Consider the following 57671-nt stretch of genomic DNA (forward strand, 5'->3'; position numbering starts at 1 on the left):
CTCGCCGTCGGGGTCCGAGCCGGCTCCGGTGCCGCTCGAGCAGCCGGCCAGCAGCGCGGTGGCGGCGAGCAGTCCGAGCCCGGCGACAGCCGGTGTGCGCAGGTTCCTCATGGTGTGCAACTCCTTCGTATGCAAACGGTGCGACGGGGTATAGCCTGAGCAACTAAACCGAGTAAGTCAAGGATGGACTTATCCGGTTCAGTTCTCGAGGAGGAGCGGATGACGACACCGCGGAAACGGGCCACCATCGCCGACATCGCCCGACGGGTCGGCGTGTCGAAGGCGGCTGTGTCGTTCGCGCTCAACGACCGGCCGGGGGTCAGTACCGAGCTGCGCGACCGCGTGCTCGCCGTCGCCGCGGAGCTGCGCTACCGCCCGAACTCCGCCGCCCTGGCGCTGGGACGCTCGCGCGTCGACGTCATCGGTCTCGTGATCAACCGCCCCGCCCGCACCCTCGGCACCGAGGCGTTCTTCCCCGAGCTGATGGCCGGCATCCAGGCGGGGCTCTCCGAGACCCACACCGGCCTGCAGACCCTCGTCGTCTCCTCGCTCGAGGAGGAGCTCGCGGCCTACAGCACCTGGCAGGCGACGCAACGGGTCGACGGCGTGATCGTCGTCGACCCGCGCCGCGATGACGCCCGTATCGCGCTCCTGGCCGAGCTCGACCTGCCGGCGGTGCAGATCGGCAGCCATCCGAGCACGGACGCCGCGATCCCGAGTGTGTGGATCGACGACCACGCCGTGGCGACGGCGCTGTTCGAGACCCTCTTCGACCTCGGGCACCGTCGCCTCGCGCACGTGACGGGCCCGCTCGACTTCGAGCACACCGAGCTGCGCGGGTCCGCCCTGAGCGAGTGCGCCCGGCGCTACGACGCCCCGCCGCCGATGTCGATCGAGACGGACTACTCCGCGGAGCAGTCCGCCGAGGCCACGCGGGCGCTCCTGGGCCGCGACGAGCGTCCGACCGCGCTGGTCTACGACAACGACGTCATGGCCCTCGCGGGCCTGCGCGTCGCGCAGGAGCTCGGCGTCCCGGTCCCCGCCGCCGTGTCGGTCGCGAGCTTCGACGACTCGATCGCGATGCGACTCGTGCGCCCCTCCATCACCGCGCTCACGCGCGACACCTACGCCCTCGGCGAGCTCGCGGCTCGGACGCTGATGGAGGTCATCGGGTCGGACGCCCCGGTGGCATCCGTGGCGGCGGCCCCGCCGGCGCTGTCGGCCCGCGAGAGCACGGCGCCCGCGAACGCCTCCACCTGAGCGAGGTCGATCCGGGATGTCGCCTCGAAGCGCACAGCCGTGAGGGGCGCCGCGAGGGGCGTCCGGGAGTCGCCCCGCGCGGCGAAGGGGCGTGTCTGCGATGCGATCTCGAAGGCTTCGTCGACACGCTCGTCGAGCTCGCGCCACTCCCCCGAGACCGTGCGCCCGCGCAGCCGCCAGGATGCCGTCGCCGGTGGGCCCGCGGGTGTCACGGTGTAGAGGCCGACGCCCGCGGGCGTGCGCAGGGGAAGCTCGACGGCATCGCCCGGCTCGAGGCGCAGGATGGTGTCGCCGGTGTCATCGGTGATCGAGCGCGGCGCGACCTCGAGCAGATCGTCGAGCGGCTCGGTCGCGAACTCGGTGCTGAACGATGTGGGACGCGTGTGCCGCGCCCACCCCGTCGGCTCGTCGGAGAGCACCACCTCGATGCGCTCCGCGGTGCGGATGACCGCCGCGGGCACCGCGACGCTCTCCCATGCCCGCCCGTCGATGCGCACCTCGCGGATGTAGGGCAGCCCAGCACCGGTCGTGACGATCTCCAGCGGACGCCCGCGCCCCTCGGGATGCAGCACGACGCGGGGCAGCAGCGGCGGTGTGAGCACGAACTCGCCCGAGCCCGGCACGAGCGGGTAGAGGCCGAGGACCGCGAAGAGGTACCACGCCGACATCTCGCCGTTGTCCTCGTCGCCCGGGTAGCCCTGGCCGATGTCCGATCCGGCGAACAGCCGGTCGCGGGCCTCGACGACGATCCGGTGGGCGTCGTCGTGCCGTCCGGCGAAGCAGTACATGAACGGGATGTGGTGCGCGGGCTGGTTGGACAGCCCGAGCATGCCCATGCGGACATCGCGCGCCTCGCTCATCTCGTGGATGACGAAGCCGTACGACCCGACGAGGCCCGGGTCCGCCGTCTCGGGCGTCGCGAAGAAGACGTCGAGCGCGGCGCCGAGCGCGGCCTCGCCACCGTGCAGCGCGGCGAGGCCGGCACCGTCGTGCGGCGCCGTGAACATCGTGCCCCACGCGTTGGTCTCGGTGTAGTCGTGCCCCCACTCGGCGGGATCGAAGTCCTCGGCGCGCACCCGCCAGTCCCCGTCGGGGCGACGCCCGAGGAAGAAGCCGAGGTCGGTGTCGCCGTGCCGGCGGAGGCCGGGGCGGAACACCGAACGGTAGGCCAGCGCCCGGCGCCCGAGGTACTCGGCTTCGGCCGCGAGGCGATCGCGCTCGGCGGCATCCGCCGCCTGCCGCAGCAGCGCGTGGGCGAGCCGCGCGGCCGCGGCGTCGTTGATCGCGTTGTCGAGCGTCCACGACATGCCCTCGTGCGTGGCAGTGTCGGTGAAGCCGCGGAAGATCGCGGGACGCAGCCCTTTGCGTCCGACGCGCGGGTCGGGCGAGGGCACGGTCGCGTGGCGCAGCGCCGAGCGGTAGGCCTCACGCGTGTCGATCGCGACGCCCAGGGCTTCGAGGCCCGCGAAGACCGTGTCGCTGGTCGTGCCCGTCATCGAGTCGACCGGCCCCGGCGCGCTCCACCGGGCGACCCACCCGGCATCTCGGAAGTGCTGCACGAACCCGTCGGCGAGGGCTGCGGCGGTGCGCGGAACGAGCAGGCCGAGGAGCGGCCAGGCTGTGCGGTAGGTGTCCCAGAATCCGTTGTTCGACGAGTACACGCCTGGCCGCACGACGCCATCGACCGGGCTGCGGTAGCGGGGGCCCTCGGGCGACGGCTCGTCGTGAGCGTTCGGATAGCTGAAGACGCGGGCGAGCGAGCCCGCGATGGAGCGCAGGGTGTCGTCCGGGATGCCGTCGAGCCCGTCGATCTCGACCCGATCGAGCACTCCGCGCCAGGCGGCCTCCGCTGCCGCGCGCATGTCGTCGATACTGCCCGCGGCTCGGGCGTTCTCGACCGCCTGCGCAGCATCGATGGTCGACATCCCGATGACGATGTCGGCGCCGGGCCGGTCGAAGACGATCGCGCCGCGGAGGGCCCCGCGCGAGAGTGCGAGGTCGTGGCGGCGAACGCCCGGCAGCACGGCGTGCACGTGATGGTCGGGGCGGTCGCCGCCGTCGCGGAGGTGCACGTCGAGGTGCAGCGCCCCGTCGCGCTCCGCCCACGCGGCCGAGACGGCCTCGCCGAGGTGGTCGACGACGACCGACAGCTCGTCCGTGTGCGAGCGGAACCGCATCCCCACCGCGTGGCGGGCCGCGGTCAGCAGCGCCGAGACGCCGTCGAGCTCGACCCGGTACTCGTGCGGCGCGGCGTGCTCGTCGGCACGGTCGAATCGTCGCGCCCGCTTCCGACGGTCGCGGTGGGGTCGCGCGCTCGGGCTCGGCATGAGCTCGAACACCCCGCGGTCGCCGATCCAGGGGCTCGGGATGTGGCTCGTCGCGAAGGCCTCGATCGCCGGGCGGTCTACCTGGTACCGGTAGGGCCAGTTCCCCACCGCGGCGTCGGTCATCGGCAGGGCGAACACCCCGCCGTGGGGCAGGGTCACGATGGGGGCGGTGTTCCCTCGCGAGAAGCGATCCGACCCCCGCGTGCCGCGGCGTGTGTCGGCCCATCCCAGCAGGTGGTCCGGACGGGACGGCGCGGGCTCGACGGTGGGCGGCGCGACGAAGACCGTGCGCCGATGCACGCTCGGGCCGAACGCGACGCGGACGGCCGCGATCCGGCGCCCGACGACGGGTGCGAGGTCGACCGTGCGACGGTTCCACTGATCGACCCACATCCGCTTCGCGCGCGCCTGGGCCCGGGGGTCGAGCGCATCACCGTACTGGTCCCGCGCGCCGGCATCCGAGAGCGTGCCGCCGTCGTCGAACACGAGGTCCACGGCCACGGCGGTCGCCGCGTAGCGGTCGTCCGCCGCCCCGCCACGGACCTCCACCGCGATCGGGAACAGCTCCACGACGAGCTGCTCCCCCGCCGTGACGCGGCGCCCGCGCAGCTCGGGCAGGTCGTGCACGTCCGGCAGGTCGATCTCGGACGGCCCGGCCCCGACGTCGATGCGGAAGCAGCGACGCGAGTCGGTCTCGGCGGTGTCGGCAGGCGTGGAATCGGGGACGGCGCGGCGGACCCGGGGAGTCTTCGGCGAAACGGGAACCATCAGCCGACGTAGACCGCTTCCTGACCCGAGAGCTCGCGTGTGAACGATGAGATGTAGGCGCTGCGGTCGCCCGCGGTCAGGTTGTAGGTCACGTAGACGCCGTAGCCCTCCTGCACGGTGCGACGGGCGAGGTTCGCCGCGGTGGCAGCCGACGTCTGCGTCAGATCGATCGCGGCGGGGCCCAGCCGGTCCTTGCCGACGCCGGGGTACGCGGGAACGTTGTACTGCCCGTAGTAGGGGTTCCAGATGTAGTCGAGCTTGTCGAGCACGGATGCCGGAGCCGACTTCAGGCTCGCGGCCGCCTCCCCGATGTCGTAGAGCGAGATGATGCTGCCGGCGGGGAGCTTCGCGTCGAGCGCCTCGACGAGCCAGCGCGCGGAGTCGGCGTTCGCCGCCGGCACGCCGTTCGAGCCGTACGACACCCACTCGTCGTCGATGTCGACGCCGTCGAGGCCGTACTGCGCGACGACGGCGGCCACCTGGTCGGCGAAGGCGGCGGCCGCAGCCGGTGACGGGAAGTTGGCGAAGCCGGCGGCCTGGTGGTTGCCGAGCAGCGACAGCGTCACCTTGATGCCCTTGTCCTGGAGGGGCCGGATCTGCGTGTCGGCGTTCTCGAGGGTCGCGGTCACCTGATCGTTCAGGTGCAGTGCGGCCGCGTCGCCGTCGGAGTTGATGTTGGCCGCGAAGATGATCGCGACATCGAACGCGTTCGACCCGTCGGCGAGCTCGTAGTCACCGACCGTGCGGAGCTCGTTGCTGTTGACCTCGACGTACGCCACCGTCAGCGGGTCGGTCGATGCCGCCGTGGCCGCGGTCGCGGGCGCGAGCCCGGCTGCGGCCAGGGCGGTTGCTGCCAGGGCGGCGAGCGCGGCGGAACGGCGGGCGGGACGGGGGATCCTCGACATGATGCTCCTCATTGAGTTCGCTGTCGCCGGCGAGGTGCCGACGCGTGCCAGCGAACCGGACTTAACCGGATTAGTCAACGGTCGAGCCCGCGCGCTCGTCACCGCTGCCGCAACACGGCCTTCGCTCCGGCGATCACGCCCACGACCGCCGCGGATGCTGCGGCGGATGCCGCCGCGTACAGCGGGGCGCGGTGGCGGATGGCCCAGGTCTGCACGCTTCCGCTCCGCGCACGGTCGTCGAACGCACCATGGGCGCCGTGGTCGCCCGGCACCGGCTCGTACAGGTTCGGAGCCGTCCCGGACGCAGCCGAGCCCGGCGCGAACTGGCCCTCCCATGCGTTCTTCGCCAGATACCAGTCGAGGAAGCGGCCCGCGACGCGGGTGCCGAGGATGAGCCCGACCGTCGACTCCCCCACCCACGTGCGCCGGCGGGGCCGATCGGCGACGTCGGCGACGGCTCGCGCGCCGACCTCGGGCTGGAAGATGGGCGGCACGGGCTGCGGATGCTGCGAGAAGTTCGACTTCACCCAGCCGAACTGGGTCGTGTTGAGGGCGGGCATGTCGACGATCGAGACGGCGACGCGGCTCTTCTCGTGGGTGAGCTCGGAGACGACGGAATCCGTGAACCCGTGGATCGCGTGCTTCGCCCCGCAGTAGGCGGCCTGCAGCGGGATGCCGCGGTGGGCGAGCGCCGATCCGATCTGGATGATGTGACCGCGGTCGCGGTCGCGCATCCGCCGGAGCGCCGCGCGCGTGCCGTTGACGGTGCCGAGGTAGGTCACGGCCGTCGCACGGTCGAAGTCGTCGGCCGACGTGTCGAGGAACGTGGCGATCGCGCCCGACATGACGTTGTTGACCCACAGGTCGATCGGACCGAGGACGTTCTCGACGTCGGCGGCCGCCCGCTCGACGGCATCCGCGTCGGCGACGTCCACGGACACCGCGTGCGCGCGCCGGCCCGCCGCCTCGATGTCGGCGACAGCGCCATCGAGGCCGTCGCGCCCCCGGGCGAGGACCGCGACGTCCCAGCCGCGGTGGGCGAGCTCGCGGACGATGGCTCGGCCGAGGCCCGCGCTTCCTCCGGTGACGACGGCGACTCCGCGCCCGCTCGCTGCAGCCATGACGATCTCCTTCCACCGAGGCATCCACGGTGGAAGCTCGCGATCGCGACCATTGTCGGCATGCGAGCGCGCGGGGAGGCAGCTGTTGCCAGGCAGCGTGCGATGGTCTAGGGAATGATCTGGGCGTGCGCGCTCAGCGCATGCCCGTCATGCGGTCCCACTCGATCGACTTGAACTGCAGGAAGGTGCAGAGGTTGCCCGCGAAGGCGACCTCGGCGGCGAGCCCCGCCATCTGGTACGGCGTGAGGGTGAGGTCCTCTGAGCGCGCCGTGAGCGTCGCTTCCCACTCGGGATCGTCGATGGCTCGCGGCTGCATGTAGATGTCGGCGGGCGCGTTCGTGAGGTGGACGATGACGAGTCCGGTGTCGAGACCGTCCGAGCCGTCCTGGATGGCTACCTTGACCGTGACGCCGGGCGTCTTCCCCTGTTCGAGGAACTCGGCGACCCACTCTTCCAGGAGGGTCTTGGTCCGCACGGGGACCCGAGGGATGTCATCGCTCATCAGGAGGAATCTTGTCATATCCCGAATGAAAAAACCCGCCGTTCCCGGCTGGATACGGTGATGAATCGAACTATCGCCCGTCGGGAAGCAGCGCGTGGATCTCGCGCCACTGCCGGAGGGCGCCCGCGGCGATCGAGACGTCGTCGGAGGCGACGGCGTCGTCCCCGACGATCTGCACCGACTCATGGCCTTTGCCGGCGATGAGGACCGTGTCGCGGGGCCCGGCCTCGGCGACGGTCGCGGCGATGGCCGAGGCCCGGTCGCGGATGACGCGGACGTTCTCGACCGAGCGGAACCCGGCGAGGATGTCGGCGACGATGGCGTCACCGTCCTCGTGATGGACATCGTCGTCGGTCACCACGATGGTCTGCGCGAGCTCCTCGGCGATGCCGGCCATCTCGGGCCGCTTGCCGCGGTCGCGGTCGCCGGTGCAGCCGAACACCACGGTGAGCCGGCCGGCACCGCCCGAGAGGGCGATGAGCGCCTGCCGCAGGGCGTCGGGCGTGTGGGCGTAGTCGACGATGACCTGCGGCCCGGCGCCGGGTGACACGACCTGCATGCGTCCGGGAACCCGGCCGATCGCGCCCACCGCCCCCGCGATCGCGTCGGGCGTGACGCCCTGAGCACGGAGGATGCCCGCGGTCATCGCGAGGTTGTCGACGTTGAAGCGGCCGATGAGCGGGGAGGCGACGTCGAAGCGCGCACCGTCGATCGTGAGGGTGAAGTCGGCGCCGTCGGGGCGCACCCGGATGTCGTCGGCACGGACCGCCGCCGTGGGCGCGCCGCCCGTCGACACGCCGACGTCCTCGAGCCCGGTCGGCAGCGCGACGCCCGCGACGTAGGGATCGTCGAGGTTGCGGACCGCCGCGCGGACCCCGGGCAGGCGGAAGATGCGCTGCTTGGCCTGACCGTAGGCCTCCATCGACTCGTGGTAGTCGAGATGGTCGCGGGTGAGGTTCGTGAACGCGGCGATGTCGAAGTGGCAGCCGTCCACTCGCCCCTGGGTGAGGGCGTGCGAGCTCAGCTCGATCGCGACCGCGTCGGCACCCGCGTGACGGATGTCGGCGAGGAGCTCGTGCATGTCGACCACCGAGGGCGTCGTGAGCGAGGTCTTGGCGAGGGCGCCGAACAGGCCGGCGCCGAGCGTGCCGATGGTCGCGGCGCGATGTCCGAGGAGCTCCCAGCTCTGGGCGAGGAGCTGCACCGTGGAGGTCTTGCCGTTCGTGCCGGTGACGCCGACGAGGGTCATGCTCGCCGACGGGTGCCCGGTGTACTGGTCGGCCAGCCGCCCGATGACCGTCGCCAGGCGCGGGATGCCGCGCACGCGGGCATCCACGTGCGTGACGCTCGCATCGGTCAGGACCAGAGCCGCGCCGCGCTCGAGCGCCTGCGTGATGTGATCGCGGACCCGTTCGTCGCGGCCCAGCGCGACGAAGACGTCGCCCGCTCGGACGGTACGGCTGTCGCCGCGCAGGCGCCCGCCGGGGACGTTCCCCCCGGCGACCCCCGTCGCCCACCAATCGGGGTCGAGGTTCCGACCCTCCCCAGCGTCTTGCATGTACCGCCCCACTGCTCTCTGACCCGACGCTCCCATGAACGGGTGGTCACCCGCAGGAAGGACACGTCGGAGCCTGAGATTGGCACTGTAACGTAAGCGCCGCATAAGCCTGCGGTCATCAAGCCTGGGGCTCGGGCACCATCCGCAGGCCGTCGGCGCTGTTGGCCGATTCCATGAGCGCGTCGATCCACTTCGGGTTGATCTGCGGCTGGCGGCTGCCTGCGAACTGGAACTGGACCGAGATCGTGGGGTGCAGCCAGAAATCACGGCGGCTCGTGCCGTGCGGCGACGTCGTCTCGAACATCAGCGGTTCGCCGCGCCGCAGCTTGGTCATCAGGACCAGCCGGAGGTGTGCGAGCGCACGATCGTCGATCTCGACGAAGTTGGCCGCGTTGTCGTAGAAGAATCTGCCCACTGCATGAGCTTAAGCGCGCACGGGCGGGGGGCGGGCCGACGTGGGTCGGACCCGCCCCCGCCCGGAGATCACGCCCGCGTCATCCGGCGCCGGCGTGCCATCAACGCGCCTCCCGCGGCGAGCAGTCCCGCTGCCAGGAGGGCGGCCACGACGGGCACCGCTCCCCCCGTCGTCGCGATCGTGCCCGCGGGACGCGGGGCCGCGATGACCACGTCGAGGAGCGCCTCGGCCGCCGCATCACCCACGCGTACGACGACCCGGTGCGAACCGGCGGCCGTGCCCGAGGGCACGGTCACCGACAGCGTCAGCGCGCCGTCCGCATCGGTCGTCGAACGCTCCAGCAGCACGGGGTCGGAGTTCAGCCAGATCTCCGCCCCCGACTCGGGCGCGAATCCGCCCGCTGTCACCGTGACCGACTCCCCCGGGGCGACCGAACGGGTTGAGAGCGAGACCGTCGGCGTCGCGCCCGGCTGCGGGGCGGAGCCCCCGGCGACGATCGTGACGGAGAACGTGGCCGTCAGCCGGCGGCCATCGACCTCGGCCGACACCGTCACCGTCACCTCGCCGGGCGCACTCGAGTCGAACCCGCTCAGGGAGTACGCGTCCGGAGCGAGCGGAACCGTCGCGTCGCCGGTCCGCCGCGAGATCACCAGCCCCTCCGCCGAGAACTCCTCACCGACGGCGTACTCGGTCTTCGTCGGCGGCGACGTCACCTCGAGCACCGGCTCCGCCGGCGCGACGACCGGATCGTTCGACACGGCCAGCGTCAGCGGCGCGAAGGCGACCCAGTCGAGGTTCGGAGCGTAGGTGTCGGCGTTGCCGAGCACGATGTCGCCGTCGCCGGCGAGATCCAGCGGCACCGAGTGCGTCCAGAACCCCTTCCAGGAGTAGTTGTGCCGGAAGGCGCCCCTCTGCGCGTCGAATCCGGCCTCGGTCACGTCGAGGAAGCGGGTGATGACGTCGGCGTTGTAGGCGTGACCGGTGTTCTTCTCCGCGTTGGAGTACCGCACCTGCAGGTCGTACGACCCGGCGGGCAGATCGTCGCCGCGCGAGATCGTCGCGGTGTTCCCGGAACCGCCGCCGAGCCAGCCGATCTGCTGGCCGCTGATGTTCGTCGGGCCGGCGACGTCCTCGCGCCGGGCCGATCCTGCGAGCGCCACGCGTTCCTCGTCCTCGGCCTCGATCCGCGTGATCGCGTCATCGGCTTCAGCCGTGCGCACGGTCGAGATCTCCTGCAGCCCGATGGCGCCGGCCGACGAGACCTCGATCTCGTTGATGCCCTCGCGAAGATGCACGCGGGCCGTCGAGATCCGCTCACCGGCTGCGTCCGCCGCGAGCCCGGCGACGGCCCGACCGTTCACGGACAGGGCGATGTCGGCTGCCCCGTCGGCATCGTACGAGAGCACGACGTCGTGGTAGCCGTTATCGCGGGCCGAGACGAAGAAGGTCGCGGTGGCGTCGCCGTCGAGCGGAACGGTGCCGTCGCCGAGCGGCGCGACCGAGGTGCGCGCCAGTGCTGCCGGGTAGTGGTTCTCGTCGGGCCCGGAGACCCGCTCGAGGTCGAGCTTGTCGACTGAGACGTTCGAGCCCGGCAGCACCTGCAGGCCATCGGCGCTCGTGCGCACGGAAAGCTCGTGCGCACCCGCGGACAGCTCGGCGACCAGCTCGGCCCGCCCGCGATAGGTCGAACCGAAGCCCGCCTCGTACGAGATCGTGTCGACGAACTCGCCGTCGACGAACAGCGCATGCGAGCCGGGGCCGATGTTCGGGCCGTCGACGCCGGCGGTGATGCCGAGCCGATACGAACCGTCCTCCGGGACCTCGACGTCCCACGTCAGCGACGAGCCCGCACTGGTGAGCCCGGCGACGTCGCGTTCTCCCGATGCTGCGAACACCCAGGCGTCGTTCGCCGGCTGCTCGCGGACAGTGGCACCGGTCAGCCGCGTCTCCTCCGCTTCGACCTCGGTGCGCCAGGTGCCGTCGACGGCGGGCTGCGTACGCTGCGCCGGCGTGACGACGACCTGGTACGCCGACCGCCGGTCGTCGTTCGGGACGGTGATCTCGAGCTCGCCCGACAGGGCGGTGCGCTCGGCCACGACGACGCGCGGCGCACCGGCCTCGCCCTCCTGCCCGGTCCAGGCGCTCTCGCGCACCTGCACGTCGACGGTCTCTCCGAACACGGCCGGGTCGAGTCCGGACAGGTCGAGCCGGATGTCCTCGCTGCCGCCCCCGACGACCACGACGGCCTGTCGGCGTTCCTCGTCGATCGTGGCGATCCCCTGGACGGTGTCGACGGCGTTCAGCTGGGGCGGTGTCAGAGCCACGGTCTCACCCGTCAGGTCGCCGTACCACTTCAGCAGCCACCAGGCCCCGTTGGCCGCGTTGCCCTTGGCCATGTTGTCGTTGAGGTTGCCCGCGAACGTCCAGTACGCGGTCTGCGCGTCGACCTTCTCGTCCTCGAACATCGCGAGCCACTGCACCAGCTGGCCGGGCACCGACATGTCGCGCCGCATCGCATACTCGGTGATGTTCACCGGGAGCGGGTCGATCCCGAGCTCCCGCTCGTACGCCCGGTACGCCTCGAGGTGGGAGCGGAAGGTCGCGAGGTTCTCGATCCCGAGCTCGTGCCACGTCCAGATGTCGGGGAGGACGTCGTTCGCCTTCGCGAACTCGAGGATGTCGCGGGTGCGGGCCGAGCGCCAGACCGCGTCGCCCATGCCGGCGATGCGCGCCTCGGGGTAGACCTCTTTGATGACCCCGTAGGTCGTCTTCCAGTCCTCGAGGAAGATGTCGCGCTGCGCGCTCCATTCCCCGCCGTACCAGTTGCCGCCGTCCGGCTCGTTGAACGGCGTGAAGACGTACTTCTCGGGGTAGGCCGAGTTGTCGCGGATGTCGGCGACGACCGTGCGGACGATGTCGAGGTACGTCGAGAAGTCTGCGGGACGCTTGCCGCCGTTGTAGAACCAGTCGGGGTAGTAGTCCTGGATGTTCACCATCAGGTACTCGCCGCCGTTCTCGAAGAACGAGCGCTCGACCTCGAGCGGGTCGCCGTTGGGATGCTGCGCGCCACGCGGGGCCTTCTGGGTCACGTTGGTCGGCCGAGCCCCGGCGATGATCGCGTCGGTGGGCATGCCGTCGTCGCCGAGTCCGTAGAGCATCCCGGATGCGCCGCCGCGGAAGAGGCCGGTGGACTCGGAGAAGTCCACGGCCACCGTCTCGACGGTGTCGTTGGCGTCGTTATCGGGGGTGTCGTCGGCAGCGGCGGGCAGGGCACCGGCGAGGGAGCCGAGTGCGAGCGCGAGACATGCCGCGATCGCTGCACCGCGCGGAGCGGACGATCGGCGCGGTCCGGGCGGAGGGATGGGCAGTGGGGTCATGGTGACGTCCTTGTCTGTGCGGATGGGAAGATGCGGCCGACTCAACGGAACAGGGCGTTGATCTGGTCGTTGGATGCGGTGAAGGCGTCGCTGCCGGAGACGCCCTTGAGGAACGCCTCCACGGTGGCCGTCATCGTGTCGTTGACGTCCGACCAGTGGTCGGCGATGGGAAGGAGCTCGGTAGTACCGTCGGCGACCTGGACGGTGAATGCGCTGACGTCCCACCCCTTGGCGGTGAACGCGGCTTCCGCCTTCTCGGTCGAGGTCTTCACTGCGGGAAAGACGACGGCTGCTTCCGCGACGACGTCCTGGCACGCAGGCGACCCGAGGTACGACACCCATTCCCAGGCGGCATCCGGGTTGTCGGTGCCGGCCCAGATCCCGTCGGACAGCCCGTTGAAGACGCTCGCGCGCTCGCCGTCCGGCCCGATCGGTGTCGGCGCGACGGCCGTGGGCACCGAATCCTGACCCAGGTACGAGCTGGCCATCCAGCTGCCGTCGGTGACCATCGCATACCGTCCGGCGAGGTACCCGTTGAGGGGGTCCTGCTCGGACAGTGCGATGTCCACGCTCGGCATGTAGCCCGCGTCGATCAGGCCCTTGTACCAGGTGAGGGTCTCCGCGAACTCGCTGTCACCGAAGTTCCACTCGCTCGTCCAGGGCGTCTTGTCGCCGAAGTACCAGTCGTTGCTCAGGGCGTAGGGCGCCCACGTCTGCTGGCCGCTCGCGTTCAGGCCGTTGCCGCTGAGGGCGAGACCGTAGACGGCGACATCGTTCTTGTCGAAGCCCGGCTCGTCGCCGCGGACGCCGTTGCGGTCGACCGTGAGGTGAGCGACGGCCCGTTGGAACGTGCCGCCGTCGACGGGGTTCCACGCCAGAGCCGCCAGCTGCTCAGGCGTGTATCCGCCCTCGGTCGCGAGCTGCTCGTTGTAGAACGTCGCGACGGTGTCGAAGTCCTTCGGCAGGCCGTATCGCCCGCCGTCCTGATCGGTCCACAGGTCGGCGAGCCCGTCCTGGTAGATCGCGAGATCGACGGCGTCGGCGCTGACACGGTCGGAGATGTCGAGCAGCTGCCCCTGCGACACGAACTCCGGGAAGTACGACAGGTGGTCTGCGAAGACGTCCGGTGCGGTGCCCGAGGCGAACCCGGTCGTCAGGCCCTGCCAGTAGTCCGACCAGCCGTACTGCTCGATCGTGACCGAGATGCCCGACGATTCCTCGAAGTCGGCGGCGCACTGCTCGTACGCGGCCTGCTGGTTGCTGTCCCACAGCCAATAGGTGATCGCTTGACTGTCGGAGCCGCTGCCGTTCGACGAACTGCAGCCGGCGACGACGAGCGGAACCGTGGCCACTGCAGCCGTCGCCGCGACGATGCGGCGGGCGCGGGAGGTGATACGCATGGGATGCCTTTCTGGTGGATCCGTATGGGGAGGAGCGGCTACTTGATGCCCGAGTAGCCGAGGTTGTCGACGAGCTTTCGGCCGAAGAGGACGAAGAGCACGAAGATCGGCAGCGCTGCCACGAGGGTGCCGGCCATGAGGCCGGCCCAGTCGGGCCCGGTCTGCGGCGTCTGCGAGCGGAAGATCCCGAGCGCGACGGTGAGCACGCGGGATTCTTCGGCCCGGCCCACGAGCAGCGGCCAGAAGTACTCACCCCACGCCGTGATGTAGGTGAGCAGCGCGAGCGTGAAGAGCGGCGTGGTCGACATCGGCAGCACGATCCTGAAGAAGATGCGGAGGTGCCCGGCGCCGTCGATCTTCGCCGACTCCTCGACCTCGCGGCTGATTCCGAGGAAGAACTGCCGCATGAAGAAGATCGCGAAAGGCGTCATGAAGAAGAACGGCAGGATGATGCCGGCGAGGGTGTTGAGCATGCCGAGGTCACGGATGAGGATGAAGTTCGGCAGCTGAACGAAGATCGGCGGGATCATCAGCGCTGTCAGGAAGAGGAAGAAGACCGCTTCTCGCCCCCGCCAGTGCAGGCGGGCGAAAGCGTACGCCGCCATGGAGGAGAACAGGACCTGCCCGACCGTGATGACGGTCGCCACGATGACGGTGTTGCGAAGGTAGAGCCAGAAGTCGATCGACCCGGTCGTGCCTCCTTCCGCCAGCGCCTCGGCCGGGGTGGCCAGACCCAGCACGCGAGCGAACCCGCCCCAGCTGAACTCGACCGGAAGCGGATTGCTCGCGTTGGTGTATAGCGCTGTGTTCGTCGAGAGCGCCGTGCGCAGCATCCAATAGAAGGGGAACAGGGTCACGATCAACAGCACGATCAGGGCGGCCCACGCGAGCATCCGGCCCGGACGGGGAATGGTCGATGCAGCAGACATGGCGGTCCTTACGCGAGATCCGACTGGTTGGAGCGCATCACCTTCAGCTGGAGGTACGCGACGACGGCGAGGACGAGCAGGAGGAAGACGGACATCGCCGACGCGTAGCCCAGGTCGAAGCGCTCGAACGCCTGTTGGTAGATGTAGTAGTAGATGACCCGCGTGGAGTTGATCGGGCCGCCCTGGGTCGTGACGGCCACCGTGTCGAAGATCTGGAACGAGCCCACCACGGTGATCACGAGCACGAGCGCGAGCACGGGGCGCAGCAGCGGGAAGGTGATGCTGCGGAACATCCGCGCCTCACTCGCCCCGTCGAGGGCCGCTGCTTCGTAGAGCTGCGAGGGGATGGTCTGCAGGCCCGCGAACACGAGCAGCGCCGTGTAGCCCACGTACCGCCACACGTTGATGAGCGCGATGGTGGGGATCGCCAGCCGCTCGTCGCCGAAGAAGGCCATCCGGTCGCCGCCGAGCGCGTCGATGACGACGTTGATGATGCCCGTCGAGTAATCCATCATCCAGAACCACACGAGCGCGACGACGACGTTGGCCACGAGGTAGGGCAGCAGGATGATGCCGCGGATCACGGCGGAGCGCGTGAGCCGGTGCATCAGCACCGCGATCCCGACTGCCAGCACGGTCTGCACGCCGATGTTGATCACGACGTACTGCGCGGTGACCCACAGCGCATTCCAGAACAGCGGGTCCTGCAGCATCCGCTCGTAGTTCTCGGCTCCGATGAACTCGCCGGAGCCGATGAGGTTCTGGTCGGTGAAGCTGAACCAGACGCCGCGCACGGCGGGCACGAGGTAGAACGCGAGGAACCCGATCGCTGCCGGCGCGATGAAGAACATCGCGACGCGCAAGTCGCTCCGGCGTCGCGGCTTCGCGGCCGCCCGGCTGCGCGCCGACACCCGCGGCGCGCTCATCGGATGACCTCCGCGTGCAGGAGCGCTGCCTGGTCCGGGTGCAGCGCGGGGACGTGGACGCCGACGTTCGCCAGGGCCGCGCCGCTCAGCACGATGCCCTCGCGCCACCACGACGGATGCACGCGGGGGTCGTAGCCCTCGGCTGCGTGCGGCCCCGCGGCGGTGACGCGGTACCGGAGGCGCGGATCGAGGCCCGGCAGCAGCACCCGCCCGACGGGCCACGTGATGTGGCGCTCACGGAGGGTGACGAGATACAGCGCCTCGCCCCGGTCCGCGGCGACGGAGCCGTGCAGCCACAGATCGCCGTCCTCGAGGTCGCGGCGCACGGTCGTCCCGGTGTGGACGAGCCCGCGGACGCTCTTGTAGAACGCGACCCACTCGGCGAGGTCGCGGCGCTCTTGGACGGTCGCCTCGGTGAGGTCCCATTCGATCCCGAAGTGGCCGAACAGCGACGTGGCGGCGCGGAACGGGAGGTCGAGCCGGCGGAGCGTCGTGTGAGCGCGGTCGGCGCCGATGTGGCTGCCGACCAATTCGGGCGGCAGGAGGTGGGCGGTCCAGCGCTGGATCTGCTGCCGCTCGTGCGCGTCGATGCAGTCCGAGGCCCAGACGCGGTCGGTGTGTTCGAGGATGCCGAGGTCGACGCGGGCGCCGCCCGATGAGCACGACTCGATCTCCAGGCCCGGGGCCGCGTCGCGGATCTCGTCGAGAAGCCGGTAGGTGGCGAGCGTCTGGGCGTGCACCCCGGCACGACCGGTTCGGGTCGACCCCGCGTCGATGAGGTCGCGGTTGTGGTCCCACTTCAGGTAGGCGATGTCGTACTCGCGCACCAGGGCGACGATCTGGTCGCGCACGTGGGCGAACGCGCCGGGGTGCGTCAGGTCGAGGACCTGCTGGTGCCGGAACGCGACCGGCAGGCGGCCGGGCAGTTGCAGCATCCATTCCGGATGCGCACGGGCGAGGTCGGAATCGGGGTTGACCATCTCGGGCTCGACCCACAGGCCGAACTCCATGCCGCGGGCGCGGACACCGTCGACGAGCTCTCGGAATCGGCCGCCGCCCCAGACCTCCTCCGAGAGCACCCAGTCACCCAGACCCGAGGTGTCGTCTCGGCGACTGGAGAACCAGCCGTCGTCGAGGACGAAGCGCTCCACCCCCACCTCGCGGGCGAGATCGGCGAGCTCGAGCAGCCGCGGCAGGTCGTGATCGAAGTACACCGCCTCCCAGACGTTCATCACGACAGGGCGCGGCGAGCGCGGATGCCGCGGGCGCGCGCGCAGATGACGGTGGAAGCGCGCCGCGATGTCGTCGAAGCCCGCGCCGTAGGCACCGAACAGGGTGGGGGTGGCGTACGACTCCCCCGGCCCGAGCTCGATCTCCCCGGAGAGGAGCAGCTCGCCGCCGAACAGCATCCGCTCGCCCGAGAACGTGCGTTCAGCGCCGAGCCGCTGGTTGCCGCTGAAAGCGACGTGAATGCCCCAGCCCTCGCCGTGCCCGAAGTCCAGGTCTGGCGTGCCGGCGGTGAGGAGGTAAGCCGAGTCGGCGCCGGTGCGCCCGTGCCTCCCCTCGCGCACGTGAGTCCCCACCGTGAAGGGGCGTTGCTGCGGCACGCGCTCCTTGGCCCAGCGCCCAGCGAGATCGAAGACGACGTCGGCGCGCGTCGGAACCGGGAGCGCCGGGGTCAGCGCGTCGAGCGCATACGGGGACGGGCCGATGTTCGTGATCGCGGTGTCGATGCGCACGAGCCCCTGCGGCGTCAGCTCGACGATGAGCTCGAGTTCGAGCTGAGCCCGCTCGTCGACGGCGGTCACCGACAGCCGGCCGCCGGACTCCCCGCGCACGACGTCGCGGCTGACCGGGATGAAGCGGGGCGACCAGTCAGCGCCGTCGCGGTTGCCCGACACCCCCGGGGTGCCGGTCCAGCCGGTCGAGTGCTCGGGCAGGAGCGACAGCCGGACCGGCACGTCGACGCCGTTCGTCGCGAGCGGAGCCTGGGCGTGACGGCGGAGCGCGGTCGCGTCGGATCGATCGAGACCGCCGTCGTCGGCGCCCCAGTGGACGACATACGGAAGGGCGTCATGGGGCGTGCCGAGGATCAGGCAGACTCCGGCTGCCCGGAAGCAGACGTCGTCGGGCGGAGTCGCATCGTCCGGGCGCGAGCCGCAGTCCAGGGCTTCCATCGTCACAGCGTCATCGCCTTCCGTCGTCCCGTCATCGGGTCTGCAAACGTTGGTCAGAAGCTAGCACGAGGCATCTTGGTTCTGCAAACGTTGGTCAACGGCATCGTGCGTGTCGTCTCGCGAGGTCGCGAGGGTTGCGCCGACGAAGCGACCCCCGGATCAGGCGGGTGCGGCCGCGCTCTCGCGTTCGATGAGCACCGGGAGCACGGCGGAATCGGCGGGGGCGACTCCGGTGTCGAGGAGGGACTGCAGAAGACCGAAGGTCCGGCGCCCGAGGTCGGTGAAGTCCTGGGCGACCGTGGTGAGCGAGGGCACCCACATCTGCGCGAACGGCTGGTCGTCGAAACCGACGATGCTCACGTCTTCCGGAATCCGCCGGCCCCGTTCCTGCAGAGCACGTGCGGCGCCGATGGCGAGTTCGTCGTTGCCGCAGAGCAGCGCGGTCACGCCGGCATCCTCGGCCAGCGCGCGTGCGGCGTCGTAGCCCGACGACGGAGAGTAGTCGGCGCGGATGACCGGGGGCACGTCGGCGCCGGCCTCGTCGAGGGCCCGGCGCCAGCCCCACTCGCGTCCGGTCCCTTCGCGCGTCGCCGGGATCGCGAGGTGGTGGACGGTGCGGTGCCCCAGCGAGAGCAGGTAGCGCGTGGCCTCGTAGCCGCCCGCCTCGTCGTCGAGGAACGCGTGCGGTCGCCCGGACGCGGGGCGCCGGGCTCCGGCCGCTGCCACGACGGGAACGCTGTTCGGCATCGCATCGAGGGTCGCCACGCCGACGGCATCGAACTCGATGACGATCGCGCCGGCGAGAGGCTGCGACAGGGTCGTCGCGATCGCCCGATCGATCTCCGACGCATCGGCCGATTCGACGACCGCGATCATCACGACATGCCCCGCCGCCCGGGCCGACTCTTCGATGCCCTGCAGGGTGGCGGCGTACCCGAATCTGATGGTGTTGCGAGCGAACACCGCGACCGTCGACCGCTTGCCGCTGACGAGGGCCTGGGCGGCCGCGTTAGGGCGATAGTCGAGTTCTCGCACCGCCGCCATGACCTTCTCGCGAAGCTTCTCACTCACGGGAGTGCGCCCGGACAGCACGCGCGAGACCGTCGAGACGCTGACGCCGGCGAGAGATGCGACATCGATCAGTCCGGGCACGTGGCGATCGATGGGCATCCCGCAAGCGTACCGACGCCGGCCAGCGCGGGCGCCGGTTCAGAGGTAGAAGCCGTGTCGTTCGAGCACGCTCACCGCTTCGTCGCGGGTCGAGACACCGAGCTTCGCGTACAGCGACCGCATCTGCGTCTTGATCGTGTTGACCGAGAGGGTGAACTCGTCGGCGATCTCGGCATAGGTCTTGCCGCGGCGGAGCGCGGAGGCGACCGACCGCTCGCGGGGTGTCAGAGCGGGCAGCGCCTGCGCTGACGCGCGGGGTTCGCGGAGGGGGAACCGGTCGCTCGCCTCGGCGACCCGTGCGGAGAGATCGGGGCGGCGCTCGCGAAGCCGTTCCCGCAGCGGCGCCAGCTGAGCCTGTGGAACCGTCAGGAAGGGGAAGACCAGGTCACCGGCGTGCACGGCGAGGCCGCACGCCTCGTCGAACAGGTCGTCGGCGACGTCGCGCTGCCCCAGGCGGTCGCGAGCGACGGCACGCCGCACCAGGACGATCGCGAGGGTGCGCGGGCAGTGCTCGGTTCCGAGCTCGATGCATCCGTCGGTCACCTCGAGTGCCGCGCGATCGTCGCCCAGTGCGAGGTACGCTGCCGCCCGCTGGGCGTCGAAGCAGACCGCATGGCTGCTCGGCGGGGCCTGGGTATCGAGCAGCGCGAGCGTGCGACGGGCTGAGCCCTGAACGAGCGTCGACTCGGCGAGGACCGAGAGCGCGAGCTGCCGCACGAGTCGGTGACTGAGGTGCGACCACGCACCACCGAGCGCTGACCGCAGGCCGGCGACTCCCGTCACCAGGTCGCCGAGGATGACCTGCGCGATGGCGTCGGCGGTGGCGGCGGCGTGCTGCGCGTAGGGGTCTCGCGGCGCGAGCGCGCGCAGCACAGCCGCGGCACGCTCGACCCGGGCCGCGTCGACGGCTCCGACCGCCAGCAGGATGTCGGCCAGGGCGAGGGCGTGATCGGTGTCCGAGGCGTTCCAGCGGTTCGACCGCGACAGCTCGGCGCAGGCCTCGCGGGCGGATTTCGCGGACGCGAACTCGCCGTTCACCGCGAGCACCAGGGTCTGCACGGCGGCGGCGCGGTAGCGCACGGCGTCGCTGTCGGCGAAAGTGAGCGCGCGCGAGACGTAGAGGCCCGCGTCGCGCGGGCGTCCGGCGGAGGCGTATGCCTCGGCGACGGCGGCGAACAGCGACCCCAACGAGTCGAGGCCCAGCACAGCGCGCCCGCGCAGACGCCCCTCGGTGAAGTGGGCGTCGACGAGGTCGAGCGCGCCGTCGAGGTCGTCGAGCCGCACGCGGGCGATCAGCATGCCCTCGAGCAGGTGGATGTTCGACTCGGTCCACAGCTGCGGCGTCGTGCCCACGTCGAGCGTGCGCAGCCGGGCCAGGTCGACCTGAGTCGGCCGCCCCGGGCGGGCACCGGGCAAGCTGCCGCTCACGACGCGCTGTGCCGTCGCGCGCAGCTCATGGGTGCGGCTCGGATGCAGAATGGCGCTGCGCTCGGTCGTCACGATGGGTCTCCGGAGGTGCTCGAGATGCGACGCGGCTGTCGCATCGTCGCGAGAGAGACGCCGGGTCAGGCAAATCGTGACGCGACTTCGGAACATCGCCGGACGCAGTGCGCGGACCGAGCATGCCTGTCCGTTCCGGAGCGCGCCGGAGCACCCCAGAGCGCTCCGCGGCACTCCGGCCCCAGGCTCAGAAAGGTGGCGGCTCGCCCGGGAGCAGTCCGCCGGTTCCGGCATCCGGTGGCGGATCGGCGGTGGCGATCGTGAAGCACACCGCGGGTATGGGGACGTCTTCGCGGTAGACCCTGCCGAGGGGGTGAGGTCCATTCGAGGACTCCATTGCCGATCTGCCGGACTTCCCACTTGGTGAACTGCTTCATGGAGTGGTGTCTTTGGCAGAGGTGGGCGAGGTTGAAGATGTGGGTGTGCCCGCCGAGGGCGTGGTCGATGGTGTGGTCGAGTTCGCAGCGGATGGCGGCCCGCCGGCATCCGGGAAACCGGCAGTGCTGATCCCGGGCCATCAGGAGTTTCTTCATCGACGCGGTGGGCCGGTAGGTGTCGATCTCGACCGGGGTGCGGGTGACGGGGTCGATGAAGAGCCGGTCCCACTCGCTGACCTGCCCCGCGAGCTGTCGCGCCGTGTCGGCATCGACAAGCCCGGCGCCCACGGCTTCGGCGGCGTTCTCGTCCTTGCCCATCAGCGTCTCCGCGGTGACGGCGACTTGCACGCGTGCCCGGATCGCCCCGAGCCCACTGGCCCGGTCGGTCCCGTAGGTCGGGTCGACGACGGGTGCTCCGCCGAGGACGAGGTCGCCGAGGATGTCGGCGCGCAGCTGATCCATCGTCCGCGTATCAGCCGGCTCGCCCGACCCCGCGGCACCCGACCCGCCCTCCGGACCAGTCGTGACCCGGGCATCCTTCACCGACTGCCCCATCTGCGTGAGCCGGTCGAGCATCCCCGCGGCGATGACGGTCGGAAGGTTGGCGACGAGGTTCGACATCCCGTCCGTCCCGTGGAACACCCGCACGCACCGCTCCGCCGCCGCAGTCTTGTGCCGCTTGGTGAACGCCTGCGGGTGCAACTTCGCCGCGAGAGCCTCCAGCGTCCCTCGCACCCGGGAGGGCACATCCCGCTCGCACACCCCGACCGCGGCCTCCGCGAACGACTCCCGCACCTCGTCCGGCACCCCGGCACCGACCCGCACGACCACATCGACGTGGCCGCGCTCGATCCGCCGCTGAACCCACGCCTCGAACACCGCGGGGTAGTCGTCGATGACCGTCATCGCATGGTCGATCTCACCCTGCAGGCGACGGTCCGTCAGCCGCGCCATCCCGGCTGCTTCGGCCGCGACCGACCGCAGCTCCATGTCCGACGCCATCCCCCGCACGGCGTCACGTCGCGCCTCACGCAACGCCGACCGGCCCAGCTCCGCCAACGCCCGAACCCGCGCGACATCCCCGGCGTGGAACAGGTCGAGCGCCTCAGCGAACACGGAGAACGCCTCGGCATGCGGCGACGCATCCGCGGCACCGTCACCCCCGAGCCCGCTACCGCTGATCGCTGTCATGTTCCCATTGTGGCAGGCACCTCAGACATCGCACTCGAACAGATATACGACTGAGGAGAAGGCGCACAGACCCCACCCCGGGGAGGAATCGACCGGCAATCGGCAGCCAGCCGACGAGCAACCGGAGCCAACCGACGAACCTCCGCCAATGCCCAAGCTCGCCCGCTCGAAAAAATCTCACCGTTCCGCGTCACGATATGCGACATCCCTCATCTCTCGATGCATGTACGCAGCGACCAACGCTCTCCCGGCATCGCCCGGAGCTGTCATCGGCTCCGGCGCGCAGCCTCGCGCAGCACTCCGACGCGACCGTGCCGGCGACGCCGTCTTCCGCGCCCCGTTCTGGGCGAGCCGGCGAGCGCGCGCGGCCCGTCGCTCCGCCCCCGAGGGCGCGATCCGGCCGTCGCGCATCGAGATCCGCGGCGCCACCGTGCGGGTGGCGTGGGGATGGCAGGGATGGCGCGACCGGACGTGGCAGCGAGGTCACGTCGGTTTCGTCTGTTCGTCGCGCACGATCGGCGATCAGGCCGGCCCCGCGCAGCTCATCCTCGTGGTCGACAAGCTTCGCGACGAGGGAGCGGTCGCGGCGGTGCTCTCGTGCGATGCGTTCTCACCCGAGACGTATGCGGTGCTGACCCGGCACCTGCGCAATTTCGAGGCGATCGGTGACGCGGAACGCTCGTCGGCAGACCCGCTCGCCCGACTGAGCCCGCGACTGACCCCCCACCCTCTCAGTTCGACTCGCTACGATGAGTGACTTCTCATCCGGGTCGGGCCCCGGGTGGCATTCGAACGGATGGAACACGGCCATGCCCACCGAGCCGGCCTCCGATGACGCCCTCGTCGAGCGCGCACGGAACCACGACCAGCATGCCTACGGCGAGCTGTGGGTGCGTCACTCGGCCGCCGCTCACGCCGTCGCCCGCGCATACTCGTCGCTCGATCCCGACGATGTCGTCGCCGAAGCGTTCGCCCGCATCCTGTCGGCGATCCGGCGCGGTGGCGGTCCGTCGATGGGGTTCCGCCCCTACCTGCTCACCTCGGTGCGCAACGTGGCGCACGAGTGGGGTGCGCAGCAGCAGCGCACCTACGCGACCGATCTCGAGGATGCCGCCGACGAGGCGTCCCCCGACACCGAATGGTCGGTGATCGCGGGCTTCGAATCGAGCGCCGTCGCGTCCGCCTTCGCGACGCTTCCGACCCGGTGGCAGGAAGCGCTCTGGTACAGCGAGGTCGACGGCCTGAAACCGCGGCAGTTCGCTCCGCTGCTCGGGCTCGCGCCCAACGCGGCATCCGCTCTGGTCGTGCGCGCCCGGCGCGGCTTCCGCGACGCCTGGGTCTCGGCTCAGCTGCGCCGGGCCGACTCGGAGGAATGCCGCCGGACTCTCGAACTGCTCGGCACCCACTCGCGATCCGCCCTGGCGCGGCGCGACGCGCGGCGCGTCGAACAGCACCTCGCGGAGTGCGACGGATGCGCGCTGGCGTGGGCCGAAGCACGCGATGTGTCGGCCCGCCTGGCGCTCGTGCTGCTGCCCCTCGTCGTCGGCATCCCCGCCACCGCGTCGTACGCCGCCTGGACTCAGTCGGGAGCCGCGCAGGTGGCGACCTTCGCGCTCGGCCCGAGCGGCGCAGCCGGCGCGGTCAGTACCGCGGGCGGCTCCCGCTCGGGCAGCTCCGTCGCGCGCTCGGGGTGGCGCAACCCCCTGCTTCATCTCGCGGTCGTCGCCGCGGCCGGGACGGCGATCGCGTTCGCGGCTCCCCTTCTCGGGCCGGCGGAGCTGCCCGCGAGCACGACCGAGGCGCTGCCGCATCCGTCGAGTCCGGCAACGGATGCCGCGGATGACCCCGCCACCGCTTCCGAGACCTCTCCGCCGCCGACCGAGCCATCCGACGCCACCCCCGACGACGGGGATGAACCGCTCACCGACCGGCCGGCCGATCCGGATGATGCTGAGCCCGCGCCTCGCGCCGACATCCTCCCCCGCCCGTCGCCGGTCGAAGCCGCCCCGGCCCCCAGCCCGACACCTACACAGCCCGTGCCGACCCCCAGCCCGACCGCCAGCCCGACCCCGGCACCCGGCCCGAGCCCGACCCCGGCGCCCGCCCCGACACCGACACAGCCCGTGCCGACCCCGACGCCCACACCGGCCCTCCCCGCGCCGACCATGACGGTCGACACCGCCGCGGGGCCGAGCGTCTACCCGCTCATCTCCGGCGGAGCCGAGCCCGGAGCCGTCGTCGAGGTCGTCGACGAGACCGGCACGATACGCGCCCGCACGATCTCCGACGAGACGGGCGCGTGGTCGGTCTCGGACCTCTCGAGCGGACGCGACCAGACGGATGCCGCGGCCTACCTGCCTGCCGGCGACCATGAGCTGTCCGCGCGGCAGACCAGCGCCGGCCGGACCTCCCCGCTCAGCGCGTCAGCCCCCGTCTCCGTGCTTCCGCCGCCGGTGCTGACCTCGCCTCTCGCGGGCGCCGCGGTGCCGGCAGAGGGATTCGAGCTCGGGGTCGCCGGAGAGCCGAACCTTCGCGTCCAACGCGCCAAGGTCGGTGACGCCGCGCCGTGGCGCAGCCAGCTCATGCAGCTCGACGGCGAGGGTGCGTTGACCGCACGCTTCTCCGTCCCCGCTCCCGGGCCCGTGACGCTCGGGGTGCGCTACCTCGATCCCGCCACGGGGCGGTTCGGGCCGGCATCCTTCGTCTCGTTCACGGCGTACTGATCACGCCGCGCACCGCACGGCCCGCGCGGTCAGTGGCCGCCGACGTTGCCGGTCAGGCGCCCGTGCAGAGCGGATGCCGAGGCATTGAGCCCGTCGATCGTGACGGTCTTGCCGTGCCGCTCGTATTTGTTCACGACCGCGTCGAGCGCGGCCACGGTCGAGGCATCCCAGACGTGCGACCGGCTCATGTCGATCACGACGCGCTCGGGGTCGTCGGCGTACGCGAACTGCGTCGTGAGGTCGTTGCTCGAGGCGAAGAAGAGCTCGCCGTCGACCTCGTACCGCGCGACCGGCTCGTCGCCGGCGGCGTCGAGCCGGCGGGTGACGGTGACGAAGTGGGCGACGCGACGGGCGAACATCACCATCGCGGCGAGCACGCCGAGGATGACGCCGATCGCGAGGTTGTGGGTCCACACCGTCGCCACGACCGTGATGAGCATGACGGCGGTCTCGCTCTTCGGCATCCGCCGGAGGGTCGCGGGCCGGATGCTGTGCCAGTCGAACGTGGCCACCGTGACCATGATCATGACCGCCACGAGCGCCGCCATCGGCATGATCGCGACGACATCGCCGAGCGCGAGCACGAGGATCAGCAGGAACACCCCCGCGAGGAAGGTCGAGATGCGCGTGCGCGCCCCTGACGCCTTCACGTTGATCATCGTCTGCCCGATCATGGCGCAGCCGCCCATCCCGCCGAACGCGCCCGACAGGATGTTCGCGGCCCCCTGCCCGAGCGCCTCGCGGGTCTTGCGCGAGTGGGTGTCGGTGATGTCGTCGACGAGCTTCGCGGTCATGAGCGATTCGAGCAGCCCGACGACCGCCATTGCGAGGGCGTAGGGCGCGATGATGCGGAGCGTCTCGAGCGTGAGCGGAACATCGGGGACGAACAGTTCGGGCAGGCTCGCGGGCAGCTCCCCCTGATCGCCGACGGTCGGCACCTGCCACCCGAAGGCGACGACGGCCGCGGTGAGCAGCACGATGGTGACGAGCGGCGCCGGGATCACCTTCGTCAGCCGGGGCAGCACGACGAGGATCACGAGCCCCGCGGCCACGAGCGGCCAGACGAGCCACGGGATGCCGTCGCCGAAGAGCTGCGGCAGCTGCGCGAGGAAGATCAGGATCGCGAGCGCGTTGACGAAGCCCACCATCACCGACCGCGGGATGAACCGCATGAGCTTCGCGACGCCCAGCACCGCCAGCACGATCTGGATGACGCCCCCGAGCAGGACGGTGGCGATGAAGTAGTCCATGCCGTGCTCGCGCATCACCGGCGCGATGACGAGCGCGATCGCACCGGTCGCGGCCGTGATCATCGCCGGACGCCCGCCGAGGAAGGCGATCGCGACCGCCATGATGAACGACGAGAACAACCCGACCCGGGGGTCGACCCCGGCGATGATCGAGAACGCGATCGCCTCGGGGATGAGCGCGAGGGCGACGACGAGCCCCGCCAGCACCTCGCGGGTCAGCAGCCGGGGGCTGCGGAGCGCCTGCACGACGGTGGGTTCGATGCGGTAGCGCGACGCGCTGTCGCGGGCGGGGGTGACGGCGGTCACTCGGTGCCTTTCGGTCGGTGCCCGACGGGGCGGGCGGACGGTCGCGCGAGCGCGCGCAGCGTCGGCTGTCCGACGCGGGCAGAATGAGGGGGTCGGCGCGGAACGGCGCCGACGAGAATCTAACGTAACGTGAGGTTTGATGTCGAATCGCGACGAGGTCACCATGCGCATCGGAGAGGTGACCGAGCGGACCGAGATGTCGTTCCGCACGCTCCGGCACTACGACGAGATCGGCCTCGTCACCCCGTCGGCGCGCACCGAGGGCGGCTTCCGCCTGTACACGGAGGACGACGTCGCCCGCATCCTGCTCATCCGACGTATGAAGCCCCTCGGCTACAGCCTCGACGAGATGCGGGAGCTGCTCGACGTCGTCGATGCCCTGGCCGCCTCCCCGGCCGACACGGAGCTGCGCGCCCGCCTCGAGACGATCCGCGCCGGCGCGACCGAGCGCCGCGAGAAGCTGACCCGCCAGGTCGCGATGGCCGACGAGTTCCTCGCGCAGCTCGGCGACATCTGACGGGCCTCGCACCGGGACGCCGACGAGCACCCCACGAGGTCGACGCGCTCAGGCGTAGGCCCGGTGCACGTGCCATCCACCCTCACCGGAATAGACGTCGAAGACGAACGCCTCGCCGTCGGGGTCGGTCGCCTGGAAGCGCCAGCCGTAGAGCCCGCGGCGCAGATCGTCGTCCGCGGCGAGCGACCACACCGAGTCGCGCAGGCGCGTCGGGATGTCGCTGACGGTCCAGCGCCGGCCCGCGTAGAACATCCGCGCCGGGATGTCGTCGACGAGCCAGAGGGTGACGTCGTGGGCGCTCGTCGTATCGGTCATGACAACCGAGGATAGAACACATCTTCGACACTCGCCAGACCCGAACGGTCATCCCTCGCCCCGTCTGACACCCACCCCGTCGACGCCCGCGAGGTCGTCGATCCCGACCAGATCGGCCATCGTGACGGCACCCCGCACGCCCTGCTCGACCAGACGCGTCGCCGCGAGCGCGGCGAGCCGCCCGGTCGCGAGCGACTGCCCCTCCCCCCATGCCGAGAACGACCGCCCGCTCTGCCGATGCACGGCACCGACGTGCCACCTGCTCGTTCCGAACTGCGGTGCCCGCCGGAGCAGCGGCGCCAGTCGCGGAAACGCTCCGACCACGCGGAGCGCCCCCGTCGCGACCCTGCTGTCGAGCGCGAGCCAGCTGCGGACCGCGACTCCGGACGAGACGCCCAAAAGCAGGTCGTCCGGAAAGTCCGCTCGCAGATAGGTTCGGCTTCCCCGTCGTGGCGCGCGGAACCGTCGAGCCGACCTCAGGTTCACGACCGGTCCGGCCTCGGGCGCCGCGTGGACCGGGGCACCGGCGAGCCCCACCATCCAGTCGACAGCCGCCGCGCCGTGATGCTCACCCGCTCCGAGCATCACGGTGACGTCGACGTCGTCTCCCGGCACGGCGGCGAGCGCCCGCACGAGAACGGTGCTCGCGCCCGGCGCGATCCCCGCCCCCAGCAGCACGGCCCCGCCGTCGGCGACGCGATCGGCGAGCCGCGCGAGATGGGATGCCGTCGCCGATACGTCGACGAGGGGCGTGGCGCCCACGGCATCCTGCACCGCCGTGACCTCGAGACCGCTCGCGTCGATCACGGCATCCGCTCGACGCGCCGCCTCGGCAAGCGCGTCCCGCCCGCGCGCGGTCGTGACGTCGGCGGTGATGCCCCCGGGTTCCGGGCGGCGCGAGACGCCGACGACGGCGTGCCCGCCTGCGCGCAGGGCGTCGGCGGCGGCCGCCCCGACGGCTCCGCGCGAGCCGAGGACGAGGACAGAGAGGTGGGACATGAAAACTCCAAACGTTCGGTTGGAGTCACCGTAGTCGCCAGGGCGTCCGGCGGCCAACCGGAAGGTTGGAGTTGCTAGGCTCGGATCATGGCGTGGGACACCGAGGCGACGCGGCGCCGCCTGCTCGAAGCCGCGACCGAGCACTTCTCCGCGCGGGGATACGCCGGCGCACGTGTCGAGGCGATCGCCCGGACCGCCGGGGTGAACAAAGAGCGCATCTACTCGTACTTCGTCGACAAGGCGGGTCTGTTCGGCGCCGTGCTCGCCGCCGAGGTCGACCGCCTGCTCGACGGCATCGAGATCCGCGGCACCGGCGCCGACGCGCTCGGCGGTCTCGCCCACGACCTGTACGACCGCGCCGCGTCGCACCCGCAGCTCGCTCGCCTGCTGTCGTGGGAGAGCCTCGAGCTCGACGCCCCGGTGTCGGGGCCCAGCCGCGCCGAGGGGTGCGCCGCGATGGTCGACGCTCTCACTGCGGCTTTACCCGGTCGCTCTCGCGACGAGGCCGCCCAGCTGCTGGTGAGCATCATCGCGATCGCGACGGCCGACGGATGCCTCCCCCATCTCGTCACGCTCATCACGGGCTCGGCATCCCCGGACGCCCGCCGAGCCGCCGTCGTCGCGCAGGCCCGATCGCTCGCCTGAACCGCCGGTCGGTCGGTCGGTCGGTCGGTCGACTGAGGTCCACCTTCCTTCGCCCATACCAGGTGAGCGCTCCCACGGGAAGGGCTCCCCTTCGGCCGGGCGCTCGGACAGACTGAGCCGCTAGGCCGATCAACACGGGGAGTCGTCATGGCAGTGCAGGGTGAGACATCGTCGGCATCGGCAGTCCTCGACGCGCTGTGGGCGTACGAGGCCGCGGAAGGCGCCATCCGGCTGCGCCTGCGCGACTCGATGCTCGTGTGCGAGAACGACCTGATCGCGCTCGAGAAGCTCATCGAGGCCCAGGACCGCGACATCGCGCTGACCCCGTCGAACATCACCCAGGAGCTCGGGATCTCGTCCGCGAGCACGACCGCGATGCTCGATCGCCTGGAGCGCTCTGGGTATCTGCGGCGGCAGCCGCATCCCTCCGACCGCCGCAAGGTCTTCGTCACGCTCGGTGATCGCCCCGTCGAGAGCCTGCGCCAGTCGGGATCGGACGTGCAGCATCGCGTCGAGGACGTCATCGCCGACATGCCGCCCGGATCCGCGGCCGTGCTCGTCGATTTCCTCTCGCGCATGCGGGTCGCCGCCGAAGCCGCCTGACACCCCACGGTCGGCCCCGCCCGCGTGGCCTGGCCGTGCCTGTATGCCGAGCCCGTGTGCCCCTACCCGTGCGCTTGTGCCCGTTCCCGTGTGCCCGTGCCGCGATGCAAGACATCCGCCCCGACACCCCGGCCCGGATGCCGCATCCCCGGCGCGTCGCCCACGATCCCTTGCATCCGCGCACCGGCGCACGGGCTCAGGACGTCAGCGGCACGCCCGTTGTTCGACGCCCCGCCGGCGCCCAGCCGAAGAGGAGCAGCGCCGCAGCGAAACTGAGCGGCCCGACCAGGTGGAAGACCTGCGACAGCGCAGACACGTCACCGCCCGAGGTGCCGAAGGTGTCGGCGATCGACATCCCGATCGAGAATCCGGCGAACAGCCGCAGGAACAGCGCGGCCCCGATGATCGAGAGGTAGAGGATGCCGAGCCGGCGAGGCGTCAGCCACGCCCCTCCCCTCGTGAGCGCGACGACTGTCACACCGACTGCCGCCACCAGCCACACCCCGCCCCACACGGCCACCGACTGTGCAGCGAGCGCCGGGTCGAAACCGTCGGCCGCGATCATCTCGGCGTAGATGGCGCTCAGCTCGTAGCCGGGCACCTTGGCGAGCGGGTTCCACACCAGCAGATCGAGCACGCCGAGCGCGAGCAACGCCGTCACGGACACGAGCCCCGCGATCGCGACCGGCCGTCGTCGGGTAAGCGGTGAGGAGCGGTCCTCCAGGACGAGCGGCATCGATCGCCAGGCGCCGGCCAGCCCGATCGCGGCGCCGCCGACCGTGAGGCCGACGCCCGCTGCGCTCACCCCCGCCGGAATGGGGCACATCGCGGCGAGCGCGAGCACGGGGATGCCGAGCGCGGTGACGGCGAACGCGCCCCGCACGACCGCCGATCGCGACAGCGCGGCAGCCCCGATGAAGAGGACGATCGCGAGCAGCACTCCCCCGAGCAGGACCACGCCGAGCGCAGAACGGCCGACCGCGAGCGCGATCTCGACAGCGGACGGAATCGCGACGGCGGGAGAAGCGAGGTCGGCGGTCAGCCAGAGCGCGGCCGAGGTCGTACCGACCGCGGCGAGCAGCGTGACGCCCCGCCGACTCAAGCGACGCGAAGCTGCACCTCGGGGCTCACCGGTCAGCACCGGAGAGTCGCGGTCCGCGGTGAGGGCGACCGCGATCGCGCCGCGCACGACGTCACCCCGACCCACCCCGGCCTCGTGAGCGCCCGCGACATCCGCCCGCCACTGCTCGAGATGACGCTCACGCGACGCGGCCGGCATCGTCCGACTCACCACTCGGAGAACAAGGTCGAGGCTCACGCGATCACTCCCCTCGCGTCGCCCCGGCCATGCCCGGGCTCGGGCTCCTGCCGACGCGCGCGGCGACGCTGCATCCGCACCGCGTGCTTATCGACGGCGGCGCGGGCCGCGGCGAGGCCGTCCGGCGACAGGCGGTACAGCCGCCGACGGGGTCCGCTGCGGTTCGGGTCGACCTCCCACTCGGAGGTCACCCACTCCATCGACTCGAGGCGTTCGAGGATCGGGTACACGCTGCCGGCGGGCCGCCCGGTGCTGTTGACGATGCGCAGCCCCCACACCGGTTCGGGCTCGCTGATCAGAGCCTCGAGCACGTCGACGGTCGCCGGGGTGATGCGTCTGAGCGTCTGCATGACCGCATGCTATCTCTATATACGTAGAGATAGCCGCCCTGCCTGCGCTGCGACGCCGCACCGCGATGCAAGACATCCGCCCCGACACCCCGGCCCGGATGCCGCATCCTCGGCGCGTCGCACACGATCCCTTGCATCCGCGCCCGCGTCCGCGCCCACGCCCGACCCGACCCGACCCGACCCGAGCGTCAGCGCCTCCCGCCGAGCACACGTGCGATCTCGCGGCGGCTCGACACCCCCAGGCGCCGCATGATGTTGGCCACGTGGTAGTCGACGGTCCGCTTCGACAGGTGCAGCAGTCCCGCGATCTCGCCGCTCGTGTAGCCCTGCCCGACGGCGTCGGCGACCTTCCGCTGCTGCTCGGTCAGCCGCGCCGCGGGGTCGGCGCCGCGCGACCCGCGCTGCATCTCGGTCGTCGTCGCAGCAACGGCCTCGTCGTACCGGCGCGCAAGGCCGACCGCGCCGAGCTCCTGCAGCTCGGCGCTGGCGTCTTCGTAGACGGCGAGCGCGCGCCGCGGATCCGGCCGTCCGTGCGCGCCGAAGAGGCTGTAGTGGATGCCGGCGACGACGCGCACCCACGCCCGCCCGAGCGGGTCGTGATCGAGCGTCAGCAGCGCGAGGGCGCGGTCGACGGCGATCGTCGCCTCGGCGTAGCGCTCGTCATGCTCGGCGAGGATCGAGACGAACGCCCAGGCGTACGCGCTGCCGTCCGCCCCCGGTTGCACCCGCCACGCGGCGACACCGCGCCGCACCTCGTCGACGCGGCCGAGGTGCCACGAGGCGAGCAGGTTCAGCATCCGCCATTCCTCGCCCCGGTACGGATGCCGGTACCCGGGCTCGGCGGCATCCTCCAGCGCCCGCCGCAGCGCCGGCCAGTCGCTGAGCGAGATCGCCATCATGATCCGGGCGTGCGTGATGACCATCTGCGCGAGGAACGAGGGGGTGTCGCGGCACAGCAGCGCCGCCCGGTCGAGCACGGGCCGGCTCGCCTCCATGTCACCGCGGAGCGCCAGGAGCAGCCCGTGCACCGCGAGCGCCTGAGGTTCGAGCCAGTCGTGCTCGATCAGCCCGGACGGCGGCGTCGTCGCGCGAACCACCTCGGCCGCGTCGCGCCACCATCCCTGGCGGATGCGGACGAACGCGAGCTCGACCTCGCCGTGCAGGCGCACACCGTGCCGCCAGGCGGGCGCGAGCCGCGCTCCGCGCGCGAGGTTCAGCGCCGCTTCGCCGAGGCGTCCCGACAGGTGCTCGACGCTGCCGAGGCACACGAGGGCCAGCGCGTGGACGGCCGACAGGCTGTTGCGCATCCGCAGCGGGGCGAGAGTGTCGGTGAGGGCCCGGCGCGCGGCGTCCCCCGCTCCGGTGTGCTGTTCGACCATCGCGTCGAGACCGAGCAGGTCGAAGGGCACATGCTCGGGGGCCGGCACCCGGCCGTCACGAGCGGATGCCGCGGCCATGACCGCGCGCGACGCATCGATGCATCGGCGTGCGTTCACCCAGGATGCCGATGCGACGCAGCCGGTCGCGAGGTACGACAGCAGCATGGGCAGCAGCATCCCCTCGCCGTCCAGGGGGTCGGGGGAACCACCCTCCGGCGACTCGGCGAGCGCGATGATGCGGGCCACCGCACTGTCGAGGTCGCCGGCGGCGATCTGGAGCATGGCGAGCACACCCTCGCGCAGCACCCCCTCGGGCAGTGCGGCCACGTCGTCGCGGTGCGCGGCGAGCAGGTCGACGCGATACCCCCGGATGCCGACCGAGCACGCGAGCGCGAGGCCGTCGGGATCGCCGCCGGCATGTGCGGTGAGTGCAGCGCGGACGGCGGTCTCGGTCTCCCGACGCCGCCACGCGGAGCGAGCATCGTCGAGAAGAGGGTGTGGTGGCATCCGCCGCCCTTCTGTCGGCGTTCAGTCTGCCATCTGCGGCGGGCTCTCCCGCGTCTCGGAGGGCGCCACGCGATCGAGCCCGGCAAGGGTCGCTTCGTGCTGCGCGATCTCGGCGGCCATCCGCCCGTGCTCGTTGGGCCCGAGGTGGCTGAGGGGCGAGTGGTAGATGCGCGACGCGTCGTCGGCGGGACAACCGAGCAGAGCGGCCAGCCGTTCGACGATCTCGGCGTCCGATTCGGCGTCGGCGACGACCTCGGCGATCGCCACGAGCGAGGGGCGCGCCGCCCGCGCCGCCCGGGCAGCGGCGATGCGCTCGGTCAGCATGCGGCGCGTCGCCGCGCGCCCTCGCCGGGAGTCGCGCCGCGGTGTGCGGGCCCGTCCGAGCTCGATCCGTTCGCGGGTGAGCTCGATCCGGAGCGGCTCGGGATGCAGCCCGAGCCCCGGGGAGTGCGCGTGCAGCCAGACCGTCCCCGGCTCGAGCTCGTGCCAGATGTCTCTCGACAGGCCCACCGCGACCCGCGCGTAGTCGCCGGGCTCGAGGGGCACGGCGGCCGGGGTGCCGGAGAGCATGTAGCCGAAGCTGTAGCTCTCGTCGCGTGCGCGGGTGAAGGCGCCCATCGTCTGGAAGTCGTCGCCGGTCGGCATCCACCGCTCCGTGCCGGTGTTGACGATGTCGACGGCGAAGTCGGTCGCCGTCTCGTCGGCGGCGACGATGCTCGGCCACCGCATGACGAGCCCCGCGCGCCGCTCGGCCGGGCTCGGCCGCAGGGGAATCGGTTCGTCGTGCAGATGCAGCCCGCGCTCCGGCGTCGCGGGATATCCCTGCCCGGCGAACCACATCCCCTCGCGCGCGGGGTCGGGCGCCCCGACGAAGGCGGCGCCGTCTGCCTGCCGCAGCACGCGCCAGCCGTCGGCGGGCACATCGGCCGCGTCGGTATACGGGTCGAGCTGCAGGCCGAGCGAGGTCAACAGCTCCTCGAGCGTCACTCCCGCCTCGGCGAGCGCCGCGGGGTCGACCGGCGAGGAACCGAGCTGGGGCAGATCATCCGTGGGGTTCATCCCGCCATGCTCGCAGGCGCCATGCCGCCATGCCCAGCCCGTCGGGCGAACGGGCGAAGGGCCGGGGACGCCACTCCCCGGCCCTTCGCCCGTGTCGCGCGGCGCGCTGGTCAGACCGTCAGGCGAGTCCTCGGCGGTGGCGACGGACGCCGGCGACCGCGAGCGCCAGTCCGAGCAGCAGCGCCAGAGCGCCCGCTCCAGCGAAGCTCGCGAGTCCGCCGGCATCCTGTCCCGTCGACGCGAGCGGCGGGTTCGCCGACGAGGTCGCGCCGGGAGTGACGACCGTCACCTGCGCCGTCAGTTCGCCACCCGGCACGACGAGCGCGACGGTGTGGGTTCCGGCCTCGGCGTAAGCGGGCACCGTGAACACTCCGGATGCGGTTCCGTCGGCGCCCACCGTGAGGGTGCCCAGTCGTACCGGGGTCGACCGGAACTCGACCGCGAACACGGTCCCCGGCGCCGCACCCGAGACGCTCACCGGCAGCTGACCGCCCGGCGCGACCTGGCTCACCCCGACGCGCAGCACCTCGGCTCCGGTCAGCGAACCGCTCGGCTCCGAACCCGGTCCGCCGGCGCCGGGGCCGCCCGCGCCCGGCCCACCGGTTCCCGGCTCGCCCGTGCCCGGGCCGCCGGTGCCCGGATCGACCGCCTTGGCCGGGATCTCGGCCGTCACGACGTCCGAGACGTTGCCGGCGACGTCGGTCGCGCGCACCCGCACCGTCGTGGCGGAGTCGCCGACGGCGACAGCGCCGCTCGCCGCCGTCCACGTCCCGTCGCCGAGGCGGTACTCGACGAGCGCGATGCCGGAATGAGCGTCGCTGCCGCTCGGGGCGATGGTGCGGGCACGATCGTCCCACCCGGTGCTCGCCTCCGGCAAGGCGGCGTCGCGCCGCACTTCGACGGCGACCTCGTCCGACGCATGGCCGGCGGCATCCGTCGCGCGGAACCGCACCGTCGTCGCACCGTCCGCGTCCACGACCACGGGAGCCGTGTACGCACCCCAGTCGCCGTCGCCGACCCGCACCTCGAGAGCCGGGGCCGCATCGCGGTCGTCGATGGCGGTCGCCGACACGCTCGGCGACGCGACGTACCAGCCGCTGGCCGGTGCCGCCGGAGCGACGGCCGCGGTCACGACCGGAGCCTGCGTGTCGGGGACGACCGTCTCGGGCTGCTCCCACACCTGCCACTCCTTGATGCCGACGCTGCCCTTGCCCTGCTCGGTTCCGACCGGGGTGAGGTTCAGCCGCAGGCGCGTCGTGGTGACGGGGTCGAACTCGACGGTGTTGAAGGCGTCGGTCGCCGTGCCGTACGCGCCGGTGGCCGTCACGGGTACCCAGGCCTCGGTCTCGGCATCCCAGTACTCCGCTTGCCAGTCCTCGGGCACCTCGATGCCGAGTCCCTGCGCGTCGAGGTTCGAGACGAAGTACACCCCGACCGAGCCGACCCGCACCTCCTCGGACCAGTCGTACTGCACCCATTGCGGCCCCACCTGCGGCCAGACACCCCAGACGTTCGCGTTGTCGCTCGGGGTGACATCGCCCGACGACGTCGGCTGCACGTCGTCGTTCAGCCCGGCGACCGTGTTCCACGCAGCCGTTCCGGATGCCGTGGGCGTGGCCAGCAGCGCCAGGTTGCGCCGCTGGGTGCCGTCGGCCTCGGGCACGACCCGCTCGATCGTCTCCGAGACGTTGCCCGCGGCATCCGTCGCCCGCAGCTCGACGCGCGTCTCGTCGAGGCCGACCAGCACACTGCGGGTCAGCGGCGCCCAGTCCTCCTCGTCGCCGAGGCGGTACTCGATCGAGGCGACGCCCGAGCCGGCATCGGTCGCACTCGCCTTCACGGTGCGCGACACGGCGTCGGCGACCGCCTCGAGGGCGGGAGCGGTCGTATCGATGCGCACGGGCTGCGCTGCGGCCTCGGAGGTGTTGCCCGCGGCATCCGTCGCCCGCGCCTGCATCGTGTGGTCGCCCTCCGCCGAGACCGTCACGGGCTCGGTGTAGGTCGCCCACGCCCCCTCGTCGACGCGCACCTCGATGCGCGGCGCCGAGTCGCGGTCGTCGGTCGCCCCGACGGTGACGGTGACGTCCTCCCGGTGCCACCCCGATGCGGGCGCAGCGGGCGCGACCTCGAAGGTGATGCTCGGTGCCGTCGTGTCGGCGGCGCCTTCGCCCACGGTCACCGCCGCCGAAGCCGCCGTGGTGCCGGGCAGGTCGGTCTGCACCGTGCCGCCGACGGTGAACTGACCGGGCTCGGCATACGACGCCGCGTCCACCGCGTCCCACGTGACCGGCAGGTCTTCGCGCGATCCGTCGTTGTAGAGCACGCCCACTGTCGCCGGGAGGGCCGGAGCGACCTCCGGCAGCGTCCGCACTGCCACCGGGTCGACCAGGTTGATCTGCCCGGGCGGGGTGGCCCGGACCCACACCGTCGCCTTCGCCGCGACGGGCGAACCCGGGACGATGCCCGACAGCGCGAAGCTGCCTTCGCCGGCGACCTGCGCGTCGGTGACGGCGGGCCACGCGACGGAGAGGTCTGCCGCGCTGCCGTCGCCGAAGGTCGCGCTCACCGTCTCGGGAAGCTGCGGCAGCGTGCCCACCGTCGTGCGGATGTCGATCGGCTCGATGGCCACCGGCGCGTCGGCGAAGACGGCCAGCTCGCTGACGGCGACCGCTGCTCGCGCCGAGCCCGTGCCCGCCGCCTCGAGCACGACCCGCAGGCGCGTCGTGGTCACGGCGTCGAAGGTGACGGCGTTCGAGGCGTCCCGGGCGATCCCGTACTCCGAGGCTCCGGTGACGTCGGCCCACGCCGACCCGGTCCAGTACTGCGCCTTCCAGGCCCGGGGGACGTTGACGCCACTCGTCGAACCGGCATCCGCCTGGTCGCGCCAGAAGCTGATCTCCGCTCCCGCGATGCGCTGCGGCGTCGACCATTCGTACTGCAGCCAGCGTGTGGCCGGGTGGTTGCCCGACCAGGTTCCCCAGATGTCGCTCTGGGCCCCGCCGGTGAAGAGCACCTTGCCGTCGTTGACAGCGCGCACGTTGTTCCACGACGCGGTGTACTCGGCGGTGGGCACCGCGGCGGGTGCGATGTTCACGCCGGCGCCGGCGGGCGCTCCCTGCACGGCGACGTCGGCGAAGGACGTCTTCTCGCCGTCGGACGCGGTCAGGCGCAGCACGTACGCACCCTCGGTCGAGAACCGGGCCGTCGTGGTGGCGGCGGTCGCGTCGTCAAAGAGCACGGTGGCTCCCTCCGGCGCGCTCTCGACGGTCCACTGCGCGGTGAGGTCACCGCCGGGCAGGCCGTCGTCCTTGACGGTTCCGATCAGGGCCGCAGCCCCGCCCGCCGACGCCTGCCGGTTCTCCCAGGCCGTCACGAGGGGCGCCTGGTTCGTCGACTCGGGCGCCGGAAGACCCGTGCGGAAGACCTGCAGCTCCTTCACGCCGGTCTTCGCGCCGGCGGCGTGGGCGACGGTCAGTCGCACCGCGTCGCCGGTGACCTCGGGGAACTGGATGCGGTTGTAGTTGGCTCGCGGGTACGCGGGTGTCCGCGCCTGCGACGGGATCATCGTCCACTCGCCGTTCCGCCGCACCTCGAGGGTGTACACCGAGGGCTCGGCGTATCCGGGCACGGTGGCCGACGACGAGCTGTCGTAGAAGTACACGCGCGCGTCGTCGAACGTCTGCTCACCGTCGAGCTCGACCGTCAGGGCGTCGATCGGGTTCGGAGAGCCCGCCGTGCCCCAGAAGGGCTCGTTGATCGTGGTGCCGTTGACCGCGCCGGCGGGTTCGCGACCCGGTGCCGAGAACGTCGCCGACGCGGATGCCGCCAGGTTGGGGCTGCCCGTGCTGGCGGTCTGGATGTCGGCGCCGGCCTTGGCGAAGAGGTCGACCACGCGCGCGTCGTCGGCGAAGCGCACCTCCTGCGGCGTCTGCACGGCGGAGGAGGTCGCCGTCACGACCGATGCATCGCCGTCGACGATCTCGACCGAGCCGGTGGCGGGGTCGTAGACGACGTGGGCGAGGTCGTCGACCGTGAAGGCCAGCTCGCCGTCGAGGAACACCGAGTACCCCTCGGGCACGCTGTCGCCGTAGTGCCGCTCGCCGCCCGGCTGATCCCATGTCACGGTGAGGTCGCGGTCGCGGTAGCGGATGTTGTTGGCCGTGAAGTGGTCCCAGCCGATCGCGATCGGGTCGAGCTCGATCTTGGCGTCGCTGCGGGTGCGCACGCCCATCGCGTCCTCGATCATCGTGAAGTTCGTCGCCCCGAGGATCGTGTGGTGGATCCACGAGCGGTAGTCGATCGTCTGCGGATCGGCCGATCCGTTGGCCCAGAACTCGTTCTGGTCGGGCAGGCGGTTGTCGCCGCCGTTCTGGTAGTGCGCCCAGGCGTTCCAGTACAGGAGCTTCTTGTACCACTCGGCGTCGATCGCGTCGGTGGGGTACTCGCGCAGCACGGTGCTCAGCATCCGGAACATCACGGTCGAGTTGATGACCGAGAAGTTGTTGCTGCCCTGACCGCCGGTCGCCGCGTAAGCGGCCTGGTCGGCCTGGTTCGCGGTGTAGAAGGGGAAGATCGGGTACTGCTCGTCGTCGGCGAAGAGCCGCAGCGCCTCGACGTAGTCGTCGTCGTAGTCGCTGTCACCGGGCTTCGGGACGAGGCCGACGGTGAACGGGTAGTAGTTGTTGATCTCCTTCCAGGGCACGTGCTCGCCATCGCTGGCCATCGCGTGCTCGAGGAGCTTGCGCTCGGGGTTCCACAGCACGTCCATGACCTGGGTCTTGATGTTCTGAGCGAAGGCCTCCATCTCATCGGCCTTGGCGGTGTCGCCGGCGACACGGTACGCCTCGGCTGCGGCGAGCGCGTTGGAGTACAGGTAGGCGTTCTCGGCGCGGTCCTGGTAGCCGCCCTTCCAGTGGAACGACACCGCGTCGGCGTCGTTTCCGGTCATCGCGCCCCAGTTGTACTCGATGAGCCCGTTGCCGTTGTTGTCGTAGGCGTCGACGAGGCCCTTCACGTCGTACTCGGCGTACTCGGCGAGGTTCTGCGCGATCGCGGTCGGGCCGCCGTGAAGCTCGTAGGCACGCCAGGCCGCCTCGGAGATGTACTGCGTGTAGCTGTTCGACCAGTTGGCCGGGTCGCCGGGATTGTCGACGAACTTGTAGCTCTTGCTCGTCTCGCCCGCCGACACCCACGGCCCGTACGAGTAGATCGGGTCGCGGAAGTACTTGAGGTCGTCGATGAACATGCCCGTGGTGAGCACGATCGAGTTGTTGTACCCGAGCACGCCCTCCATCGCCGTGGGGAACTGGTAGGTGTTGCCCGGCATGTCGGCGTCGAGGAAGTTGTAACGCATCAGCCACCAGCGGTAGTAGAGCGTCTTGTCGATGTTGTCTTCGGGGGTGTCGAGGTACGGCACGTTGTCGGCCCACCACCGGTTGTAGGCGGTGACGTGCGCCGTGTACGCCTCACCGGGCGTCTGTGCGCGCAGCGCGTCGTAGTCGGTGCGCGAGGCGGCGATCTCGTCGGTGACGAGCGCCAGCTGCACCTTCGTCGAGACCGATCCCCCGGGCGCGACGCTGAGCGTCCGACTCAGCGTCTCGCCCGCGGGGACGAAGCCGTCACCCGAGAGGCGCGGCGTGAGCTTGGTCAGGTCGTTGAGCGCGGCGACGTGGCCGGTCAGCTCGTCGCCCTCGGCCGTCGTGGCGTACGGCGACGAGACGACCAGCTCGATGTCGACGGCACCTCCGGTGGCGCGGACGTCGAGGTTCGTCACGAGGACGTTCGCATCGGTGATGAACTTCGTCTGCACGACCTCGATGCCGGCGGCCGCGTTGCGGTGCACGCTGCGCCAGTAACTCGGGGTCTGCTTCCGCTGCGCGGTGTCTTCGGTGAGGGGGATGTCGGAGCCGCCGACCCGCGCGGTGATCGTGTAGCCGCCGCGACCGTCGATCGACTCCCAGTAGGCCAGCTGCCCGCCGAAGCCGAGCACGGACGGGTCGTGCTCCTTCATGAAGGAGGCGCGGCCTCGGGTGAAGAGCCACTGGTTGTTGTCGCCGAAGCTGCCCGCGGTCCCGGTTCGGGCGAGCATCTCGTCCATCCAGAAGTCGTTGTCGGGGCTGCTGCCGGCGCCGGCCGCGACGTCGCCGTCGAAGATGCGCAGCAGCTGGTTGCCCGGCGTATAGGTCACACCGGTGTCGGGTACGGGGTCGGGGCTCCCGGTGAAGGTCGGGTAGCCGATGTCGGTGTTGGCGGCGTGCGCCGGGGCGACCGCGAAGGTCGCCGCGAGCACGGCCGAGACCGCCGCTGTGGCGATCGCGGTTCGCCCGATGCGACGCGAGGTCGTCGGAGTGCAGTCCACGGTGTCTGTTCCTCTCGGCGCCGCTCACCGATGAGCGACGCGTGCATGGCAGGCACGCTACCGAGGGCCCGAGATTCTCCGCAATCCTTTTCGGGCTTTTCGCTCTCAACCGAAAACCGGGAGCCTACGCCGGTCAGCGGTGCGCGATCGTCGATCCGCGGATGACGAGGCGCACAGGCAGCTGGTGCGTCCCCGACTCGGCACTCACGCCGTCGATGGCCTCGAACAGACGCTGCGCCGCCTGGCGACCCAGCTGCTGCAGGTTCGCGTCGATGCTCGTGAGGGGCGGGCGGGCGTTCGCGGCGACGATCTCCCAGTTGTCGTAGCCGATCACGGCGAGATCGCCGGGCACGTCGCGACCGAAATCGCGCGCGGTGTCGAGCACGCCGCGGGCGATCTGGTCGGAGCCGCAGAAGACGGCGTCGATGTCGGGATGCCGCTCCAGCAGCATCGCGGCGGCATCCCGGCCCCAGTGCTCGGTCCACGCCGCGAAGAGCGGCTCGCCGACGAAGTCGAGGCCGGCGTCGGCGAGCGCCGCCCGGGCACCCGCGACGCGGTCTTGCGCAGCGGCGTAGGTCGGGTCGCCCGAGATGTGGGCGATGCGGGTGCGGCCGCACGAGAGCAGATGCTCGATCGCGAGGCGTCCGCCCGCGTGATTGTCGGGCGTGAGCGAGACATCGCGGGGGTCGTCCGACGGCGAGTAGGCGTAGACCACGGGCACCGGCAGCTCCTGGCCGAGCGATGGCCGGGGGTCGGTCTGACGCCCCACGACGATGATGCCGTCGACGCGCCGGCTGAGGAGGGCGCGCAGGTGATGCTGCTCGCGGATGGCGTCGCCGCGGGCGTCGCAGAGGAAGACGTTCACCTGGCCCGCGCCGAAGGCGTCTTCGGCGCCCATGAGGATCGGCAGCACGAAACGGCCCTCGAGGTCGCTCGTGAGCAGTCCGACGGTGCCGGTCCGGCCCGCCAGGAGGCCGCGGGCCATCGCGTTCGGCGTGAAGGTGAGCTCCTCCGCGGCGGCCATCACGCGGCGGCGCGTGCTGGGCGCCACGTCGCCGCGTCCGTTCAGGGCTTTGGATGCCGTCGCGATCGACACCCCCGCACGCTGGGCGACGTCGCTGAGGGTGGCGGCGCGGGCCGGGTCGGTCGAGGGCATCCTGATCCGTTTCTCCATCGTTATCCGAGGGCGTCTTGACGACGGCCTAGACACACGTTACCTTCCCGAAAGGGATTTCGGTTGTTTCGAATCCCTCCCACACCGGCGGTGCCCGCCCGAACGGCGCAGCCGCTCAATGAAGAGCAAGAGGAGACTGCAATGACCCCATTCCGGCGCCGCCCGGCGTTCCGGGCCGCGACCGCCGCGCTCGTCGCCGGCGTCCTCGTCGGCGGCCTCGCCGCGTGTTCGAACAGCGGCGGCGGCGACACCGCTGCCCCGGCCGACATCCCCGCCGCGGGAACCGACGACGGCACGACGCTGACCCTGTGGACGCGCGCACCGCTCGAGCGTCAGGCGAAGCTGCTCGTCGAGGCGTACAACGCCAGCCACGAGAACCAGGTCGAGCTGACCGTCGTCCCCAACGACGACTACGTCGCCAAGGTCGGGGCCGCCGCCGGCTCGGGAGGGCTCCCCGACCTGTTCGCCGCCGACATCGTCTACGTGCCGAACTGGGTAGAGCAGGGCCTCTTCCAGGACATCTCCGCGCAGATCGACGGCCTCGACTACAAGGACGACATCAACGCCGGGCACCTCTCCGCCGGAACGGTCGACGGCAAGGAGCACGTGCTGCCGTTCGTGCTCGACCTGTCGATGCTGATGTGGAACAAGGAGCTCTTCGCCGAGGCCGGCCTCGACCCCGACAAGGCCCCCGCGACGCTGTCGGAGTTCGCCGACGCGGCCACGGCCGTGCAGAACTTGAACAAGCCGGGCGTCTCGGGCACCTCGACGGGCCTGAACTGCGGTGGATGCCTCGTCTTCACGTGGTTCCCCTCGGTGTGGGCATCGGGAGAGCAGGTCCTGAGCGAAGACGGCACCGAGTCGCTCCTCGCGGGTGACGCCGCGCAGGAGGTCTACAAGACCTGGAAGGGCCTCGAGGATGCCGGCGCTGTGGCCCCCGGCTCGGCCGACGAGACCGGCGCCACGTGGGTCGCAGGCTTCCAGGAGGGCAAGGTCGGCGTCATGCCGTTCCCGGCCACCCTGCTGTCGGGTCTCGACTTCGAGGCCGGCGTCGCCGGCATCCCGGGTGTCGACGGCGGCGCCTCGACGTTCGTCGGCGGTGACGGCATCGGCATCTCGAAGGACTCGAAGCAGTCGGCGCAGGCATGGAACTTCCTGTCGTGGCTGATGTCGGAGGACGCTCAGGTCGAGGTTCTCGCGAAGGACGGCAACGCCGTCTCGCGCGGTGACCTCGCCGAGAACAGCTACGCCGCGGCCGACCCGCGTCAGGTGACGATCAACCAGGTCGCCGCCGAGGGTCAGACGCCCGTCGCCCTCAACTTCCAGCAGGCGTTCAACGCTCCGGGCAGCCCCTGGCTGACCCTCGTGCGCAACGCGGTGCTCGAAGGCACGTCGACGGTCGACGCCGACAACGACGAGATCACGGCGATCCTCGGTCAGTGATACCCCCGGGGGCGCCGTCGCATCGGCGGCGCCCCCACCCTCCGAAAGGAATGTCGTGGCACTCTCCGTCACTTCCACGCGGCGCCCGCGCTACCGGCGCACGGCGCTGGGCGGGCCGCTGCAGGGCTGGCTGTACGCCGCCCCGACGGCACTGTTCGTCATCGCGCTCTTCCTCATCCCCCTCGTGCTGGTGCTGCAGATGTCCGGCTCGGACTGGCCGCTGCTGCGCGGCAACATGGGGCCGAACTTCCCGAACAACTTCGCCGAGGCGCTCGACCACCGGCTGTTCTGGGACTCGGTGCGGTTCACCCTGATCTACACCGCGATCACGACCGTGCTGCTGATCGGCCTGGGTCTCGGGCTCGCCCTGCTCGTGCAGGAGTCGACCGCCTGGAAGGGCTTCCTCCGCACGGCGTTCCTGCTGCCGAGCGCCCTGGGTCTCGCCTCGGCATCCCTCCTCTTCTACGTGCTTTACTCCCCCATCGCCGGTCCCTTCGCGGGGCTGATGGAATCGTGGGGCATCACGTTCTTGGGCACGCCTGAAGGCGCCCTATGGTCGACGGTGTTCCTCATCGTCTGGCGGTACGCGGGCTTCTACATGCTGCTGCTGCTCGTGGGCCTGCAGGGCATCCCGGAGGACGTCTACGAGGCCGCCCGCATCGACGGCGCGTCGCGCTGGCAGATCTTCCGCGACATCACCGTGCCGCTGCTGCGGCCGACCTTCGCGCTGACGACCGTCATGTGCGTCACCGGCTCGCTGCTGGCGTTCGACCAGTTCTACATCCTGACCAAGGGCGGACCCGACAACAGCACGATGACCGTCGTGCAGCTCATCTACAACATCGCGTTCCAGGGGCAGAACAACCTCGGTGTCGCCGCAGCGCTGTCGGTCATCATCCTGCTGGCCCTGGTCGTCATCAACGTCGTGCAGCTGCGCGCGTTCCGTCGCCCCGAGGAGGCCTGACATGGCTCTGACCGACGCTCCGGCCGGCTCCGTCCCGCCCGCCGCTCCCGACACCACGCGCACGATCGTCATCCCGAAGTCCCGGCCGCGCACGCGCCGCCGCCCCACGGGGCGCCTGCTGTGGGGCATCCCGTCGACCGTGTTCACGGGGGCGCTGGCGATCATCTTCCTGTACCCGCTCGTGTGGACCGGAGTCGCCTCGGTGAGCCCGCAGGCGGGCACGAGCCAGTCCGACGGCTGGGGGTTCGGCAACTACGTCACCCTCGCCAACTTCCAGTCGGGCATCTGGGTCTACCTCGGCAACTCGCTCTTCGTCTCGCTGCTGACCGTCACGCTGACGCTGCTGACCTCGTTCCTCGGCGGGTACGCGTTCGCGCGCTTCCACTTCCCCGGCAAGAACATGCTGTTCCTGCTCGTGCTGGCGATCCTCATGGTGCCGTACGCGACGCTGCTCATTCCGCTGTACGTCATCCTGAACGCCGTCGGCCTGCAGAACTCGCTCGTCGGGGTCGCGCTGGTGCTGACGATGTTCCAGCTGCCGTTCTCGATGTTCATGATGCGCATCTCGTTCGAGTCGGTGCCGCGCGAGCTCGACGAGGCCGCGCTGGTCGACGGATGCACGAGCCTCACCGCCCTGTGGCGCGTGCTGCTTCCCGCCGTCAAGCCCGGCCTCATCACGGTGGGTCTGTTCGCGTTCCTCACCGCGTGGAACGACTTCATCGCGCCGCTCATCCTCATCAACGACACCTCGCGCATCACGCTGCCCCTCGCGGTGGCGAACCTGCGCGGCCAGACGATGGGCGTCATCGACTACGGCGTCACCGAAGCCGGTGTCGTCGTGCTCGCACTGCCGTGCATCGTGCTCTTCCTGATCCTTCAACGCCACTACGTGCGCGGCTTCATGTCGGGCGCATTCAAGGGATGACCATGTCGACTACCTTCCCCGCACGCTCCATCGGCTCCGCGGCATCCGCCGTCGCCGCTGCTCCCGTCGTGCCCGCTCATTCGCGGCTGCGTCCGCTCGGCCTGCACGAGGTGCGCATCACCGGAGGCTTCTGGGGCGAGCGCCAGCGCATCAATGCCGCTCACACCCTCGGCCACGTGCTCGGTCGCCTCGAGTCGGAGGGCTGGCTGCCCAACTTCGATCGCGCCGCCGCCGGCACGCTGCCCGCCGGACGCCGCGGGCGCGAGTTCTCCGACTCGGAGGTCTACAAGTACCTCGAGGCCGCCGCCTGGGAGATCGGCCGCAGCGACGACGCCGAGCTCGAGGCGACGCTGCGCTCGGTCGTCGCCCGGGTCGCCGCCGCTCAGGAGCCCGACGGCTACCTCAACACCCGGTTCGGCCGCCCGGGCCAGCAGCCGCGCTGGTCCGACCTCGAGTGGGGGCACGAGCTGTACTGCCTCGGTCACCTGTTCCAGGCGGCCGTCGCCCGCGAGCGCACGCGCCCGGGAGCGGATGACGGCCTGCTCGGCATCGCCCGACGTGCCGCCGACCTCGTGTGCGAGGTCTTCGGGCCGACCGGCATCCCGGCCTTCTGCGGGCATCCCGAGGTCGAGACCGCACTGGCCGAGCTCGCCCGCGTGACCGGTGACGAGCGCTACCGCGCACAGGCGGAGCTGTTCGTCGAGCGTCGCGGACACGAGACGCTCCGCGACATCGAGTTCGGGCGCACCTACTTCCAGGACGACGTGCCCGTCCGCGACGCCGACGCCCTCGCGGGGCACGCCGTCCGCGCGAACTATCTCGCCGCGGGGGCGGTCGACGTCGCCGTCGACGCAGGTGATGTCGAGCTGCTCAGCGCCCTGCGACACCAGTGGGCCCGCACCCGCGGCCGCCGCACCTACATCACCGGCGGTCAGGGGTCGCACCACCAGGACGAGGCGTTCGGCGACGACTGGGAACTGCCGCCGGACCGCGCCTACTCCGAGACGTGCGCGGGCATCGCGTCGATCATGTTCTCGTGGCGGCTGCTGCTCGCCGAGGGGGATGCCGCGTACGCCGACCTCATCGAGCGCACGCTTTACAACGTTGTAGCCACGTCGCCCGCGGCCGACGGCCGCAGCTTCTTCTACGCGAACACGCTGCACCAGCGCGTACCGGGCGTCGAGGCGGACCCCGAGGGCACGTCGCCGCGCGCGTCGTCGTCGCTGCGAGCGCCGTGGTTCGAGGTCTCGTGCTGCCCGCCCAACGTGGCGCGCACGCTCGCGAGCCTCGACGCCTACGTGGCGACCGCCGACGACGAGGGCGTGCAGCTGCACCAGTACGCGCCCTCGGAGATCCGCACGGCCCTCCCCGACGGCCGGGCTGTGTCGCTCGACGTGCAGACGGCGTACCCCGCCGACGGTGTCGTGCGGGTGGTGGTCAGTGAGGATGCCGGCGGCGCGTGGACTCTGTCGCTGCGGGTGCCCGAGTGGGCCGAGGGCGCGCGCCTGCGCGTTCTGGATGCCGCGGGCACTATCATCGACGACGATGCCACCGGCCCGGGCCGCGTTGAGGTGCGCCGCGACTTCCGCGCCGGCGAGGCCGTCGAGCTCGAGCTGCCGATGGCGCCGCGCCTCGTCGCTCCCGATGCGCGTATCGACGCCGTGCGCGGTTGCGTCGCCGTCGAGCGAGGCCCCGAGGTACTCGCGCTCGAATCGACCGATCTGCCGGGCGGTGCCGACGTCGGTCGGGCGGCGATCGCGGGCGACGCCGAGCCGGTCGAGCGCGACGGTCGCGTGTGGCTGCGGGTCGGGCTGCGCCCCGATGAAAGCGATGGATGGCCATATGGCAATCCATCGGCGAGCGCCTCCGCCGCCGCCGAAGAGGCCGAGCTGGTCCCCCTTGTGGCCTATCACGACTGGGCCAACCGCGGCCCGTCGACGATGCGGGTCTGGCTGCCCGTCGAGTGAGGTTCGCCCGGCTCGTGGGTCCAGAGACCCATCCCGAGCCGGGCGATCCCTCGGTATGGTGCGGGCACGTCGCACCATACCGAGGGAGAAGCAACGTGGCCGAGACTCCTGAACGGGCCGGTGGCGCGCTGCGACCGACCGCCGGCGCGGCTCTTCTGGCGATCGCGGGACTGCTCATCGCGGGGTGCACCGGCACCCCCGACGCCGAGGCGTTCGCGCCGCGCTGGGAGACCACGTTCGACGTGGCGACCCGGGTCGTCGCATCCGACGACGGCGTCGTCGTCGTCGCATCCGACGAGGGGCAGATGCTCGCGGCGCTGAACACGAGGAACGGCGGCACGCGGTGGAGCCTGCCGTTCACGCCGCCCCCGTCGGCCGTCACGGTTCGCGGGGATGTCGTCACCGTGCAGCAGCAGCTCGAGACCGGCGTTCAGGTCTCCGCGGTGAGCGCGTCGACCGGCAACGCGATGTGGACGCGCACCGCCAACGGCGGGTCGGTCATCGGCGCGTTCTCCGACGGGCGGGTCGCTGCCGTACGGGATGACGCGGTCTCGATCTCGGATGTCGCCAACGTCCGCACCGCCGATCCGTGGATGCCGCGAGAGTCGTGCTCGGTCGGGTCGGCCCACCTCTCGCCGGGCAAAGACCCGTGGCTGGCCGTCCTCGAGGTCTGCGACGACGACCCCTCGCATCTCGTCCGTTTGGACGATTCCCTCCGGGAGGTTTGGCGCACGCCGGCAGCCACCGCCGCCCGGTTCGACTTCGTCGACGGGCTCATCGCTGCAACCGACGATGCCGCGAGCGATGATGCCGCGACGAACGAGGCCGCGAACCTATGGCTCGTCGGCGACGACGGGTCTGTCGTGCAGGCACTCGCGGGATTCATCCCGCCCGGGGCGGCCGTGGTGCACCGCACCGCCGAAGACGACATCGTCGCGGTCACGGGGTCGGGCGAGCTGCATCCCGCCGGCTACCTGCGCGCGCAGAACACACCCGACCTCGGGGTCGTCACGGTCACCCGCGTCGGCGACGGCCCCGACGCGACGCTCGCCACGGTCGTCGGAGTCGACGGCGAGCTCACGCCGTTGAAGGGCGACAACTATGTGCTCGCGCGCCAGGTCGGCGACACGACCGTCCTTACCCTGTGGCGGTGGCAGGAGAGCGGCACGCTGCCCGACGACATCCCTTCGTGGCCCGACACCTTCGACGTCGACGCCGGTTCCGCCGGGCGCCTGACGGCCACCGCGACCGGCGAGCCCGGCGACCTCGGCTTCGACCTCACCCGCGACGGCGCCCGGTTCGCGACGGTGCGCCTGGTGACGCTCGCGTCCGCCGCGTCGGCGCGCGCGGCGTTCGAGCTGACGGCATCCGCCGAGGCCTCAGCGGATGCCGCGACCACGGTCCACCGCGACGACGGCACGCTCACCGCGGTGAGCGGTTCGTGCCTGCTGGCCTTGCACCTCGAGACGGGCCCCCTCGCCGCCGCTGACGAGAAGAGCCTCGTCGACGCGATCTTCAGCGCCGAGACATCGGGAGCCTGCGAGGCGTAACAAGCGGTAAGGCCGGTACGCGCAAGCCCCTGGTACGAAATACGAGTCAGCGTGCGCATCCGGCTTCGCGATTTGTCCTTTTGACCAGCATCTTTTCCCGCGTGTCCACCGGATGGGGGACTTAAGTCATTCGCATGGAACCGATACCATCGGCTCGGGAGAGGCGCCCGTTAGCTCGGTGATCCCAATTTCACGCGTACGACACACACGCGGCGTACGATCTCTCCCTCAGCAACTCATCACGCGCCGCGAGGGAGGATGTCATGCCGTACGACTCCCCCACTGCGCCCGCATCCGCGACCGCCGCCCCTCCCCTCATATCGGGACTCTCGTCGAATCGCGAGAACAACCCCGGCACAGCCTCCGCGCCGGCGGCATACCGCGGACCGCGTGACTGGCGCCGCCGATACGCCTCGCTCTTGCGGTTGACCGATCTACTGGTGCTCATCTGGGTCGTCTACGGAACGCAGATCGCCTGGTTCGGGTTCGGCAACGCGCAGGTATCGATCCGTGAAGACTCGCGGATCACCGACTTCTCGTACTGGCTCTTCTCTGCGGGGCTGATCGCCGTGTGGATGTGGACGCTCAGCCTCGCCGACACCCGCGATCACCGCATCATCGGGGCCGGCGCCGAGGAGTACGCGCGCATCGCACGTTCGAGCCTGTCGCTCTTCGGTGTCATCGCGATCCTCGCCTTCCTCGCGCGGGTCGATGTCGCGCGCGGATTCCTGCTCATCAGCTTGCCCGTCGGCGTCGGGATGCTGCTCTTCTCTCGCTGGCTCTGGCGACAGTGGCTCGTCGCGAAACGTTCGGTCGGCGAATACTCGGCGCGCGTCCTGCTGGTGGGGTCGGAGGCATCCGTCACCCATCTCGCTCGCGAGCTGAAGCGCATGCCCGGATCGGGATACCGCGTCGTCGGCGCCTGCGTTCCCTCGGGTCGCGTCGCGGGCAGCGTAACGGGCACGAAGATCCCGATCATGGGCAGCGTGGATGCCGTGGCCCAGGCCATGGCCGCAACGGGCGCCGACACCGTCGCCGTCACGAGCACCGACGAGCTGCCGCCCGACAAGGTGAAGCAGATCTCGTGGGGACTCGAGGCCGGCCGTCAGCACCTCGTGCTCGCACCGAGCATCGTCGACGTCGCGGGCCCGCGAGTCCAGACCCGCCCCGTCGCCGGTGTCCCCCTCATGCACGTCGAGACGCCGAAGTTCAGTCGCGGACAGCTCTTCCTCAAGCGCACCGTCGACATCGTCGCCAGCACGATCGGTGTCGTCTTCCTGAGCCCCGTTCTGCTGTTCCTGGCGCTCAGCGTTCGCCTGTCGAGCCAGGGGCCGATCTTCTTCCGGCAGACGCGCGTGGGCCTGCGCGGGCGCGAGTTCACGATGCTGAAGTTCCGCACGATGGTCGTCAACGCCGAGGACATGCTCGAGGCTCTTGCCAAACAGCAACGCGACTCGGGCAACGAGGTGCTCTTCAAGATGAAGAACGACCCGCGCGTGACGCCCGTGGGACGCGTGATGCGGAAGTTCAGCCTTGACGAGCTGCCCCAGCTCTTCAACGTCATCGGCGGATCAATGTCGCTCGTCGGCCCCCGACCGCCGCTGCCCTCGGAGGTCGCGAAGTACGCCGACCACGTGCACCGCCGGTTCCTCGTGAAGCCGGGCATCACCGGACTGTGGCAGGTGAGCGGGAGGTCCAGCTTGTCTTGGGAAGAGTCGGTTCGCCTCGACCTGTCGTACGTGGAAAACTGGACGTTGGTAGGCGATCTGGTGATCGCAGCGCGGACCGGTCGAGCAGCGCTCGCACCGGGGGAAAGCGCTTGGTGATTAGCCGTTGGAGCATGCAGTGTCGAGGAACGCTGCGATCTCGTCTTCGTAACGGCCCCAAGTGAACCGCGAGGCAGTCTCCGCCGCGGCCGCGCCGACGCCCTCGAGGATTGTGCGATCTTCGAAGAGCCTCCACATGATGCTTGCCAGCTCCGAAGACGAACGGCTAGGCACAATCCAGCCGTCGTGGTTGTCCGTGACAACGTCGCCAGCGAACGTCTCTTCGGATACGATCGCGGGCGTCCCTACCAGCATCGCTTCTATTCCTACAAGCCCGAACCCTTCGGCGAGGCTTGGCAAGACGAGCAAATCCGCGTCCGCCATTCGCGCCATGAGCGTCGCGCGCGGCATGGTGCCCAGAAAATCGACGAAATCGTAACGCTGCTCGATGAAACGGCGCATTGAGGGCGAGCACGGGCCAGCAACCTGCAGACTAACCGCTGCCTTCCCCAGCATCGCGGCTGCATCTAAGAGATATGATATTCCCTTTCGCTGATTCACTTGCCCAGCAAACAACACTCGCAACGGCCCCCGGCGCTTTAGTTTGTGACTCGAGGCAGCTCGTAAACTCGCTGCAACCTCATGATCCATGCTGGCCCCGAGGCTCATGACGTGCACACGACCGGACTCCACGCCGGCTTCCACAAACGTACGCTTCGCAAAGGTGCTGGGAACTACTATGTCCGTAGCATGGGAAATCTCCGCCTCCAGCACGCTGCGACGTTCTACGCTTAGCGCCGCCCCCTGGAGAAACGGCTTCCACCCCGGGTTTGCTTCGGCTTCAGAGGCGAACGCGTCCACCATCCAGTCATGATGAGCGATCGGATAAAGCAGCACCTTCCTCGCCTGCGGGGCTGCCTGAAATCCCCCGAGTGCGGAGGTATATTGCCCGATAATCAGCTCCGGCCGCAGCCGATCGGAGAGGCGACGCGTCGTAGCACGGAATCGTGACATCCGGGCCGCAACCAGCGCATCCGAATCCGAAGATGACCTCGATCGAAACTGCTCATAGGCCGCAAGAGTCCGAGCACGGCCGACAACCCGAAATCCAGTAGCACTAGCTGGGAGACTTCGCCGTAAAACATGCCGCGAAAGCGGGTCCCCGAGGCTCGTTGCCGCGCGGGCGATTCGCATAAGCCGCGAGTCATAGGCCCACGAAGTAGAGGTGGCGTACAAACAATGATCCGAAGAACGCGCCAGCACCGAAGCCCAGTAGATCGGCTCGGGGTGAGTGCCAGAATTCAGCACTAGCGAACGTGTCATCATCGGCAAACACTCCACGAGGATACGAATTCCGAGGTCCGTTTGACAGCAGCACCAACCCAGGCAGGCTTCCTGTCAGCCACAGGGCTGATCGCTGCAATGCCCAAAATTGGGCGATCCGTGTCGACCATCTACTCTAAGACCGCCAGAAGGAGACCCGCAAATAGACGAAACCGGCAAATGATCCGTACGCGTCCGCCACGCCGACCGGCTGATGTGGTGACGCTCACAACCCGCGTCAAAACTCGCGAGCTTGCCAGACTTCGAGTGCGACGAGGACCCCAGATACGACATTCACTCGGACCCGAGAACACGGTGCTCCCTCCGCATGGCAAGGACGTACCCCACGCCCCATCCGAGTATGCCCAGCAAAGCAGCCACTAGAGCAACAGCGCCGATTGGGTCATCAATAGGCGCATTGACACCCGCGGACACCGTCCAGCTGATAAAGATGGAAAAGGTAACCACCAAAATCCTCACGATGAGGCCGAGGAACTGGTATCCCAGCGCTGACGAGGCGGCAGCCAACGGGCTAGTCCACGCACCCAAAATAGCCGCCACAAAGAGGACCGCGACAACGCGGATGGAATCACTCCATGAGATCCCCGCCGCCAAGATTATGATGGTGAACGCCAAGCCTACATAGAGGATTGTAGCCGCGAGCAGAACCATAACACTCTTCTTCACACGCGATCGGAGGTCGCGTAGCGCTTCGACGCTGGTGAGCCGCCAACTATTCAATCCGAATGACGCCATCAATGTCGTGTTCACGATATTCAGCGGGCCTAGCGCCGTCTGCAGAACTCTATAAACGGCGGCGAGGGGCGTCGCTATGGTGAGCGTCGCGACCGCCATCGGCACCAAGTTCGCCGTGACGGAGAGTAAATTGTCGAGGCCGCTCCACCGCCCCAGCCGTAACGTTCCCGCCAAGGTTACCGTCGCCCTCGACTTCGGCCCTTCAGCTTTGATCGCAATGACGGCGCCAACCGCGCAGGCCAACGCTCCGCAAACGGACCAACCGTACGCGAAGGACAGCCAACTCGGCTGCGCAATGACGATTAGCCCGCCAATCACGAGCATTCCCACCCATGCGATATCCATAATGACGGCATATCTCGGCATGTCGCGCGATATGAACATATAGCGAACGAAATCCAAACCAACTGCAGCGATGCCAAATGCTGCTGCGGCCGGCACCGCAATGAATACCGCCTCAGAAGCCCCCATGACAAAAGGACAGATGGCAGCCACCGGCAGCGCGAATACTGGGACCGAGAACCAGGCCCACCGCGTGGGTATAGCCGCCGGCGCGCCCAGCTGTCGTCGAGCCGCAAGCGCCGGCGACAACAGCGTTGCTCGCTGCAAGATAACGGCAGACGATGCAAACAATTGCACCATGGCCAGTGGAACCAATCCACCTGATCCGAGGACCCGTGAACCGACGATGAGCAGTATCGCACTCGCGGCAGCCGTAATCGCGCTGTCAACCCCTATCCAGAAGTCGGGTCTATCGAATCTTGCCACAGTCGACCGAATCTTCACCTCAGCTGACTCGCTTCTGTCTCGGACCTGCTAGCAAAGAAGGGGATAGCACCCGGGTACGGCGCCCGTGCGTGATGCATTACCCTCGCGCGTCAGCCTCGCTATGGGGATGGACTCGAATGGTCTAACGGAGTCGCCTGATGGCGCTATCCCAGCCTACCGGGCTTGTCTAGTCGGTGGGAACGGCGCGGGACGGGTTCGATCCGTTCAGCCAGAACGACTAGCTGACATGCCAGATGTCCGAAGACGAGTTGCTCCCCGACCTTCACCCCGTCCGTTCGAAGCTGCTGAGGAAGACCTCCGCGAACGCCTCGGGGGTGTGACGCGCAATCGCGGGGTCGCGACGCGGACCGGCCCAAGCTTGTCGGGAGTCCGCCATCGCTTGTTGCAAACCAGTGGCCGGCGGACACACATAGACCCCGGGCATACCGGACACGCTCTGCGCGACTCCGGCCTGATCACTGACCACAACGTGCCGGCCGGCGGCGAGCGCCTCATTCACGACCAGACCCCAGACTTCCTCTGTCGACGGGAGAACAAGAGTGTGGTGGTCTGCCATCAGGTTCGGGAGCAGCTCGTATGCCAAGCTGCCGACGAACTGGACGGTCGAACCCAGGCCCGATCGGGCGACCAGATGTTCGAGACTCGCGCCTTGCTCGCCGGTTCCGACGATTGTCAGCGAATCTTCCGGGCGCCTGCAGCGAGCAAACGCATGGATAAGTCCGTCGACATTCTTACGCTCAATCAGCTGCCCAACGAACAGATAACGATGCCCCTCGCCCTCGGGAGCTAGATGCGCGACCGCGGCGAACCGGGCTACATCGACCGCATTGAACCCCTCGAAGATCCTGGACTCGTGCACCCCGAGGTCGCGCAGCGCGTCGGCAGCAGCAGGCCCGGGTACCACGACAGCATCCATGCTACGGAAGAACCTGCCTCGAGCTCGAGCGATGGGGCCAGCGTGATGCCGCTGAGACATGCGAGTCGATTCATAGAACCCGACTCGCCTCACGCCGAGCCGTCCCGCCGCAGCAGACAGTTGCCAGCATGCCGGCGATTCCCAAGCCCCGAGCAGGACGGCGTCACAGCCGTCAACTAAGCGGGAGGCCGATTCGCGCAGACCGTAGTAACGGCGCTCCCCGCGACCGACGCGCATGGTCCGCAGGGTGGAGATGTCTAGACCACTCGAGCGCGCAGACGAGACGGTCCACTCCGCGGATCGTCGCCCCGCAGACAGCAGCTCTTCATCGTCCTGCAAGAGGCGGATCCTCAGCTCGACATTCTCGGCGAGAGACTCCCAGACCGGCATCCGGTAAGGCGCGGCATTATTGGTCACCCAGAGGACGCGGGGCTTCCCAGACAGCGATGACACACAAGCTCCCCAGCGGCCCGACGGCAGGAAAGACCGTCGGGGCCACAATGGTCATTTCGGGTATGACAATCGTGGAGTCGAAGCCCCCCCGCGAGCGGAGTCCCCTAGGCCCTCATCGAGGTCGCTGTCGGAGCGTACCGCATAACGCGAACCGGATCGTTCGCTTCGGATGCCGGACGATGAACATCTTGCCGCAGTCGTGTGAACGGTGACACCCGTCGCACTCGCTCGCTCGCCTCATCCGTCCAGCATCGAACGAACGCCGCGTTGAAAGTTCGCGACCATGTCGCGCAGCCTTGGGGGGTGAGGCCAATCCTCAGCAGGGTGCGATGGTGCTCCGCGCATCGCCACGCCCATGGTCTCGGCGAACGTCCCTGCGTCATCAGCCACGAGCTTGGCGAGGCTGCCACCCCGCAGGTACTCGAGTTCAGGAGCATGCCAGGGCCAGTCCGTGGTGATGAGCGGTGTACGAGCCGCTAGACAGTCGACCGCGAGCAACCCGACACGGCCCGGATTGACGACCGCTCGCGCTCCGCGCAAGACAGCAGCCTTGTCGGTGACACCGCCGTAGCCCAGCCTGGTCACCTGTCCACGAGCGACTGCCCGGCCCAGAAGCTCGGCCTGGTCGCCGCGGCCGAGCACCACGATGTGCACGTCGATGCCTCGTCGGTGGGCGATGTCCAGCGACTCTGCGAGGAATCTGATTCGTTTGCTCTCGTCGAGACCACCGATGTACGCGAGATAGGGGGCGTCGGGTACACCGCGCTCACTCAGCGCCGCACGCGCCCCCGCGACCGACAGCTGGTCCAGCGCGCGCAACAATTCGTCAGAGTCGATGGTGTTCATGACGGTAGTGATATTGCGCGGGCTTACACCGGTGTTCCTGGCGAACTCCGCGCCCCCGGGGGTATACGCGAAGACGTGGTGAGCGCGTCGTAGCTGCCATCGTTCGACCAGGCCGTCCACGACGTTCAGAGGAGAGGTGTAGGACGCGATGTGGCCCCACACGCCCACGCGAGTCTCTCCCCGGCGCGCCAGCGCGGAGACCGCGTCCAACGATGACCCCTGGTGTGGCACGATGACCGCTTCAGATCCGCGCCAAAGCGAACGTGAGTAAGTGAGCGACAGATGCCGGCCGCCGATCTCGACTATTCGCGGCGCCACTGTCTCGAGCCACTCCGCCGTGGCAGCATCTCCCCGCGCCTTCTGGCTCTTCGTCGGCTCTCCCGCGATGACTCGTAGGCGAACGTCGTCGTCTCGAAGCGCCTGAGCCAAGCCATCGAAGAAGGCCACGCGGTAGCGCGGCACGTAGGGCTGCACGATCGACAGCTCACGCATGCCGTGCCGGTTCCTGAGCGAGCTCATACTCCCGCTCCAGCGTCGCCGCGACAGCTTCAATGTCGAGTTCCGTTTCCACGTAACGCCGCGCGCCGTCGCGCAGCTCTTTCGAGCGCGCTGGCGACCTCCACACCTCTTGCACGGCATTCGCCAGCGCTTCGACGGAGCCGTCTGTCACCATCGCGGCGCCATATCGTTCACAATCGCGCGCAATGCCAAGCGACGAGGTGGTCACGACAGGAGTCCCCGCGATGAAGGCCTCGAGGACGGACATCGGGAACACCTCGTTCACTGAGGGAAGCACGTACACCCGAGCGGACGCGAGAGCATCGGCGGTCTCCGATGGCGGAAGCGGCCCCGACCACACGAGCCGGTCACCCATCCGCGCCGCGTCGATCGCGGCTGCGACTTTGCCGCCTTCGCCTTCGTCGGGTCCGATGATCCGGAACGTCGTAGTCGGCAGGCGATCCGCCAGCAGCCGGGCCATCTCGACGAACGCCAGGGGCCGCTTGCGCTCGTGCAGTCGAGCAAGAAACACAACCTCGTCACGTCGACCGTCATAGGGCGGCGGCGGCGTGGGCTCCACACCGTTGACAAGGCGCGTCACGCGTGCGGCGGATGCGAGATCAGCGAGATCGGCATGCTCCCGCTCCGTCAGGACGAGCCAGGCCCGCGCACGCCGCAACACTCTTCGCATCGCGACGGCATCGAGCAGCTTGGCGAGGAGACGATCGGAGGCGTCCACCATGCCGTGGGGCTGCACGACAAAGGGGACCCCCGACGTCGCGGACAGCATCGCCGCGGGGAGGGTGACCAGGTCACGGGCGAGATGGATGTGCGCGACGTCGGTGTCGCTGAGGTCACGACGCAACGCTCGCTGCATCCCCTCCGGCCACAGCGTGGCAAATCCGCCAAAAGGCGCCAGCCGCCGAGCGGGAAAGGTACGCAACCGGTAGCCGTCCTGGACAACATCGTTCGCCTCGTCACGCGGACTGCCGGCGTAAACCGTGACCTCGTGCCCGCGGCGAGCCAGGGCCTTAGCTTGGGCGAGAGCGACCCGCGTCGGCCCGCCGAACGCGCCGTCCGACGACGAATAGGTGACGACGTGCGCGATTTTCACTCGGGCACGGCCGTCTTCGAGAAGCGCGGAGCGACGTACGCCAGCGGATTGCCGCCCCACACCTCGGCATCCGGAACGAGGCGTCCGTCGATCAGGCTCAACGGGCGCACGAGCGCGCTCCGTCCTACGCGGCTCCCCCCGAGCACGACGCACCGGGATGTGATCCATGCCCCGTCCCCGATGTGGACCGGGCGCGTGATCAGCGCCATGTCGCGTCGGTGCGCATGGCTACCCGTAGTGATGAAGGTCTCCTGCGAGATGACGGCATCATGACCGACATACACATGATCCTGGTTGTGGAACCAGACGCCTTCTCCGATCCATGAGCGGTCTCCAATATGGAGCTTCCACGGAAACTTGACCCGCGTCCGCGGGCGGAAGACGACTCCGCGACCGATCTCGGCGCCGAACGCGCGAAGGGCGCGGATGCGTAAGCCGGAGCTGATCTGCCACGGATTGGTGACGAGCAGGAGTTCGACCACTGCCCACAGGTAGACCTGCCAAGTGGGACGGCCCCAGGCCGCACGCTCGCCAGGCGCCTGGGAGAGGTCGATCACCGGGATGTCATCCAATGTGCGCCCTCCGTAACGACTGCGAAACGATGCCCGCTATATGGTCGGGGGTATGCCGAAGGATGCCCCCGCTGTCACTGTAGTCGGCATCAACTACCCCCCGGAGCCCACAGGCATCGCCCCGTACACCGGAGCGATGACTCGGGGCCTCGCCGCCCGCGGAAACCGCGTGCGAGCGGTAACGGCTCACCCTCATTATCCGGACTGGCAGGTCGCGCCAGGTTACGGCCAGTGGTCGCGCCGTGAACATCTCGCGTCGGTCGCGGTGCACCGGGTCCGGCACTACGTGCCGCGCCCTCCAACGGGTCTACGAAGGCTGCTCTCGGAGATCACTTTCGGTGTCCGGGCGGCGATGACACGGTGGGGCCGGCCTAACGTTCTGG

At 70.1% G+C, this 57671-nt stretch carries 42 protein-coding genes and 1 pseudogene (2 of these 43 only partly in view); 13 read left to right on the top strand and 30 right to left on the bottom strand.

Annotated features, from left to right (window positions below):
• Nucleotides 1-111 carry the 5' end (the start) of an ABC transporter substrate-binding protein gene (locus CI089_RS04275; RefSeq protein WP_218823013.1) on the bottom strand. It extends 1161 nt beyond the left edge of the window, so the window shows 111 of its 1272 coding nt (coding positions 1-111); it begins with the start codon at nt 109-111; the stop codon falls past the left edge of the window.
• A gap of 108 nt (nt 112-219) precedes the next feature.
• Here CI089_RS04275 and CI089_RS16550 point away from each other — a divergent pair, with 108 nt between their 5' ends.
• Nucleotides 220-1260, top strand: coding sequence for a LacI family DNA-binding transcriptional regulator (locus CI089_RS16550; protein WP_256977473.1), 1041 nt, complete (start codon nt 220-222; stop codon nt 1258-1260).
• A gap of 422 nt (nt 1261-1682) precedes the next feature.
• Here CI089_RS16550 and CI089_RS04285 read toward each other — a convergent pair.
• The 14 genes and pseudogenes from CI089_RS04285 to CI089_RS04350 all read right to left on the bottom strand — a co-directional run.
• Nucleotides 1683-4355 (bottom strand): annotated as a pseudogene (locus CI089_RS04285) (glycoside hydrolase domain-containing protein); the annotation flags it as partial.
• Nucleotides 4355-5260 (bottom strand): endo-beta-N-acetylglucosaminidase H, encoded by a 906-nt coding sequence (locus CI089_RS04290; protein ID WP_094260416.1) that lies wholly within the window; start codon nt 5258-5260, stop codon nt 4355-4357. The gene CI089_RS04290 and the pseudogene CI089_RS04285, both read right to left, overlap by 1 nt.
• Nucleotides 5261-5358: 98 nt before the next feature.
• Nucleotides 5359-6381 (bottom strand): SDR family oxidoreductase, encoded by a 1023-nt coding sequence (locus CI089_RS04295; RefSeq protein ID WP_094260417.1) that lies wholly within the window; start codon nt 6379-6381, stop codon nt 5359-5361.
• Between the two features lie 133 nt (nt 6382-6514).
• Complete coding sequence (locus CI089_RS04300) at nt 6515-6883, bottom strand: hypothetical protein (RefSeq protein WP_094260418.1); 369 nt, start codon at nt 6881-6883, stop codon at nt 6515-6517.
• A 70-nt stretch (nt 6884-6953) separates the two neighbouring features.
• Nucleotides 6954-8441 carry a UDP-N-acetylmuramoyl-L-alanyl-D-glutamate--2,6-diaminopimelate ligase gene (locus tag CI089_RS04305; protein WP_179223220.1) on the bottom strand — a complete coding sequence of 496 codons (1488 nt, stop codon included), beginning with the start codon at nt 8439-8441 and terminating at the stop codon, nt 6954-6956.
• 118 nt (nt 8442-8559) lie between these two features.
• Nucleotides 8560-8856 (bottom strand): DUF7882 family protein, encoded by a 297-nt coding sequence (locus CI089_RS04310; protein ID WP_023954266.1) that lies wholly within the window; start codon nt 8854-8856, stop codon nt 8560-8562.
• A 68-nt stretch (nt 8857-8924) separates the two neighbouring features.
• The gene (locus tag CI089_RS04315) at nt 8925-12233 is read right to left on the bottom strand and encodes a bacterial Ig-like domain-containing protein (protein ID WP_094260420.1); all 3309 of its coding nucleotides are present in this window, start codon (nt 12231-12233) and stop codon (nt 8925-8927) included.
• Between the two features lie 41 nt (nt 12234-12274).
• Nucleotides 12275-13633 (bottom strand): ABC transporter substrate-binding protein, encoded by a 1359-nt coding sequence (locus tag CI089_RS04320; protein WP_094260421.1) that lies wholly within the window; start codon nt 13631-13633, stop codon nt 12275-12277.
• Nucleotides 13634-13671: 38 nt separating this feature from the next.
• Nucleotides 13672-14562: a carbohydrate ABC transporter permease gene (locus CI089_RS04325; protein ID WP_094260422.1), complete on the bottom strand. Its 891-nt coding sequence runs from the start codon at nt 14560-14562 to the stop codon at nt 13672-13674.
• An 8-nt stretch (nt 14563-14570) separates the two neighbouring features.
• Nucleotides 14571-15488, bottom strand: coding sequence for a carbohydrate ABC transporter permease (locus CI089_RS04330; RefSeq protein WP_094260423.1), 918 nt, complete (start codon nt 15486-15488; stop codon nt 14571-14573).
• Entirely contained in the window at nt 15485-17665 is a 2181-nt protein-coding gene (locus CI089_RS04335; RefSeq protein ID WP_094260424.1) for an alpha-galactosidase, read from the bottom strand. The genes CI089_RS04330 and CI089_RS04335 overlap by 4 nt, the downstream gene beginning before the upstream one ends.
• Nucleotides 17666-17824: 159 nt before the next feature.
• A complete protein-coding gene (locus CI089_RS04340) occupies nt 17825-18835 on the bottom strand; it encodes a LacI family DNA-binding transcriptional regulator (RefSeq protein WP_094260425.1) in 1011 nt (336 codons plus the stop codon).
• Between the two features lie 39 nt (nt 18836-18874).
• Complete coding sequence (locus tag CI089_RS04345) at nt 18875-20335, bottom strand: helix-turn-helix transcriptional regulator (protein ID WP_094260426.1); 1461 nt, start codon at nt 20333-20335, stop codon at nt 18875-18877.
• 65 nt (nt 20336-20400) lie between these two features.
• Nucleotides 20401-21903: an HNH endonuclease signature motif containing protein gene (locus CI089_RS04350; RefSeq protein WP_256977475.1), complete on the bottom strand. Its 1503-nt coding sequence runs from the start codon at nt 21901-21903 to the stop codon at nt 20401-20403.
• A gap of 223 nt (nt 21904-22126) precedes the next feature.
• Here CI089_RS04350 and CI089_RS04355 point away from each other — a divergent pair, with 223 nt between their 5' ends.
• Both CI089_RS04355 and CI089_RS04360 read left to right on the top strand, forming a co-directional pair.
• A complete protein-coding gene (locus CI089_RS04355; RefSeq protein ID WP_094260427.1) occupies nt 22127-22660 on the top strand; it encodes a hypothetical protein in 534 nt (177 codons plus the stop codon).
• Entirely contained in the window at nt 22653-24626 is a 1974-nt protein-coding gene (locus CI089_RS04360; protein WP_094260428.1) for a sigma-70 family RNA polymerase sigma factor, read from the top strand. Before CI089_RS04355 ends, CI089_RS04360 begins: the two co-directional genes overlap by 8 nt.
• Before the next feature lie 29 nt (nt 24627-24655).
• On the opposite strand, the gene CI089_RS04365 is transcribed toward CI089_RS04360, so the two are convergent.
• Nucleotides 24656-26182: a SulP family inorganic anion transporter gene (locus tag CI089_RS04365; RefSeq protein ID WP_094260429.1), complete on the bottom strand. Its 1527-nt coding sequence runs from the start codon at nt 26180-26182 to the stop codon at nt 24656-24658.
• A gap of 139 nt (nt 26183-26321) precedes the next feature.
• Between CI089_RS04365 and CI089_RS04370 the strand changes: the two genes are divergently transcribed.
• Nucleotides 26322-26699: a MerR family transcriptional regulator gene (locus CI089_RS04370; protein ID WP_094260430.1), complete on the top strand. Its 378-nt coding sequence runs from the start codon at nt 26322-26324 to the stop codon at nt 26697-26699.
• Nucleotides 26700-26747: 48 nt separating this feature from the next.
• On the opposite strand, the gene CI089_RS04375 is transcribed toward CI089_RS04370, so the two are convergent.
• Together CI089_RS04375 and CI089_RS04380 are read right to left on the bottom strand one after the other, a co-directional pair.
• Nucleotides 26748-27014: a hypothetical protein gene (locus tag CI089_RS04375; RefSeq protein WP_094260431.1), complete on the bottom strand. Its 267-nt coding sequence runs from the start codon at nt 27012-27014 to the stop codon at nt 26748-26750.
• A gap of 48 nt (nt 27015-27062) precedes the next feature.
• Nucleotides 27063-28013: an NAD-dependent epimerase/dehydratase family protein gene (locus CI089_RS04380; protein WP_094260432.1), complete on the bottom strand. Its 951-nt coding sequence runs from the start codon at nt 28011-28013 to the stop codon at nt 27063-27065.
• Between the two features lie 87 nt (nt 28014-28100).
• Between CI089_RS04380 and CI089_RS04385 the strand changes: the two genes are divergently transcribed.
• Together CI089_RS04385 and CI089_RS04390 are read left to right on the top strand one after the other, a co-directional pair.
• Nucleotides 28101-28658, top strand: a complete 558-nt coding sequence (locus CI089_RS04385; RefSeq protein ID WP_094260433.1) for a TetR/AcrR family transcriptional regulator — start codon at nt 28101-28103, stop codon at nt 28656-28658.
• 147 nt (nt 28659-28805) lie between these two features.
• Nucleotides 28806-29261, top strand: a complete 456-nt coding sequence (locus CI089_RS04390) for a MarR family winged helix-turn-helix transcriptional regulator (RefSeq protein ID WP_094260434.1) — start codon at nt 28806-28808, stop codon at nt 29259-29261.
• Nucleotides 29262-29457: 196 nt separating this feature from the next.
• Here the strand turns inward: CI089_RS04390 and CI089_RS04395 are convergent, their stop codons facing one another.
• The 6 genes from CI089_RS04395 to CI089_RS04420 all read right to left on the bottom strand — a co-directional run bounded on the left by CI089_RS04395 (nt 29458) and on the right by CI089_RS04420 (nt 41388).
• A complete protein-coding gene (locus tag CI089_RS04395) occupies nt 29458-30579 on the bottom strand; it encodes a hypothetical protein (protein ID WP_143738885.1) in 1122 nt (373 codons plus the stop codon).
• Nucleotides 30576-30929, bottom strand: coding sequence for a PadR family transcriptional regulator (locus tag CI089_RS04400; RefSeq protein WP_094260436.1), 354 nt, complete (start codon nt 30927-30929; stop codon nt 30576-30578). The genes CI089_RS04395 and CI089_RS04400 overlap by 4 nt, the downstream gene beginning before the upstream one ends.
• Before the next feature lie 188 nt (nt 30930-31117).
• Entirely contained in the window at nt 31118-32815 is a 1698-nt protein-coding gene (locus CI089_RS04405) for a LuxR family transcriptional regulator (RefSeq protein WP_094260437.1), read from the bottom strand.
• Between the two features lie 21 nt (nt 32816-32836).
• Complete coding sequence (locus CI089_RS04410) at nt 32837-33874, bottom strand: hypothetical protein (RefSeq protein WP_094260438.1); 1038 nt, start codon at nt 33872-33874, stop codon at nt 32837-32839.
• Between the two features lie 118 nt (nt 33875-33992).
• Nucleotides 33993-40232, bottom strand: a complete 6240-nt coding sequence (locus CI089_RS04415) for an OmpL47-type beta-barrel domain-containing protein (RefSeq protein ID WP_094260439.1) — start codon at nt 40230-40232, stop codon at nt 33993-33995.
• A gap of 133 nt (nt 40233-40365) precedes the next feature.
• Nucleotides 40366-41388 (bottom strand): LacI family DNA-binding transcriptional regulator, encoded by a 1023-nt coding sequence (locus tag CI089_RS04420; protein WP_094260440.1) that lies wholly within the window; start codon nt 41386-41388, stop codon nt 40366-40368.
• Nucleotides 41389-41547: 159 nt separating this feature from the next.
• On the opposite strand from CI089_RS04420, the gene CI089_RS04425 reads away from it, so the two are divergent.
• The 6 genes from CI089_RS04425 to CI089_RS04450 all read left to right on the top strand — a co-directional run bounded on the left by CI089_RS04425 (nt 41548) and on the right by CI089_RS04450 (nt 50081).
• Nucleotides 41548-42849 carry an ABC transporter substrate-binding protein gene (locus tag CI089_RS04425; RefSeq protein ID WP_094260441.1) on the top strand — a complete coding sequence of 434 codons (1302 nt, stop codon included), beginning with the start codon at nt 41548-41550 and terminating at the stop codon, nt 42847-42849.
• Nucleotides 42850-42904: 55 nt separating this feature from the next.
• Nucleotides 42905-43813 (top strand): carbohydrate ABC transporter permease, encoded by a 909-nt coding sequence (locus tag CI089_RS04430; RefSeq protein ID WP_256977479.1) that lies wholly within the window; start codon nt 42905-42907, stop codon nt 43811-43813.
• A gap of 1 nt (nt 43814) precedes the next feature.
• Nucleotides 43815-44738: a carbohydrate ABC transporter permease gene (locus CI089_RS04435; protein ID WP_218823014.1), complete on the top strand. Its 924-nt coding sequence runs from the start codon at nt 43815-43817 to the stop codon at nt 44736-44738.
• 2 nt (nt 44739-44740) lie between these two features.
• Nucleotides 44741-46705 carry a glycoside hydrolase family 127 protein gene (locus CI089_RS04440; protein ID WP_094260442.1) on the top strand — a complete coding sequence of 655 codons (1965 nt, stop codon included), beginning with the start codon at nt 44741-44743 and terminating at the stop codon, nt 46703-46705.
• A gap of 95 nt (nt 46706-46800) precedes the next feature.
• Complete coding sequence (locus CI089_RS04445; protein WP_094260443.1) at nt 46801-48255, top strand: outer membrane protein assembly factor BamB family protein; 1455 nt, start codon at nt 46801-46803, stop codon at nt 48253-48255.
• Between the two features lie 263 nt (nt 48256-48518).
• Nucleotides 48519-50081, top strand: a complete 1563-nt coding sequence (locus CI089_RS04450; RefSeq protein WP_094260444.1) for a sugar transferase — start codon at nt 48519-48521, stop codon at nt 50079-50081.
• Here CI089_RS04450 and CI089_RS16730 read toward each other — a convergent pair whose 3' ends face one another.
• From CI089_RS16730 to CI089_RS04480, 6 genes are all read right to left on the bottom strand, one after another.
• Nucleotides 50082-51347, bottom strand: a complete 1266-nt coding sequence (locus CI089_RS16730; protein WP_094260445.1) for a glycosyltransferase family 4 protein — start codon at nt 51345-51347, stop codon at nt 50082-50084. It abuts the gene before it with no gap.
• A gap of 291 nt (nt 51348-51638) precedes the next feature.
• The gene (locus CI089_RS04460; protein WP_143738888.1) at nt 51639-52868 is read right to left on the bottom strand and encodes a hypothetical protein; all 1230 of its coding nucleotides are present in this window, start codon (nt 52866-52868) and stop codon (nt 51639-51641) included.
• A 283-nt stretch (nt 52869-53151) separates the two neighbouring features.
• A complete protein-coding gene (locus tag CI089_RS16365; protein ID WP_179223222.1) occupies nt 53152-53805 on the bottom strand; it encodes a glycosyltransferase family 4 protein in 654 nt (217 codons plus the stop codon).
• A 690-nt stretch (nt 53806-54495) separates the two neighbouring features.
• Nucleotides 54496-55596, bottom strand: a complete 1101-nt coding sequence (locus tag CI089_RS04470) for a glycosyltransferase (RefSeq protein WP_179223223.1) — start codon at nt 55594-55596, stop codon at nt 54496-54498.
• The gene (locus tag CI089_RS04475) at nt 55589-56716 is read right to left on the bottom strand and encodes a glycosyltransferase (RefSeq protein ID WP_179223224.1); all 1128 of its coding nucleotides are present in this window, start codon (nt 56714-56716) and stop codon (nt 55589-55591) included. Before CI089_RS04475 ends, CI089_RS04470 begins: the two co-directional genes overlap by 8 nt.
• Nucleotides 56713-57273 carry an acetyltransferase gene (locus CI089_RS04480; RefSeq protein WP_373441581.1) on the bottom strand — a complete coding sequence of 187 codons (561 nt, stop codon included), beginning with the start codon at nt 57271-57273 and terminating at the stop codon, nt 56713-56715. The genes CI089_RS04475 and CI089_RS04480 overlap by 4 nt, the downstream gene beginning before the upstream one ends.
• A 67-nt stretch (nt 57274-57340) precedes the next feature.
• On the opposite strand from CI089_RS04480, the gene CI089_RS04485 reads away from it, so the two are divergent.
• Nucleotides 57341-57671, top strand: the beginning of a protein-coding gene (locus CI089_RS04485; RefSeq protein ID WP_094261234.1) for a glycosyltransferase. 962 nt of this gene lie beyond the right edge of the window; 331 of the gene's 1293 nt are visible here — the first part of the coding sequence; it begins with the start codon at nt 57341-57343; its stop codon lies off the right edge, out of view.

The sequence above is a fragment of the Microbacterium sp. Yaish 1 genome (assembly GCF_002245215.1).
GTDB lineage: Bacteria > Actinomycetota > Actinomycetes > Actinomycetales > Microbacteriaceae > Microbacterium.

Excerpts from the sequence above, each read along its gene's own strand:
- CI089_RS04325 (WP_094260422.1), bottom strand. The coding sequence starts at position 14,562 with ATGTCTGCTGCATCGACCATTCCCCGTCCGGGCCGGATGCTCGCGTGG.
- CI089_RS04355 (WP_094260427.1), top strand. The coding sequence starts at position 22,127 with ATGTACGCAGCGACCAACGCTCTCCCGGCATCGCCCGGAGCTGTCATC.
- CI089_RS04405 (WP_094260437.1), bottom strand. The coding sequence starts at position 32,815 with ATGCCACCACACCCTCTTCTCGACGATGCTCGCTCCGCGTGGCGGCGT.
- CI089_RS16730 (WP_094260445.1), bottom strand. The coding sequence starts at position 51,347 with ATGATGACACGTTCGCTAGTGCTGAATTCTGGCACTCACCCCGAGCCG.
- CI089_RS04315 (WP_094260420.1), bottom strand. The coding sequence starts at position 12,233 with ATGACCCCACTGCCCATCCCTCCGCCCGGACCGCGCCGATCGTCCGCT.
- CI089_RS04390 (WP_094260434.1), top strand. The coding sequence starts at position 28,806 with ATGGCAGTGCAGGGTGAGACATCGTCGGCATCGGCAGTCCTCGACGCG.
- CI089_RS16550 (WP_256977473.1), top strand. The coding sequence starts at position 220 with ATGACGACACCGCGGAAACGGGCCACCATCGCCGACATCGCCCGACGG.
- CI089_RS04290 (WP_094260416.1), bottom strand. The coding sequence starts at position 5,260 with ATGTCGAGGATCCCCCGTCCCGCCCGCCGTTCCGCCGCGCTCGCCGCC.
- CI089_RS04470 (WP_179223223.1), bottom strand. The coding sequence starts at position 55,596 with ATGCGTGAGCTGTCGATCGTGCAGCCCTACGTGCCGCGCTACCGCGTG.
- CI089_RS04380 (WP_094260432.1), bottom strand. The coding sequence starts at position 28,013 with ATGTCCCACCTCTCTGTCCTCGTCCTCGGCTCGCGCGGAGCCGTCGGG.
- CI089_RS04340 (WP_094260425.1), bottom strand. The coding sequence starts at position 18,835 with ATGCCCATCGATCGCCACGTGCCCGGACTGATCGATGTCGCATCTCTC.
- CI089_RS04335 (WP_094260424.1), bottom strand. The coding sequence starts at position 17,665 with ATGGAAGCCCTGGACTGCGGCTCGCGCCCGGACGATGCGACTCCGCCC.
- CI089_RS04425 (WP_094260441.1), top strand. The coding sequence starts at position 41,548 with ATGACCCCATTCCGGCGCCGCCCGGCGTTCCGGGCCGCGACCGCCGCG.
- CI089_RS04370 (WP_094260430.1), top strand. The coding sequence starts at position 26,322 with ATGTCGAATCGCGACGAGGTCACCATGCGCATCGGAGAGGTGACCGAG.
- CI089_RS04295 (WP_094260417.1), bottom strand. The coding sequence starts at position 6,381 with ATGGCTGCAGCGAGCGGGCGCGGAGTCGCCGTCGTCACCGGAGGAAGC.
- CI089_RS04330 (WP_094260423.1), bottom strand. The coding sequence starts at position 15,488 with ATGAGCGCGCCGCGGGTGTCGGCGCGCAGCCGGGCGGCCGCGAAGCCG.
- CI089_RS04420 (WP_094260440.1), bottom strand. The coding sequence starts at position 41,388 with ATGCCCTCGACCGACCCGGCCCGCGCCGCCACCCTCAGCGACGTCGCC.
- CI089_RS04450 (WP_094260444.1), top strand. The coding sequence starts at position 48,519 with ATGCCGTACGACTCCCCCACTGCGCCCGCATCCGCGACCGCCGCCCCT.
- CI089_RS04320 (WP_094260421.1), bottom strand. The coding sequence starts at position 13,633 with ATGCGTATCACCTCCCGCGCCCGCCGCATCGTCGCGGCGACGGCTGCA.
- CI089_RS04385 (WP_094260433.1), top strand. The coding sequence starts at position 28,101 with ATGGCGTGGGACACCGAGGCGACGCGGCGCCGCCTGCTCGAAGCCGCG.
- CI089_RS04350 (WP_256977475.1), bottom strand. The coding sequence starts at position 21,903 with ATGACAGCGATCAGCGGTAGCGGGCTCGGGGGTGACGGTGCCGCGGAT.
- CI089_RS16365 (WP_179223222.1), bottom strand. The coding sequence starts at position 53,805 with ATGGATGCTGTCGTGGTACCCGGGCCTGCTGCTGCCGACGCGCTGCGC.
- CI089_RS04305 (WP_179223220.1), bottom strand. The coding sequence starts at position 8,441 with ATGCAAGACGCTGGGGAGGGTCGGAACCTCGACCCCGATTGGTGGGCG.
- CI089_RS04440 (WP_094260442.1), top strand. The coding sequence starts at position 44,741 with ATGTCGACTACCTTCCCCGCACGCTCCATCGGCTCCGCGGCATCCGCC.
- CI089_RS04400 (WP_094260436.1), bottom strand. The coding sequence starts at position 30,929 with ATGCAGACGCTCAGACGCATCACCCCGGCGACCGTCGACGTGCTCGAG.
- CI089_RS04435 (WP_218823014.1), top strand. The coding sequence starts at position 43,815 with ATGGCTCTGACCGACGCTCCGGCCGGCTCCGTCCCGCCCGCCGCTCCC.
- CI089_RS04300 (WP_094260418.1), bottom strand. The coding sequence starts at position 6,883 with ATGAGCGATGACATCCCTCGGGTCCCCGTGCGGACCAAGACCCTCCTG.
- CI089_RS04360 (WP_094260428.1), top strand. The coding sequence starts at position 22,653 with ATGAGTGACTTCTCATCCGGGTCGGGCCCCGGGTGGCATTCGAACGGA.
- CI089_RS04375 (WP_094260431.1), bottom strand. The coding sequence starts at position 27,014 with ATGACCGATACGACGAGCGCCCACGACGTCACCCTCTGGCTCGTCGAC.
- CI089_RS04410 (WP_094260438.1), bottom strand. The coding sequence starts at position 33,874 with ATGAACCCCACGGATGATCTGCCCCAGCTCGGTTCCTCGCCGGTCGAC.